The 57,267-nt window shown below is 57.1% G+C and carries 52 protein-coding genes and 1 pseudogene (1 of these 53 only partly in view); 28 read left to right on the top strand and 25 right to left on the bottom strand.

Features of this window, described 5'->3' with window-relative positions:
• Together AFK24_RS07305 and AFK24_RS07300 are read left to right on the top strand one after the other, a co-directional pair.
• A protein-coding gene (locus AFK24_RS07305) for an ArsR/SmtB family transcription factor (RefSeq protein WP_065832624.1) crosses the window boundary here: on the top strand, positions 1-590 show its 3' portion. 106 nt of this gene lie to the left of the window's left edge; 590 of the gene's 696 nt are visible here — the last part of the coding sequence; its start codon lies beyond the left edge, outside the window; its stop codon occupies positions 588-590.
• Between the two features lie 181 nt (positions 591-771).
• On the top strand, positions 772-2,730 hold the full coding sequence (locus AFK24_RS07300; protein WP_065832623.1) for a putative bifunctional diguanylate cyclase/phosphodiesterase: 1,959 nt from the start codon (positions 772-774) through the stop codon (positions 2,728-2,730).
• Positions 2,731-2,751: 21 nt separating this feature from the next.
• Here the strand turns inward: AFK24_RS07300 and AFK24_RS07295 are convergent, their stop codons facing one another.
• Both AFK24_RS07295 and AFK24_RS30565 read right to left on the bottom strand, forming a co-directional pair.
• Complete coding sequence (locus AFK24_RS07295; protein ID WP_065832622.1) at positions 2,752-3,351, bottom strand: GNAT family N-acetyltransferase; 600 nt, start codon at positions 3,349-3,351, stop codon at positions 2,752-2,754.
• A gap of 1,062 nt (positions 3,352-4,413) precedes the next feature.
• A pseudogene (locus tag AFK24_RS30565) lies at positions 4,414-4,542 on the bottom strand (LysR family transcriptional regulator); the annotation flags it as partial.
• Between the two features lie 229 nt (positions 4,543-4,771).
• Here AFK24_RS30565 and AFK24_RS31515 point away from each other — a divergent pair.
• Complete coding sequence (locus AFK24_RS31515) at positions 4,772-5,050, top strand: YegP family protein (RefSeq protein WP_240500358.1); 279 nt, start codon at positions 4,772-4,774, stop codon at positions 5,048-5,050.
• A gap of 499 nt (positions 5,051-5,549) precedes the next feature.
• Positions 5,550-6,488 (top strand): STM4504/CBY_0614 family protein, encoded by a 939-nt coding sequence (locus tag AFK24_RS07285; protein WP_065832620.1) that lies wholly within the window; start codon positions 5,550-5,552, stop codon positions 6,486-6,488.
• 252 nt (positions 6,489-6,740) lie between these two features.
• Here the strand turns inward: AFK24_RS07285 and AFK24_RS07280 are convergent, their stop codons facing one another.
• The gene (locus AFK24_RS07280) at positions 6,741-7,688 is read right to left on the bottom strand and encodes a LysR family transcriptional regulator (RefSeq protein WP_065832619.1); all 948 of its coding nucleotides are present in this window, start codon (positions 7,686-7,688) and stop codon (positions 6,741-6,743) included.
• Positions 7,689-7,838: 150 nt separating this feature from the next.
• On the opposite strand from AFK24_RS07280, the gene AFK24_RS07275 reads away from it, so the two are divergent.
• The 7 genes from AFK24_RS07275 to AFK24_RS07245 all read left to right on the top strand — a co-directional run bounded on the left by AFK24_RS07275 (position 7,839) and on the right by AFK24_RS07245 (position 13,880).
• The gene (locus AFK24_RS07275) at positions 7,839-9,167 is read left to right on the top strand and encodes an MFS transporter (protein ID WP_065832618.1); all 1,329 of its coding nucleotides are present in this window, start codon (positions 7,839-7,841) and stop codon (positions 9,165-9,167) included.
• A 57-nt stretch (positions 9,168-9,224) separates the two neighbouring features.
• Entirely contained in the window at positions 9,225-10,751 is a 1,527-nt protein-coding gene (locus AFK24_RS07270) for a CoA-acylating methylmalonate-semialdehyde dehydrogenase (protein ID WP_065832617.1), read from the top strand.
• Between the two features lie 223 nt (positions 10,752-10,974).
• A complete protein-coding gene (mmsB, locus tag AFK24_RS07265; protein WP_065832616.1) occupies positions 10,975-11,862 on the top strand; it encodes a 3-hydroxyisobutyrate dehydrogenase in 888 nt (295 codons plus the stop codon).
• A 114-nt stretch (positions 11,863-11,976) separates the two neighbouring features.
• The gene (locus AFK24_RS07260; RefSeq protein WP_065832615.1) at positions 11,977-13,110 is read left to right on the top strand and encodes a colicin E3/pyocin S6 family cytotoxin; all 1,134 of its coding nucleotides are present in this window, start codon (positions 11,977-11,979) and stop codon (positions 13,108-13,110) included.
• Between the two features lie 12 nt (positions 13,111-13,122).
• Positions 13,123-13,362 (top strand): pyocin S6 family toxin immunity protein, encoded by a 240-nt coding sequence (locus AFK24_RS07255; protein ID WP_065832614.1) that lies wholly within the window; start codon positions 13,123-13,125, stop codon positions 13,360-13,362.
• 15 nt (positions 13,363-13,377) lie between these two features.
• On the top strand, positions 13,378-13,620 hold the full coding sequence (locus AFK24_RS07250) for a pyocin S6 family toxin immunity protein (RefSeq protein WP_065832613.1): 243 nt from the start codon (positions 13,378-13,380) through the stop codon (positions 13,618-13,620).
• Between the two features lie 26 nt (positions 13,621-13,646).
• Positions 13,647-13,880, top strand: a complete 234-nt coding sequence (locus AFK24_RS07245) for a DUF7683 domain-containing protein (RefSeq protein ID WP_065832612.1) — start codon at positions 13,647-13,649, stop codon at positions 13,878-13,880.
• A 465-nt stretch (positions 13,881-14,345) separates the two neighbouring features.
• Here the strand turns inward: AFK24_RS07245 and AFK24_RS07240 are convergent, their stop codons facing one another.
• The 9 genes from AFK24_RS07240 to argH all read right to left on the bottom strand — a co-directional run bounded on the left by AFK24_RS07240 (position 14,346) and on the right by argH (position 23,470).
• Positions 14,346-15,329, bottom strand: coding sequence for an NAD(P)H-quinone oxidoreductase (locus AFK24_RS07240; RefSeq protein WP_065832611.1), 984 nt, complete (start codon positions 15,327-15,329; stop codon positions 14,346-14,348).
• A 147-nt stretch (positions 15,330-15,476) separates the two neighbouring features.
• Positions 15,477-16,292: a transporter substrate-binding domain-containing protein gene (locus AFK24_RS07235; RefSeq protein WP_065832610.1), complete on the bottom strand. Its 816-nt coding sequence runs from the start codon at positions 16,290-16,292 to the stop codon at positions 15,477-15,479.
• A gap of 37 nt (positions 16,293-16,329) precedes the next feature.
• Positions 16,330-17,691 carry an MmgE/PrpD family protein gene (locus tag AFK24_RS07230; protein ID WP_065832609.1) on the bottom strand — a complete coding sequence of 454 codons (1,362 nt, stop codon included), beginning with the start codon at positions 17,689-17,691 and terminating at the stop codon, positions 16,330-16,332.
• Positions 17,688-18,590 (bottom strand): polysaccharide deacetylase family protein, encoded by a 903-nt coding sequence (locus AFK24_RS07225; RefSeq protein WP_065832608.1) that lies wholly within the window; start codon positions 18,588-18,590, stop codon positions 17,688-17,690. Before AFK24_RS07225 ends, AFK24_RS07230 begins: the two co-directional genes overlap by 4 nt.
• A complete protein-coding gene (locus AFK24_RS07220) occupies positions 18,583-19,431 on the bottom strand; it encodes a polysaccharide deacetylase family protein (protein ID WP_065832607.1) in 849 nt (282 codons plus the stop codon). Before AFK24_RS07220 ends, AFK24_RS07225 begins: the two co-directional genes overlap by 8 nt.
• A gap of 66 nt (positions 19,432-19,497) precedes the next feature.
• Positions 19,498-20,334 (bottom strand): ABC transporter substrate-binding protein, encoded by an 837-nt coding sequence (locus AFK24_RS07215; protein WP_065832638.1) that lies wholly within the window; start codon positions 20,332-20,334, stop codon positions 19,498-19,500.
• A 29-nt stretch (positions 20,335-20,363) separates the two neighbouring features.
• Complete coding sequence (locus AFK24_RS07210) at positions 20,364-21,128, bottom strand: amino acid ABC transporter ATP-binding protein (protein ID WP_020293085.1); 765 nt, start codon at positions 21,126-21,128, stop codon at positions 20,364-20,366.
• Between the two features lie 16 nt (positions 21,129-21,144).
• Entirely contained in the window at positions 21,145-22,020 is an 876-nt protein-coding gene (locus tag AFK24_RS07205) for an amino acid ABC transporter permease (protein WP_020293086.1), read from the bottom strand.
• Between the two features lie 22 nt (positions 22,021-22,042).
• Positions 22,043-23,470 (bottom strand): argininosuccinate lyase, encoded by a 1,428-nt coding sequence (argH, locus tag AFK24_RS07200; RefSeq protein ID WP_065832606.1) that lies wholly within the window; start codon positions 23,468-23,470, stop codon positions 22,043-22,045.
• A 162-nt stretch (positions 23,471-23,632) separates the two neighbouring features.
• Here argH and AFK24_RS07195 point away from each other — a divergent pair, with 162 nt between their 5' ends.
• On the top strand, positions 23,633-24,604 hold the full coding sequence (locus tag AFK24_RS07195) for a LysR family transcriptional regulator (protein ID WP_065832605.1): 972 nt from the start codon (positions 23,633-23,635) through the stop codon (positions 24,602-24,604).
• A gap of 72 nt (positions 24,605-24,676) precedes the next feature.
• Here the strand turns inward: AFK24_RS07195 and AFK24_RS07190 are convergent, their stop codons facing one another.
• A complete protein-coding gene (locus AFK24_RS07190; RefSeq protein WP_170826302.1) occupies positions 24,677-25,648 on the bottom strand; it encodes a LysR family transcriptional regulator in 972 nt (323 codons plus the stop codon).
• Between the two features lie 122 nt (positions 25,649-25,770).
• Between AFK24_RS07190 and AFK24_RS07185 the strand changes: the two genes are divergently transcribed.
• The 3 genes from AFK24_RS07185 (at position 25,771) to AFK24_RS07175 (ending at position 29,003) form a co-directional block, all read left to right on the top strand.
• Positions 25,771-26,547, top strand: a complete 777-nt coding sequence (locus AFK24_RS07185) for a class II aldolase/adducin family protein (RefSeq protein WP_065832636.1) — start codon at positions 25,771-25,773, stop codon at positions 26,545-26,547.
• Positions 26,544-27,470 (top strand): 2-hydroxyacid dehydrogenase, encoded by a 927-nt coding sequence (locus AFK24_RS07180; protein ID WP_065832604.1) that lies wholly within the window; start codon positions 26,544-26,546, stop codon positions 27,468-27,470. Before AFK24_RS07185 ends, AFK24_RS07180 begins: the two co-directional genes overlap by 4 nt.
• 291 nt (positions 27,471-27,761) lie before the next feature.
• A complete protein-coding gene (locus AFK24_RS07175) occupies positions 27,762-29,003 on the top strand; it encodes an OprD family porin (RefSeq protein WP_065832603.1) in 1,242 nt (413 codons plus the stop codon).
• 25 nt (positions 29,004-29,028) lie between these two features.
• On the opposite strand, the gene AFK24_RS07170 is transcribed toward AFK24_RS07175, so the two are convergent.
• The 3 genes from AFK24_RS07170 to AFK24_RS07160 all read right to left on the bottom strand — a co-directional run bounded on the left by AFK24_RS07170 (position 29,029) and on the right by AFK24_RS07160 (position 31,733).
• Positions 29,029-30,060 carry an NAD-dependent epimerase/dehydratase family protein gene (locus AFK24_RS07170; protein WP_240500356.1) on the bottom strand — a complete coding sequence of 344 codons (1,032 nt, stop codon included), beginning with the start codon at positions 30,058-30,060 and terminating at the stop codon, positions 29,029-29,031.
• 353 nt (positions 30,061-30,413) lie between these two features.
• Positions 30,414-30,758 carry a cupin domain-containing protein gene (locus AFK24_RS07165; protein WP_020293094.1) on the bottom strand — a complete coding sequence of 115 codons (345 nt, stop codon included), beginning with the start codon at positions 30,756-30,758 and terminating at the stop codon, positions 30,414-30,416.
• Positions 30,759-30,797: 39 nt separating this feature from the next.
• The gene (locus tag AFK24_RS07160) at positions 30,798-31,733 is read right to left on the bottom strand and encodes a LysR substrate-binding domain-containing protein (RefSeq protein ID WP_065832601.1); all 936 of its coding nucleotides are present in this window, start codon (positions 31,731-31,733) and stop codon (positions 30,798-30,800) included.
• 111 nt (positions 31,734-31,844) lie between these two features.
• On the opposite strand from AFK24_RS07160, the gene AFK24_RS07155 reads away from it, so the two are divergent.
• The 4 genes from AFK24_RS07155 to ggt all read left to right on the top strand — a co-directional run bounded on the left by AFK24_RS07155 (position 31,845) and on the right by ggt (position 36,637).
• Positions 31,845-32,609, top strand: coding sequence for a sulfite exporter TauE/SafE family protein (locus AFK24_RS07155; protein ID WP_065832600.1), 765 nt, complete (start codon positions 31,845-31,847; stop codon positions 32,607-32,609).
• Positions 32,610-32,672: 63 nt separating this feature from the next.
• The gene (locus AFK24_RS07150; RefSeq protein ID WP_065832599.1) at positions 32,673-33,569 is read left to right on the top strand and encodes a LysR family transcriptional regulator; all 897 of its coding nucleotides are present in this window, start codon (positions 32,673-32,675) and stop codon (positions 33,567-33,569) included.
• 390 nt (positions 33,570-33,959) lie between these two features.
• Positions 33,960-34,856, top strand: coding sequence for an NAD-dependent epimerase/dehydratase family protein (locus tag AFK24_RS07145; RefSeq protein WP_065832598.1), 897 nt, complete (start codon positions 33,960-33,962; stop codon positions 34,854-34,856).
• 113 nt (positions 34,857-34,969) lie between these two features.
• The gene (ggt, locus tag AFK24_RS07140) at positions 34,970-36,637 is read left to right on the top strand and encodes a gamma-glutamyltransferase (RefSeq protein WP_065832597.1); all 1,668 of its coding nucleotides are present in this window, start codon (positions 34,970-34,972) and stop codon (positions 36,635-36,637) included.
• 133 nt (positions 36,638-36,770) lie between these two features.
• Here ggt and AFK24_RS07135 read toward each other — a convergent pair whose 3' ends face one another.
• Positions 36,771-38,354, bottom strand: coding sequence for a peptide chain release factor 3 (locus AFK24_RS07135; RefSeq protein WP_065832596.1), 1,584 nt, complete (start codon positions 38,352-38,354; stop codon positions 36,771-36,773).
• A gap of 335 nt (positions 38,355-38,689) precedes the next feature.
• Here AFK24_RS07135 and AFK24_RS07130 point away from each other — a divergent pair, with 335 nt between their 5' ends.
• The 5 genes from AFK24_RS07130 (at position 38,690) to AFK24_RS07110 (ending at position 42,577) form a co-directional block, all read left to right on the top strand.
• A complete protein-coding gene (locus AFK24_RS07130; RefSeq protein WP_065832595.1) occupies positions 38,690-39,403 on the top strand; it encodes an ABC transporter permease in 714 nt (237 codons plus the stop codon).
• Between the two features lie 15 nt (positions 39,404-39,418).
• Positions 39,419-40,312 carry a glycine betaine ABC transporter substrate-binding protein gene (locus tag AFK24_RS07125; RefSeq protein ID WP_065832594.1) on the top strand — a complete coding sequence of 298 codons (894 nt, stop codon included), beginning with the start codon at positions 39,419-39,421 and terminating at the stop codon, positions 40,310-40,312.
• A 13-nt stretch (positions 40,313-40,325) separates the two neighbouring features.
• Positions 40,326-40,979 carry an ABC transporter permease gene (locus AFK24_RS07120; RefSeq protein ID WP_065832593.1) on the top strand — a complete coding sequence of 218 codons (654 nt, stop codon included), beginning with the start codon at positions 40,326-40,328 and terminating at the stop codon, positions 40,977-40,979.
• On the top strand, positions 40,976-42,142 hold the full coding sequence (locus tag AFK24_RS07115; protein ID WP_065832592.1) for an osmoprotectant ABC transporter ATP-binding protein OsmV: 1,167 nt from the start codon (positions 40,976-40,978) through the stop codon (positions 42,140-42,142). The genes AFK24_RS07120 and AFK24_RS07115 overlap by 4 nt, the downstream gene beginning before the upstream one ends.
• Before the next feature lie 207 nt (positions 42,143-42,349).
• Positions 42,350-42,577 carry an EF-hand domain-containing protein gene (locus AFK24_RS07110; RefSeq protein WP_065832591.1) on the top strand — a complete coding sequence of 76 codons (228 nt, stop codon included), beginning with the start codon at positions 42,350-42,352 and terminating at the stop codon, positions 42,575-42,577.
• A gap of 261 nt (positions 42,578-42,838) precedes the next feature.
• Here AFK24_RS07110 and AFK24_RS07105 read toward each other — a convergent pair whose 3' ends face one another.
• The 4 genes from AFK24_RS07105 to AFK24_RS07090 form a co-directional block, all read right to left on the bottom strand.
• Positions 42,839-44,092, bottom strand: coding sequence for a DUF2599 domain-containing protein (locus AFK24_RS07105; RefSeq protein ID WP_240500355.1), 1,254 nt, complete (start codon positions 44,090-44,092; stop codon positions 42,839-42,841).
• A gap of 616 nt (positions 44,093-44,708) precedes the next feature.
• Positions 44,709-44,918, bottom strand: a complete 210-nt coding sequence (locus AFK24_RS07100) for a DUF6124 family protein (protein WP_065832589.1) — start codon at positions 44,916-44,918, stop codon at positions 44,709-44,711.
• Between the two features lie 518 nt (positions 44,919-45,436).
• On the bottom strand, positions 45,437-46,111 hold the full coding sequence (locus AFK24_RS07095) for a hypothetical protein (RefSeq protein WP_139110462.1): 675 nt from the start codon (positions 46,109-46,111) through the stop codon (positions 45,437-45,439).
• A gap of 442 nt (positions 46,112-46,553) precedes the next feature.
• Entirely contained in the window at positions 46,554-46,763 is a 210-nt protein-coding gene (locus AFK24_RS07090; RefSeq protein ID WP_065832587.1) for a DUF6124 family protein, read from the bottom strand.
• 863 nt (positions 46,764-47,626) lie between these two features.
• On the opposite strand from AFK24_RS07090, the gene AFK24_RS07085 reads away from it, so the two are divergent.
• Complete coding sequence (locus AFK24_RS07085; RefSeq protein ID WP_065832586.1) at positions 47,627-48,790, top strand: type III PLP-dependent enzyme; 1,164 nt, start codon at positions 47,627-47,629, stop codon at positions 48,788-48,790.
• A 63-nt stretch (positions 48,791-48,853) separates the two neighbouring features.
• Here the strand turns inward: AFK24_RS07085 and AFK24_RS07080 are convergent, their stop codons facing one another.
• Positions 48,854-49,825 carry an alpha-xenorhabdolysin family binary toxin subunit B gene (locus tag AFK24_RS07080; RefSeq protein WP_065832585.1) on the bottom strand — a complete coding sequence of 324 codons (972 nt, stop codon included), beginning with the start codon at positions 49,823-49,825 and terminating at the stop codon, positions 48,854-48,856.
• A 50-nt stretch (positions 49,826-49,875) separates the two neighbouring features.
• Entirely contained in the window at positions 49,876-51,045 is a 1,170-nt protein-coding gene (locus AFK24_RS07075) for an alpha-xenorhabdolysin family binary toxin subunit A (protein ID WP_065832584.1), read from the bottom strand.
• Between the two features lie 291 nt (positions 51,046-51,336).
• Between AFK24_RS07075 and AFK24_RS07070 the strand changes: the two genes are divergently transcribed.
• Together AFK24_RS07070 and AFK24_RS07065 are read left to right on the top strand one after the other, a co-directional pair.
• Positions 51,337-52,500: an alpha-xenorhabdolysin family binary toxin subunit A gene (locus AFK24_RS07070; RefSeq protein WP_065832583.1), complete on the top strand. Its 1,164-nt coding sequence runs from the start codon at positions 51,337-51,339 to the stop codon at positions 52,498-52,500.
• Positions 52,497-53,210: a hypothetical protein gene (locus AFK24_RS07065; protein ID WP_139110461.1), complete on the top strand. Its 714-nt coding sequence runs from the start codon at positions 52,497-52,499 to the stop codon at positions 53,208-53,210. The genes AFK24_RS07070 and AFK24_RS07065 overlap by 4 nt, the downstream gene beginning before the upstream one ends.
• Here AFK24_RS07065 and AFK24_RS07060 read toward each other — a convergent pair.
• Both AFK24_RS07060 and AFK24_RS07055 read right to left on the bottom strand, forming a co-directional pair.
• Positions 53,174-53,971 (bottom strand): tetratricopeptide repeat protein, encoded by a 798-nt coding sequence (locus tag AFK24_RS07060; RefSeq protein WP_065832581.1) that lies wholly within the window; start codon positions 53,969-53,971, stop codon positions 53,174-53,176. The genes AFK24_RS07065 and AFK24_RS07060 overlap by 37 nt on opposite strands.
• Positions 53,972-53,974: 3 nt before the next feature.
• On the bottom strand, positions 53,975-54,655 hold the full coding sequence (locus AFK24_RS07055) for a Fe2+-dependent dioxygenase (RefSeq protein WP_065832580.1): 681 nt from the start codon (positions 54,653-54,655) through the stop codon (positions 53,975-53,977).
• A 216-nt stretch (positions 54,656-54,871) separates the two neighbouring features.
• On the opposite strand from AFK24_RS07055, the gene AFK24_RS07050 reads away from it, so the two are divergent.
• Complete coding sequence (locus tag AFK24_RS07050) at positions 54,872-57,121, top strand: TonB-dependent receptor (protein ID WP_065832579.1); 2,250 nt, start codon at positions 54,872-54,874, stop codon at positions 57,119-57,121.
• The last annotated feature ends 146 nt before the right edge of the window (positions 57,122-57,267 follow it).

The raw sequence follows: 57,267 nt of genomic DNA, 5'->3' as shown, positions 1-57,267 counted from the left end.
CCGCCACGGAGCTGGCGGTTGTTGCCGACATCGGTGCTTCTACCGCCAGCAGTCATTTCAGCCGTCTTCGTGAGCAGGGGCTGGTGGAATTGATGGTTCAGGGCCGACATCGCTATTACCGGCTGGCCAATGCCAAAGTGGCCGCCGCGCTGGAAGCGTTGCTATTCCTTGCGGACATTCCTGCGCCTGTATTCAAGCCTTCGACACCCTCGGCGCTGCGTTACGCGCGCACCTGCTACGACCATTGCGCGGGCGAGCTAGCGGTCAAGCTGCACGATGCGTTGCTCGCCTCGAAGTGGATCGAAGTGCAGGGGCAGGATTACCGCTTGACCGAGAAGGGCACGTCGTTGCTGGCAGAGCTGGGGATTGATCCGCAAGTCTTGAGCCGTCAGCGCAGGCGCACCGCATACCCATGCATGGACTGGAGCGAGCGCTCACCTCATATCGGTGGCGCGCTAGGGGCGATGTTGCTGGCATTGATGCTCAAGCGGGGTTGGGTCGTCCGGCATCTGGACTCACGGGCGCTTCGTTTGACTGCCGACGGGCTGGCCGGTTTGTCGCGAAGCTTTGGTCTCGACAGCGGGAAATAAGGCCGTAGCCTGCGCTTTTCATTTCTCTGGATCGCGCCCGCCGTCGGAAAAACTGAAGAAACCTCAGGTGCCGCCGACACGAATTGATGAGCAGCTTGTTAATTCTGCTCCTGTACCTGGCTGGAAAAGATCTCTCCGGCCGGTTTTCATCTGTTTTGCATTCAGAGACATCCATCCCCTGATGAAGAGAAGTCTGTTCGGTAGCTTTTGGGCGTTGATGTCCGCACCCCATGACAATCCTGGTTTGCTCCGGGCGCAGTACATTGCGCTGTCGCGCCAGTTGCCGATGATGTACTTCATCCTGCTGATCAACAGCCTCGCCCTTGCGGCTACCCATTACGTTTCGGCTCCCCGCTGGCTGGTGGTCTATTGCCCGGCGGTCATGACGGTTTTTTGCGTGACGAGGGCGGCCCTGTGGTGGCGTTCATGTCGGCGTACGCTGCCGCCGCCTGCGAAAATGCTCGACATCCTCAAGCGCACCAATCGACTTTCGCTTCTGGTGGCGGCGGGTTTCACGGTGTGGTCGCTGGCGTTGTTCCCCTATGGCGATGTGTACAGTCAGGCCCATGTCGCGTTCTACATGGCGATTACGGTCATCGCCTGCATCTTTTGCATGATGCATCTGCTGCCGGCCGCGTTGACCACGGCGGCGGTGGTGAACATTGCCTTCGTGGTGTTTTTTGCCACCACCAACAACATCACGTTCATTGCCACCGCGATCAATGTGCTGCTGGTATCCATCGCCATGCTGTCGATCCTCAAGTCCCAGTACGCAGACTTCACCCAGTTGGTGAATATGCAGGCGCGCACCGAGAAGCTCAGCGACGAGAACCGCCGCCTCGCCAATCAGGACAGCCTGACCGGCCTGGCGAACCGCCGGCAGTTTTTCTCCAACCTCGATGCGACGCTCATCCAGGCCCGCGACCGGGACGTGCGTTTGGCGGTGGGTTTGATCGACCTGGACGGTTTCAAACCGGTCAACGATCTCTACGGCCACAGCGTCGGCGACAAGTTGCTGTATCAGGTCGGCCAGCGTTTGACCGGCTTGCTCGACGAAGGCGTGCATCTGGCCCGGCTGGGCGGTGATGAGTTTGCCTTGATCATCACTGATGCCCAAAGCGACCAGCAACTGCGGGCTTTTGGCGACAACCTTTGCGCCAGGATGCGCGAGCCTTTCCTGCTGGTGGACATTCCGATCCAGATCAGTGCGTCATTGGGTATCGCGAGCTTCCCGGACCTGGCTTCCAGCGCCACCGAAGTCTACGAATACGCGGATTACGCGTTGTATCAAAGCAAGCGGCAGCGGCCCGGAACCCTGAGTGTGTTCAGCGCCGAGCACCGCCGGCAACTCAATCGCGAAGGCCTCACCGAGCAGGCGCTGCGCCGGGCGGATCTGTACGAAGAATTTCATGTGGTGTTTCAGCCCATCATCGACATCCGTACTCAACTCACGGTCGCCTTTGAAGCGCTGGGGCGCTGGACGAGCCCGGAGCTGGGTAACGTTCCACCTTGCGAATTCATTCCCGTCGCCGAGCGTATCGGCCTGATCAACAAACTGACGATTCCGCTCCTGAAACATGCCCTGAACGCCGCAGCCAGCTGGCCGCGAGGCATTCGCCTGTCCTTCAACCTTTCCGCCCACGACTGCGGATCTCCAGAAGCTGTGCAGCAGATTGCCCAAGTGATCAGCGACAGCGGATTTGACCCGGCGTCTCTGGATCTGGAAATCACCGAGACCGCAGTCATCCAGGATCTGGCGCAAACCCAGCGCGCCATTGCCCTGCTGCGCAGTCTGGGTTGCGGCATTTCTCTCGATGATTTCGGCACCGGCTATTCAAGCCTCAGCCAGATTCACGCGCTATCGTTGACCAAACTCAAGGTCGACCGCAGCTTTGTCACCGGCATTCACCTCAATCCAGCCAGCTTCAAGATCGTCAAATCCCTGCTTGCCTTGAGCCATGACATGCAGCTCCAATGCATCGTCGAAGGGGTTGAAACCGAAGACGAACTGGCCGCGCTTAGGCGTCTGGGTTGTGTCTGGGCGCAAGGCTATCTGTTCTCACGCCCCATATCTGCGGACGAAACCCGCGAGTGGCTGGCGCAGGAAAGCCTCGATGCGGCGACCGGTCAAACCGGCTGAGCGGATTCTTCTGCCGTTGGTTTACTGCTGGATTTTTTCCACAAGCATGGCCTTCACCTGTGGCCACTCATCATCAATGATGCTGAAGCGTACGGAATTGCGTTTACGGCCATCGGGCATGATCCGCTCGTGACGAACAATGCCTTCCTGTATGGCGCCGATGCGTAGAATCGCCGCCCGGGATTTCTCGTTGAGTTCATCGGTGGTGAACTGCACGCGCACCGCCTGTATGACCTCGAAGGCGTGTTCCAGCAGCAGGTATTTCGCCTCAGTGTTGATGCCCGAACGCTGGGCTGTCGTACTCAGCCAGGTGTGGCCAATTTCCATCTTGCGGTTGGCCCGGTCGATCTTCCAGAAGCGGGTACTGCCCACCACGTGCCCTGTATCGCGGCGCACGATCACAAACGGCATGACCGTCCCGGCTTCGCGACCCTGCAAGGCAATCGCGATGTATTTATCGACAGTCTCCGGACCCGGAATGACCGTCACCTTCATGTTCCACAACTCGCCATCGGCCGCCGCTTGCAACAGCGCTGGCGCGTGCGACGCCTGGAGCGGCAGCAGTTCAATGGACTTGCCCGTCAGTGCGGGTTGGCTGAAGCCGGTAAGGTTGTCGGTCATGATCGATCAGGCTGCTGAGTGAGAGGGTTTTACTATCACGATGTCTTCTGAATCCGCAAATCGTAATGATTGGCACTCCTCGAGCAAGAGAGGCCGATTCAGTTCGGTCACCTCCCAGATGTAACAGGAGTAGGTAGCTCGTGCCTTTCAAAGATTTTATCAAGTTGTTTTTCGTGGATGTCGTTTTCAATAGTTGATTTCAAGTCGCGAAGCGTATCCCATAATGGCTTTGAATGTGTTTTCGGTATGCCATTGTCTGAGATTGTTATTTCTTCACTATTAAAATTCAATATTTCATAATTGTAGGTTCGGATCATTGACTTGCTCCAGAGCAGCACGGCGGAGTCCTCTGTAGTGCTGTATTTTTGTATGAGCTTGGTCTTTAGGGTTCTTTGTCAGGTATTACGTGAGTTCCGTCGCTACCACTACGGTCGCCGGCACTGCCCGAGCCCCATTAGCTTGGGACTATTGACCATGCCGAAGTCTTCCTCGAATTTTGCAATCACATCGCCGAAATCAATAGCATTCATGACTATTACTCGTTAATTGTTGGGGGTCACTTAACTAAAGTCGTAATCAATTTGTAGCTTCGGCTGAACTGCTGGTCAAGTGAGTTGCAGCAGCATCTAAGTGAAATTGGTATTTCGTGAACATCTAAGCCAGGCGAGTTAAGGATTACTCCTGCTGATATGTAGGAAGGTTCCTTGATTTCTATCTTAAGTATGCGTTTGTGGTCTTGCCGGCTTCCCTAATATTTCAAGAAAGTTTTTATAAATTAAAGGGTTGGGGAGTCAAAAGCATTTATGAGGTGCTTTTTGAGCCGTGTAGCACTGCCTATTTAGAGTTGATATGCGGTCGTTTCCATAAAGCTGTGTTTATCGCGGCACGATTCACACGGCGGCTTAGACTTTAGGATCAGGCTTTGAATTGAGCACTAAGTTTTTAGGACGGGAAGTATTTGTAATCTGTTCTTCGCAGGCGTGGAAGGGCTATGCAGAATCTTGAAAAATTCATCACCGACTCCTATTGGCCCTATAAATTTGCGATGTAATTTTCTCTTTATCAATCTTCGAAAACGAGAACCTGCGACTCCCCGAGCAGCAGCGGCCGATTCAGTTCGGTCACCTCTCTTATGTAATCCTACAACAGGGTGATCCGCTTGAGCTTGCGCAGGTCTTCGCGGCAGTACATTCAGAACTACAAGGATGAAGGGTCAAACCCAATGATTACGGGGGCTGTCCCTGTTGAGGTCATTGTGATGGTCTCTTCTTGAATCCATCGGTCATTAGACGTCGTCTAACGCGCTCCTGTATGAAATCTGATGGACTCACAGGGGCTAAGCTTGCGGAATTGAACGATTGAGCAGCGTTAGGGGCAACGTGCCTGCCATCACTAAGTAGAATAATAATGGCATTATGCCTTGAAAGAAGCCAGTACAGCCCCCATTTACAATGTGGTTGAATTTTTCGACCATCTGACTGAGCCAAGTCGTCTCTTTCTCTACGGAAAGAAGTTGGTGTGTTTAGCATCAATAAAGGTAGTCAAAATGGACAAGTGGGAATTCTACACAGACACAAGCAGTGAATGGCGCTGGCGTCGCACGGCTTCCAACGGTCGCATTGTTGGAGCCTCATCACAAGGTTATGTCAATCGCGTTGATTGCGTTGCCAATGCGCAACGGAATGGCTACACCGGCTGATTGAAGACGTAAAGGGGGTGGCTTATTCTGCATCCTCTTTGCATCGAAGGCCCGTTCGCGTTCCCTTGTCGACTGGTTTAATTAACCCTCACATTACACTTCAGAAACTCAACCCATGACGTGGGCTAAGGGATACGTTTCTCGGGGGCAAGGTCAAGGTTTGTGGCGCACCAGCCCAACGAATGAGCGCTGCTGGCCTACTCGTGCCTGACGCGGAGGTCGACATTTGACCCCTGCAACGTAGCTGATTTTGTCGCGGGCGCGTCTAATAGCGCGCTCCCGGTCACATCGCATACCAGATCTTCGAATCGGTCCTTTGGTAGAAAACATTTTCTCGTGAACCTTGCGTGGTCAACGCGGGACGTCTGGTGGGAGCCTTCCGGGATGTCGTGCGTGCGCTAACTGTGGGCTTTGCTGGGTGTAATCGCAGAACTGCCGACATGGCAAACTGAGGAAAACGTATCATGTCGATGTAACCCATTCAGCAAGGACGTTCGAGATGATCATTGACCTGTACTCTAAGCGCCAAAAACGTCTGCGTGGTGAGGAGGTAGACGTGTACACATATGAGGACCTCTCCGAAAGCTTTCGGGTGCAGGTGTCATACATGATCAAAGATTTGTTGGGGGACCGGGACAAGTATCATCAGCTAAGTGAGCAGGTGCAGGAGGCATATGAGCTTATTTCGGATTTACTACGGCGGGAGTACGGCGTTCATAACCTGGGCGAGTCCTATGGCGGCTACTCCCATAGGGACCCATTTGATGAGCTGCATACTTTCATCCTTAAAGAACCCGACACTGAACGTTGTCTTGATATGGTGGAGTTATCTTGCCGACTGGGGGAGATACAAGGCCGCAAGCAAGCTTATAGGGGTATGAGCCGTGCAAGTGAGCATATCGATGATTGCCTTGCGGAGTTAAATGGCAGATTCAAGGCCGCTGGATATGGGTTCGAATTTACAAATAACAACATCATGCGCATTGATTCAGAATTGATCCATTCAGAGGTCGTGAAACCTGCTATCCACTTCCTAAATGTCCCAGGTTTTGAAGGTGCTAAGCAGGAATTCTTTGGCGCCTATGAGCACTATCGCCATGGGAACTACAAGGAAGCGCTGGTTGATGCAGCTAAATCGTTCGAAAGCACCATGAAGGTTATCTTGAAAAAGCATGGAGGTTATAAAGACTCCGACACGGCAAGCAAGCTTGTATTGGCATGCGCTTCACAAGGGCTGATCGAGTCATATCACGAGAACCATCTGACAGCCTTGGTGAACGTCCTTAGCGGCGGAATACCGACCATTCGGAATCGCAATGCTGGCCATGGTCAAGGCGCTGATGTCAAAAAGGTTGCACCTGAAATTGTCGCCTACGGGTTACATCTAACTGCTGCTGCAATCGTCATGCTTGCCAGCCTTGAGGCAAAAAGAGCCTGATGGCATCTCTTCGAGAATTTGACAGAAAAACCTGAACGACCACCTCACTACGAGAGTACTCGCAGATACCCCCGTGGGTGCCCCTACTCATGGGCCACTATCGCGCACGCTTTGCGCCTCTGAACGAGGTGTTTTGACATGGCCTTCCGTACCGACTCCAGTGTCACAAGTCCTGTACCAACCCCTGTCATAACCCCTTGCCAACGAGAATTTGAGGTCGCTACGATGATGTCCCCTTACGGCCTGTAGACCTCAGTCTGAAAACCGAAGTACCTGCGTTTCGCCCAGCAGTAACGGGCGGTTTAGCTCAGTGACCTTCCGCAGATAATCCCACAACAAGGTAATCCGCTTGAGCTTGCGCAGGTCTTCGCGGCAGTACATCCAGAAATGCCGGGTGATGTTCACTTCCTCTTCCAGCACCGGGACCAGACGCGAATCCTGTGCGGCGAGGAAGCACGGCAGGATTGCCAGCGACCGGCCTTGCAGCGCGGCCTGGTATTGGGCGATGACGCTGGTGCTGCGCAGTTGCGCCTGGGCGCCGGGCAGCAGGTTGCTGAGGTAAAGCAGTTCCGAGCTGAACGCCAGATCGTCGACGTAACTGATGAAGGTGTGTGCGGTGAGGTCGGCGGTGCTGCGCAGCGGCGGGTGGTTGTCCAGATAGTCCTGAGTCGCATACAGCCGCAGGTTGTAATCGCAGAGTTTGCAGCACACATACGGCCCGTGTTCCGGGCGCTCCAGAGCGATGACGATATCGGCTTCGCGCTTGGACAGGCTGATGAAGTGCGGCAGCGGCAGGATGTCGACCGAGATGTCCGGGTAATTATCGAGGAAGTGGCTCAGCTGCGGCGTGATGAAAAAACTGCCGAAGCCTTCGGTGCAACCCATGCGGATATGTCCGGACAACGCCACACTGGAGCCCGAAACTTGCTCGCAGGCCATGTGCAGCGTGCTTTCGATGGACTCGGCATAACCCAGCAAGCGTTGGCCCTCGGCAGTGAGCACAAAGCCGTTGTTGCGCGACTTCTCGAACAGCAATGTGCCGAGTGAGCCCTCCAGAGAACTGATTCGCCGCGACACGGTGGTGTAATCCACCGACAGGCGTTTGGCGGCAATGCTGGCCTTGCGCGTGCGGGCGACCTCAAGGAAAAACTTCAAGTCATCCCAGTTGAGAAGGCCCAGGGAGGTGATGTTTTTTTGCATGTTGGTCCTGCTTTTATGTGCGTTCTTATTAGAAGTTTGCACATCTATACTCCAATGCACGGTCTGAACCAACCTTGCTGTAGCAACAACAATCCCAGGCAACACCCCACGCCATAAAACCCTGCACAACAATAATAAGCGGAGGAGTTTATGAAGGACGCAATGACAGCGGACGCTGGCGCACTTGGTGCCCGCCCTGCGAAGAATGCTAAATCCTATCGACTTGCCGGCATGGCAAGCATGGCCGGCACGACCATCGAGTGGTACGACTTTTTTCTCTATGGCACTGCCGCCGCGCTGATCTTCAACAAAATCTTCTTTCCCGCCCTGGACCCGATTACCGGCGTGCTGGCTGCGTTCGCCACCTATGCCGTGGGCTTTCTCGGTCGACCGTTGGGCGGGGTGATATTTGGTCATTTCGGTGATCGGATCGGTCGCAAATCGATGCTGCTCGTGACCCTGATGATGATGGGGATTCCGACCATCATCATTGGCCTGATCCCCACCTACGAACAGATCGGTTATTGGGCCGCGCTGATTCTGGTGCTCATGCGTTTCCTGCAAGGCATGGCGGTGGGCGGCGAATGGGGCGGCGCGGTGTTGATGGCCGTGGAGCATGCGCCCGAGGGCAAGAAAGGTTTCTACGGCAGCCTGCCGCAAACCGGTGTTGGCGCGGGGCTGCTGCTGGCGACGCTGGCGATGGGCCTGGTGGCCAAGCTGCCTGAGGCCGACATGCTCAGTTGGGGCTGGCGCCTGCCATTCATTGCCAGCATCGTCTTGCTCGGCATCGGTTGGCTGATCCGTCTGAAAGTCCCGGAATCCCCTGACTTCGAAAAGCTCAAGCAGGACAAGATTGCGGTCAAGGTTCCGCTGTTCAGAGTGCTGCGGGAACATCCACGGGAAACCCTGACGATCATTGGCGCGCGCACGGCGGAAAACGCCTGGTTCTACATGTCGGTGACATTCGCGCTCGCTTACGCCGCCAACCAGTTGCAAATCCCCCGCGCCGATGTGCTCAACGCGATTACCGCCGGCGCGGCGCTGTCGCTGTTCACCATGCCGTTTTGCGGTTACCTGTCGGACAAGGTCGGGCAGCGACGCCTGTACTTTGCGGGCCTGTTGCTGCTCTGCGCGTTCGTCTATCCGTTCTTCGCCATGCTCGGCACCCGCGAACCGATGCTGGTCTGGTGGGCGATGGTGCTCGCTGTCGGTGTGGTTTTCCCGATTCTTTACGCGCCGGAATCACTGCTGTTCGCCCGGCAGTTTCCCGCCGAAATTCGCTACAGCGGCATCTCGGTTTCGGTGCAGCTGGCTGGTGTGCTGGGCGGCGGTTTCGCGCCGATGATCGCCACCAAATTACTCACCTACGCCGATGGTAGCCCGCGTTACGTGATCGTTTACCTGATCGGCATGGGCCTTGTGGCGCTGGTGTGCACCGCGCTTATGAAGCGCGATCCGCCTCGGCATCGTGCTTCCTGATCTTTAATGAATAACTGATGGTCAGCGGTCAACCCGGGCCGCTCGGAGGAGATTTCGATGAACGTTTCACTGCATAAAAACAACACCACGGTAGCCCGCGTCAAACTGCTGATTGACGGCGAATGGGTCGAATCGCAAAGCAGCGAGTGGCACGACATCATCAACCCGGCGACCCAGCAAGTGCTGGCCCAGGTGCCGTTTGCCACCGATGCCGAAGTCGATGCCGCCGTCGCCGCAGCGCAAAAAGCCTTCAAGACCTGGCGCCTCACGCCCATCGGCGCGCGGATGCGCATCATGCTCAAGCTGCAGGCGTTGATTCGCGAACACTCGCCGCGCATCGCTGCGGTGCTCAGTGCCGAGCAGGGCAAAACCATTGCCGATGCCGAAGGCGATATCTTTCGCGGCCTGGAGGTGGTGGAGCACGCCTGTTCAATTGGCACGCTGCAAATGGGTGAGTTTTCCGAGAACGTCGCCGGTGGCGTCGACACCTACACCTTGCGCCAGCCCATCGGCGTTTGTGCGGGGATCACGCCGTTCAACTTCCCGGCAATGATTCCGCTGTGGATGTTCCCCATGGCTATCGCCTGCGGCAATACTTTCGTGCTCAAGCCTTCCGAGCAAGACCCGATGTCGACCATGCTACTGGTGGAACTGGCCGTCGAAGCAGGTATTCCGCCGGGCGTGCTCAACGTGGTGCATGGCGGTAAATCGGTGGTGGATGCCATTTGCACCCATCCCGATATCAAGGCCGTTTCTTTCGTGGGTTCTACCGCTGTAGGCACTCACGTCTACAAGCTGGCAGGCGAACACGGCAAGCGCGTGCAAGCGATGATGGGTGCGAAGAATCACGCTGTGGTGTTGCCCGACGCTAATCGCGTGCAAACTCTGAATGCCCTGGTCGGTGCTGGTTTTGGTGCGGCCGGGCAGCGCTGCATGGCGACGTCCGTGGTGGTGCTGGTGGGGGCGGCAAAACAGTGGTTGCCGGATCTCAAAGCCCTGGCGCAAAAGCTCAAGGTCAATGCCGGCAGCGAAGCGGGCACTGATGTGGGGCCGGTGATTTCCAGGCGCGCCAGACAGCGCATTCTCGACCTGATCGAAAGCGGCGTGCGCGAAGGCGCCACGCTCGAGCTGGACGGTCGCGACATCAAGGTGCCGGGTTTCGAGGATGGCAATTTTGTCGGCCCGACGCTGTTCTCCGGCGTGACCACCGACATGCAGATCTACACTCAGGAAATCTTCGGCCCGGTGCTGGTGGTGCTGGAAGTCGACACCCTTGATCAGGCCATCGAATTGGTCAACGCTAACCCGTACGGCAATGGCACCGGCCTGTTCACCCAGAGCGGCGCAGCGGCGCGCAAATTCCAGAGTGAAATCGATGTCGGTCAGGTGGGCATCAACATCCCGATTCCGGTGCCTGTGCCATTTTTCAGCTTCACCGGCTCGCGCGGCTCCAAGCTTGGCGACCTCGGTCCGTACGGCAAACAGGTGGTGCAGTTCTACACTCAAACCAAGACCGTCACCAGCCGCTGGTTCGATGACGACAGCGTCAATGATGGGGTGAATACGACCATCAGTTTGAAGTAGGCCGATTTCCGGACGCGAACTCCGTGGGAGCGAATTCATTCGCGAAAGGGCCGGTACATTCGACCCATTATTAATTTGAAGTAATGCCCTGTTGGAGCGAGGCTTGCCCGCGAAGAACGATAACGCGGTGTTCTGTGTCACCGAGGCGACCGATTCGCGGGCAAGTCGGAACGCCGCCCGCTCGCTCCAACAAGGATTTCAGACCTCTGCCAAGGAGAACAACATGAAAATCGCCTTCATCGGCTTGGGCAACATGGGCGCGCCGATGGCTCGCAACCTGCTCAAGGCCGGGCATCATCTGCATCTGTTCGATTTGAACACCGCCGTGCTGAACGAACTCGCTGCATTGGGCGGGCGTATCAGTGAATCGCCCAAACACGCGGCGCAAGGCGCGGAACTGGTGATCACCATGCTGCCGGCAGCGGCGCACGTGCGCAGCGTCTACCTGCAGGACGACGGCGTGCTGGCCGGGATAGGCGCGGGTGTTCCGGCCGTGGACTGCAGCACCATCGACCCGCAGACCATTCGCGAGGTGGCAGCCATCGCCGCCAAACAGGGCGTGACCCTGGGCGACGCGCCGGTATCCGGTGGCACCGGCGGCGCTCAGGCCGGCACGCTGACGTTCATGGTGGGTGCCAGTGCCGAGCATTTCGAAGTGCTGAAACCGGTGCTGGCGAAGATGGGCAAGAACATCGTGCATTGCGGCGATATCGGCACCGGGCAAATCGCCAAAATCTGCAACAACCTGCTGCTGGGCATTTCCATGATCGGCGTTTCCGAAGCCATGGCGCTGGGTAACGCGCTGGGCATTGATACCGGGATTCTGGCCAACATCATCAACAGCTCGACCGGTCGCTGCTGGAGCTCCGAGGTCTACAACCCATGGCCCGGCATCGTCGAAACGGCCCCGGCTGCACGGGGCTATACCGGCGGTTTCGGCGCGGAGCTGATGCTCAAGGACCTCGCCCTGGCAACCGAGGCCGCGCGCACCGCGCATCAACCGGTCATCCTCGGCGCCGTAGCGCAGCAGTTGTATCAAGCCATGAGCCTGCGCGGCGACGGCGGCAAGGATTTCTCGGCGATAGTTGAGGGATATCGCAAGAAGGACTAGCCGGATGGGTTAGCCAGATGGATCAGGCTGAAATTTTCGGTTACCTGCTTAAATTGACTGGCCCCGGATGGGTCGACATCCTCCCCGCCGACAAAAGTGATGCAGGGAAGAGTCATGCGCAAGGACGATCCAGAAGACCCATTCGAACGTTATATGAGAAACCGGCGACTTCCCAACGGTGGTGCTTCGTGGGCTGCCTGGAACACACCCAAAAAACCCGAACCGGTTTACATCCAGGAAGACAAATGGCCCGCGCCGAAACCCCGCACCGATCTGGTTTTCGCCAAGTCCTGCGCGCCGGGTAATTGGTGCTCCACCGACGCCGGGACCACCGTAGAACCGGCGTCGAACTTCGGCAAGGTGATGCTGGCGGGCGCCATGCTCCTGCCGGATGCCAGCTCTGCGGTTGCACTCGCCCTCGGCGCCGACCTGGGCCTCGGCTACATGGCCGGCAGCGGAATCATGCAACAGCGACACAGCTGGGCGATACGCAGCCTGGGCGGCCCAGCGAGCGTAGTTATCCTCGGCATGCTTCCCGAGAAAATGGGCGACGGCACGCTCTACACCGACGACCAATTGCGCACCATGACGCGCGCGCCAACACGGGTGCGCTTCCAGTTTCGCCAGGATCCCGATGGCGTGTTGCAGGTCTACGGTATCCACAGCAAACCGTCCGGCGACGATTCGGTCCGCACAGTGCAAGCCACGTGGAACGCCGACCTAACGGCGATGGAAGCCAAGCTCAACGGCATCACGATCATCTGGACGCCCAGGGACGGGCGACTCGGACCCATGCCGCCGCTGATCTATCCAGACAACAGCGGCGCGCACCTGAACAACATCCTCGTCCACCCGATCCCGGAAAACACCGACAGCCAGATCGAAGGCTTCCCCGGCGAGGACATCACCGTTGAAGATTGTATTGTGGTGTTTCCAGCGGGGATTGGCTGGAAGTCGATGTATGTGGTGTTTGCGCGGCCGTTTAATGGGGATATCAAGTATCACAAGCCGCCACAGGAGTTACCTGCGTTTCCAGATACTTTTCCTGTCAAATCGAAAAGTAGCGTTCAAGGTGGCGGCGGTAAGCGAAGCCGGTGGAAAGACCGGAAAGGCCGGCTGTATGAATGGGACAGCAAAACAGGCGCTATCGAGCTCTACGATAAACAAGGCAAACATCTGGGCGAGTTTAATCACGAGACAGGCGAACAGATAGATCCGCCAAAGCCTGGCCGGACCACACCAAAATAGAGGAGGACAACCATGTTTTTATGGATAACTGGATTCTTACAAGGAGATGATGAGGATGACTCACTGAAGTATGACCTCATCGTAAAGCCTGAGCGTGAGCTCGCTGTACTGGGGATCTTGGGCTGGAAAAGCCTAGAAGAGAGCCCAGATGGGGAATGGTTGCTCACCAGCGAGCAAGTTGAGCAGATAGCCATTGCGGTCAACGAGCAGTTACCCACCGGGCTAGACCTGTTCGTTGGAGTAAGGGCGTAGCCAGGTACATCGCCTATGACATTTCTTTCGATTAGTGGTTTTTATCCCGGACTCAATCCGGATAACGCATTGCAGTATGAAAAAGATGAGCCTCAAGAGTTGGAGACTGAGGTGCTTTCCGCCATGGGATGGAAGTCCTTGGTGGATGTACCTATGGGTGAAAACGATTTAACCACTGATCAGACCGTGGCGGTTTTGGCAATACTCGGCGACCCGATCAAAGATGACTTGATGTACTGCATCGGGCTTTGCAGGTAGGTCGCTATCGGAGGAGCATCCGGTCTGTGAAATACATCATTGAAGTGTTCGAAAAAGAATCCGAGCTTGTGGTCTTTGAGGTCAATCTGCCCGAAGGTAGCGACTCGCAACTGGCGCAAATCATGGGCTGGTCAGTACCTCAGCGTGGCGATGAAGGTTATGACCTTACCACCAGCCAAGCAGCGGCAATTGAGGCCTTGGCTGGAAAACAGTTTTACGACAGCAACCACGTTTTCCAGCTGACCTGCAATGTCGATTGAGGCGGTCGGTGCCAGCGTGCAACACCATCTCGTTTGAGCGAGGCTTGCCCGCGAGGCGGTGTTTTGAATTCGGAAAATGGGCGGATGTGCCAGCCTCTTCGCGGGCAAGCCTCGCTCAAACGGATTTGCGCCGTCCTTGTAGGAGCGAATTTATTCGCGAGGCGATTCATTTGTTTTAGCAGGACTGGCGCCTCGCCAACAAGTTGGCTCCTACAGCACTTCAGTCACCCAGCATTGCAGTGCAACACCATCTCGTTGGAGCGAGGCTTGCCCGCGAAGGAATTTTGGGTTCAGAAAAATGGGCGAATGTACCGGCCTCTTCGCGGGCAAGTCGGATCGCCGCCCGCTCGCTCCAACGGAATTTGCGCCGTCCTTGTAGGAGCGAATTTATTCGCGAGGCGATTCATTTGTTTTCGCAGGACCGACGCCTCGCCAACAAGTTGGCTCCATACAGCATTGCAGTGCCTACTGCTGCACTTGCAACACAATCTTCCCCACATGCCCGCCCGATTCCATATACGCATGCGCAGCCACCACGTCCGTCAGCGGGAATGTCTTGTCGATGACCGGCTTGATTGCGCCGGTCAGCAGATGTGGCCAGATGTCGTGCCGCACGCCCGCGACAATGGTTTGTTTGGCCGCTGCCGAACGGTCGCGTAGCGAGGTGGTGTGCAGCGCAGCGCGTTTGCCCATCATCTTGCCGAGGTGGATGGGCGCTTCGCGGCCGCTTTGCAGGCCGATCATGACGATTCGCCCGTCGACTGCCAGTGCCTCGATATTGCGCGCCAGGTACGCGGCGCCCATGTTGTCGAGAATCACATCCACGCCGCGTCCTTCGGTGACCCGCTGCACGACGTCGACGAAATCTTCGTTGCGATAATCAATGGCAACCTCGGCGCCCAGTTCCAGACAGCGTTGCAGTTTGTCGGGGGAGCCTGCCGTGGTCAGCACCCGCGCGCCCCATTGTCTGGCCCATTGAATTGCCAGTGATCCGACGCCGCCCGCGCCGCCGTGGATCAACACGGTTTCCCCCGGCTGCAAGCGGCCGATATCGCGCAGATTCGACCACAACGTGCAGGCCGCTTCCGGCAGTGCCGCCGCTTCGAGCAGCGACAAGCCTTTCGGGCAGGGCAACACATGCTCAGCGTTAACCGCAACCTGCTCGCCATAACCGCCACCGGGCAGCAATGCGCAGACCCGATCACCCACCGCCCAGGTGCTGACGCTTGCGCCAACTTCGGCGATGACGCCGGAGCATTCGATGCCGAGGATGTTCTCGCCCTCGGTCTTCATCACATAAGTGCCGCGCCGCTGGAGCAGGTCGGAGAAATTCAGCGCTGTGGCGTGTATGTCGATCAGCACCTCGCCGGGTTTGATGACGGGCGCGGGGCGTTCCACCAACTGCAATACGGCGGGATCGCCGAAGCGTTCGAAGATGACGACTTTCATGAAAGGGCCTCCGGTTAAAACAAGGCAATTTCGTAGGAGGGAATTTATTCCCGAAGGCGTCAGCGACGCCCAGCACAAATGTGTGGTGCTCGTGCTGACCTTTTCGGGAATAAATTCCCTCCTACAATGTTTATCGCAGGGAAAGCATTATTTCCCGCCGTCGACCATCACTTCACTGACCGCCTGGCTTTCCAGATTCCACTTCTTGAGGATCGTCTGATACGTGCCGTCGCGGATGACGGTTTGCAGGCCTTTGACCAGGTCGTCGCGCACGTCAGTCTTTGCCTTGTCGACGGCAAAACCAAAGTGATGCAAGGACAGCGGCTGGCCGATCAGAACGTAAGTGTTGGGTTCCTGACTGATCAGGTACTTCACGTATTCCGGACCGAGAACCACGGCGGCGAGGCGCTCCTGTTGCAGGTCCAGACGTGCCGCCGAAGCGCCAGCGGTACCTTGCACGGTGGCGGCAGGTTTACCGGCGGCGACGCAATGAGTGTCGTTCCAGGCCATGACTTCCGGGTAGTAATTGGTGGTGCGCGGGGTGCCGATGTTTTTCCCGCAGAAAGCTTCCGGTGCCGAGCCCAGGCTGGTGTTGCGCACAGTGGTGAACATCTGCGCGCCGGTTTGCAGGTAATCGACAAAGGTCATGTCGGTGCGGCGTTTGGGCAAGTCGGTGATGGCTGTGCCGATCACGTCAATGCGCCCGGTTTTCAGGCTGCTGGTCAGCTGCTCGAAGGTCATTTCCTGATACTTGATCTCGACGTTCATGGCCTTGCCCAGCGCGTCGAACAGGTCGATGTTGAAGCCCACGCTCTGGTTGGTCGCCGGGTCGCGGTATGACATCGGCGGGTAAGTCGCCTCCACACCGACGTTCAACGTTTCCCGGGCCTGCGCCACGTTGCAGCAGGCCGCCATACTCAAGGCCGCGAACAGCATCGAAGCTTTATTGCTCAAATCCAGCATGGTCAATTCCTTACGTCAGAGATAAGGGCAGCAAGCTTCAAGGGAAGCGCAAAAGATCCAGCAGTTCTTGTAGGTCTGTTTGTTGATCCAGCTTCAGGCACAGCGCGGCAAGGCGCTCGACTTGCACGTCGGGCAGCACACGCGCCGCCAGTGAGCGAAATTTTTCCAGCAAAGCGTCATCGCCAATCGGATTGAGCGGGCCGCCCAGCGGGGTTTTGACTTGTCGGGAAGCGCTGCGGCCATCCTTGCTGGTCAGCGTCAGGCGCGGTTCATCCAGCGGCGCCAGGGACGCATCGCCGCTCATGCGAATGCGCTGCATGAAGCCCAGCACTTCGACGTCGTTGCGCAGCTTTTCTTCGTAGGCGTCGAGCCCGGCATGGCCCAGCAGACAACGCACGGCCAGTGCATACGGCAGGCTCATTTGCGAGGCGGCCAGCGTGGCGGTATCCAGCCCTGCGCACATGCCCACCAGAAACTCGCTGGCGCTGACGTCGATGGATTCTATTTCGTCAGCCTTGATATCCAGTTCGGCAAGCAATTCGCCGATGGCGTCGATGGCCGAGTGCGTACCACGGCAAGCGGCGTAAGGTTTGATCGAGCAGCGGGCGAGTTTCCAGATCACACCCAAATCGGCGGTCAAGGCTTCGGGCTGTGCGGTGTCGAGGGCGAGGGTGCGCAGAAATCCGCCCCACACGTCATCGAACACCTGATTCGGTCCGGTCACGCCTTCGCGAGCGAGCAATACCGCAAGCACGCCGCCTTCAGCGGGGCGGCCGGCATGCAGCTTCTTGCTGTCGGCGCCGTCATGGATAAACGCCCACAACCCGCCGCTCATGCTCGCCGCCAGACCCAGCGCGGAAGCGGTTTGCGTGGCGTCCAGCTTGAGCAGTCGGGCGCACGCCGCCGCTGCGCCGAAGACGCCGCAGGTGCCGGTGGAATGCCAGCCGGCTTCGTTATGCGGCGAGTAACCGCCGCAGGCTTCGAGTACGCGCCGGGCCACGTCGTAACCGATGACCATGGCGTTGATCAGCTCTTTACCGCTGGGCATCGGCTCGCACAACGGCAGCACTGCGAGCATCGCCGGTACGACGACCGCGCCGGAGTGATCGCAGCCACCGGCATCGTCCAGTTCCAGGGCGTGGGCGGCGATACCGTTGACCAATGCCGCGTTACGCGCCGACAAACCCTGCTCGGTACCCCAGATCACCGACGCGCCGTCGGATTCGGTGGCGTTCATGGCGCGCAAGGTGCGTTGGGTCAACTCGGCTTGCGAGCCTGCAAGCGCTGCGCCCAAGGTGTCGAGAAAGTGCCGCTTGGTCTTTTCCACCAGTGTCGCGGGCAGGGCATCGTAATCAGTCTGAGTGACGAACTGGCTGAGGGTGTGCAATGGATTATTCATGATGCCTGGCTCGGACGATGGCGCTCGAAAACAGCGGCGGGATGATCTTCAGGCAGGCTGTTATTGCTCTCGCTCCACCAGTCGGCGACCTCTTCAGCGGTGGCGAACCACACATCCGGTTGCGCCTTGAGCCAGGTCAGCAGCTCTAGGAGCAAACCGCTGCGGCCAACGGTGCCGAGGGTTTCCGGGTGCAGGCGCATGACGTAGCACAGGCCGAAACGGTGAAAACCTGCAAAATCCTGCTGCCAGTTTTTCAGCACCTCGGCGTAGGAAGCGATGCGCGCCTGGCTGATCGGCACGGCAGGGGCGAGGTTGAAGGCGAAATAGGGTTCGTCTTCCAGTTCGCAATGCAGCGGCAATTCCACCAAGGGTGCGCAATCCACCTGAGTTGCCGGGTGCAGATAAGGCAAATCGTCACCGGACCACGACGACGACCAACTGATGCCTTCGGCGCGCAATGCATCGGCAAAACCCGGCGCGTAGCTGCCTGCTGGCGCACGAAAACCGCTGGGGCGTTGCCCGGTCATTTCGGCGATGACGTCGCAACCGCGCTTCAACGAGGCGTGCTGGGCGGCCAGGTCCAGCTGGGAGAAGTCTTCATGGCGATAACCGGCGCAGGCGATTTCGTGCCCGGCGGCGTTGATCGCCTGCACCACCTGCGGATTCTCTTCGGCGACGATGCCGGGAATGCACCAGGTCGCGGGGATCTGCTGATTGTCGAGGATTTCCAGCACGCGCTGCACCCCGCGCGTGGTGCCGTAGCGCCACACCGACAGGCTTTTGTCGCGCCCGGCGATGGCCGGAACCTGAGTCAGGATGCCGTGAATGTCGTTGTAGTCGATGGTGATGACCACCGCGCAGCGATACGGCGCGGGCCAGACGGATTTCGCTTCAGTCATGGCGATGCTCCTTGAGCCAGAAATTGGCGACGTCGTTGCAGGTGGCGAACCACACGTCCGGATGGCTGTGCATGTGTTCCAGGAAGCGCTCCAGCAACAGAATGCGCCCCGGTTTGCCGCTGATCTTGGGGTGGAACAGCGTGGTCATGCACAGGCCTTCGCGATACGTGCCATCGAACTCGCGACACCAGTTATCCAGGGTCTGGTCGTAGCTGGCGATGCGATCCAGACCGGCCGGGTAGTTCGGCGCGCGGGTGTAGGCCAGTGACGCGTAATCGTCCAGCTCCCAGCGGCCGGGAATTTCCACCAGACCGTTGGCCTGGCCGGGAACGTCGATGAAATAAGGCCGGTCGTCGCCGCGCATGCTGCTGGAATAGGTCACGCCGCACTCCATGAGCAGGGCGGGCGTTTCCTTGTGCCAGTCGCCGGAAGGCGTGCGGAAACCAGTGGCGGTGATGCCCAGATAACGCTTGAAGATATCGGCGCTGATCTGCATGACTTCGCGCTGGGCCTTGAGGTCCAGGGCGAAAAACGATTCGTGGCGATAGCCGTGATAAGCCACTTCGTGGCCGTGTTCGAGGATGGCCTGACATTGCCGAGGCCAGTTTTCCACGACCCAGGCCGGGACGAAGAACGTCGCTGGCGTGGCGTGAGCCTTGAGCATGTCGAGCAGGCGGGGCAGGGCGCGATACGGGCCGTAGCCGCCGAAGGTGAAGTAATCGGGTTTTTGCCAGATCGAACCGTCGAGCATCGCGGCGCCGGTCGGGCCGTCCAGATCGAAGGCCAGGGCTACGCTGGCGCGGGAATTTTCGGGCCAGCGCAGGTCGGTCGTGCCGAGCATGGTTTTCTCCAGTGCGGACTGATTCAAGGCACCCGCCTGAGCAAAGTCAGGCGGGTGTGACGGGGCTTACTTCGCGCCGTTGAGGGTCGCTTCGGCCACTGCGCCATCCTTGAGTTGCCACTTGTCGAGGATCTTCGCGTAGCTGCCGTCCTTGATCATGTCGTTGAGGGTGGCGATGATCGCCGCGCTCAATTCAGGATTGTTCTTGGCCACGCCCAGACCGGTCAGCTGACGCGCGAGCGTGCCGCCGATGACCTTGAACACGCCTGGCTCCTGGCCCTGAATGTACGGCAGGGTTTCGCTGCCTTGCACGGCGGCATCCAGACGTCCCTGACGCAGTTGCGCACGGGCATCGGCGCTGCCTTCGGTGCCGATCACGACGATGGCCGGCTTGCCTTTGGCGACACAGTTGACGTCACTCCATTTGGCGATTTCCACCGGGAACGTGGTGCGACGGCTGGTGCCGATTTTCTTGCCGCACATGTCGTCGATGTTCTTCAGATCCTTTTGGGATTCGAGGGTGTAGAACTGCGGGCCGGTGCTGAAATAGTCAACGAAGTCGACGGTCTTCTGGCGCTCCGGCGTATCGGTCATGCCCGACATGACGATGTCGATACGGTTGGTCGCCAGGCCGCTGACCATTTGTTCGAAGGCGGTTTCCTGCCATCTGATTTCGATGCCCAGACGCTTGCTGATTTCAGTGCCCAGGTCGTAATCGATGCCCGTCAGTTTGTTGGTGGCCGGGTCCTTGAAGTCCATCGGCGGATAGTTCGGGGCGATGCCCGCCGAAATGTAGCCTTTCTCGGTGATGGATTTTGGCAACACGTGAGTGTCTGCTGCCCAGCTGGAAACCGAAATCAGGGCGGACAATACGGCGGTAGCGGTAAGCGCGAAAGTTTTCAAATCGGACATCCTCAAAAAGGCGGTGAGTTTCAGTTCAGAACGGCAGCAATAAAATCTTGAGTGCGCTGGTTGCGCGGGTTCATCAGTACGTCTTCCGGCGCGCCGGTTTCGATGATCTGCCCGGCATCCATGAACACCACGCGATTGGCGACTTCGCGGGCAAAGCCCAGCTCGTGAGTCACGACCACCATGGTCATGCCGCTCTTGGCCAGGTCGCGCATCACCGACAACACTTCGCCGACCAATTCAGGGTCGAGGGCGGAAGTCGGTTCATCGAACAGCATCAATTTCGGCCGCATGGCCAAGGCGCGGGCGATGGCGACGCGCTGTTGCTGGCCGCCGGACAACTCGATGGGATAGCTGTTGGCCTTGGATTCCAGGCCGACGCGCTTGAGTAATTCGAACGCCAGCGCGCGGCATTCTTCCACCGGCTGGCGCAAGACCTGCACCGGACCTTCGAGGATGTTGTCCAGCACGGTCATGTGCGCGAACAGGTTGAAGCGCTGGAACACCATGCCGGTCTTCAGGCGCTGTTTGGCGATTTGCTTGTCGCTCAGCTCGATCAGCTTGTGGCCTTCGGAACGAAAGCCGACGATTTCGTCATCGACCCACAAACCACCCGCGTCGACTTTTTCCAGCTGGTTGATGCATCGCAGCAGCGTGCTTTTGCCGGAGCCAGACGGACCGATGATGCACAGCACCTCGCCGTGGGGGATTTCCAGATTGACGTTCTTGAGCGCCTGGAAGTCGCCGAAGAACTTGTTCACGTCTACAGCTTTGACGATATTCAGCATGATCAGCCTCCTCGGCTCAATTGCGTTTGCCAGCGCCACGGGCGAAGCGTTTTTCCAGTCGCGCCTGACCCAGGGTCAGCACGGTCACCACTGCCAGATACCAGATACCGGCCACGATCAGCAGCTCCATGACCCGGGCGTTGGCGTAGTAGATGTTCTGCGCGTTGTGCAGCAGTTCCGAGTACTGGATGACGCTGGCCAGACTGGTCATTTTCACCATGCCGATGAACTCGTTGCTGACCGGCGGGATGATGATGCGCATGGCCTGGGGCAGGATGATCCGGCGCAGCGCCTGCAAGCGCGGCATGCCGATGGCCTTGGCTGCTTCGTACTGGCCGCTGTCCACCGACAGCAGACCGGCACGCACCACTTCGGCGGTGTAGGCGCCCTGATTGATACCAAGACCGAGCAGCGCGGCGGCGAACGGGGTGATCACTTCGACAGTCTTGAATTCGAACAGACCGGGAATGCCCAGGGTCGGGAAAATCAGCGCCAGGTTGAACCAGAGCAGCAGCTGCAAAATCAGCGGCGTGCCCCGGAACAGCCAGGTGTAGCTCTGCGCCACATAACGCAGCAGCGGGTTCTGCGACATGCGCATCACCGCCACCACTACTCCGAGCACGACCCCGAGCGCCATGGCCAGGATCGACATGGTGATGGTGTTCAACAGGCCGAACATGATCGATTCGGCAGTCAGGAACTGCGCAACGAACGACCATTCGATGTTGCCGTGAATGAACGCCTGAACCAGTCCGATCAGCAGCACCGCAATCAGCGTGGCGGCGGCGTAACGGCCGAAGTAGCGGCGCGGGACGACCTTGTAGGCCGAGATGTCGTACTTGGCGGCGAGCGACACGCGCTCGTCTTTGCCTGGGGCTTGAATCTGTGCCATGTGCCTTGCTCCCGGTATTGGTTTAGCCGCGCGGACCGGCGTAATCCAGAGCCCATTTTTCCTGGGCGATCAACTGCTGCTTGAAGCGCTCGATCTGCTCGGCAACGCGTACCGGAGAAGTCCCGCCCCAACCGCTGCGGGCGGCCAGTGCTGCTTCCAGCGTCAGTGCATCGAGCACTTCCGGCGTGAGGCGCGAGTCGGTGTCAGCCAGTTGTTTGGTAGTGAGTTCGTCGAGGCCGATGTCGTTCTCTTCGCAGAGCTGCACCAGCTTGCCGGTGATCTCGTGGGCTTCCTTGAACGGCACGCCGCGCACTGCCAGCCAGTCGGCGACTTCCGTAGCGAGGGTGAAGCCCAGTGGGGCCTGACGCAGCAACTCGTCCACGCGCACTTTCATGGTCTGCACCATGCCAGCAAAGGCTGGCAGGACCAGATGCACGGTTTCCAGGCTGTCGAGAATCGCGTGTTTGTCTTCGCTCAGGTCCCGGTTGTAGGACAGCGGCTGGGCCTTGAGCACCGCAAGGATGCCGGTCAGGCTGCCGATCAACCGGCCCGACTTGCCACGCGCCAGTTCGGCGATATCCGGGTTCTTTTTCTGCGGCATGATCGAGCTGCCGGTGGCATAGCCGTCGTCCAGTTCAACCCAGCGGAATTGGCGGGAAGTCCACAGGCAGAATTCTTCGGCCAGACGCGAAATATTGATGCCCAGCATGCTGCTGCAAAACAGGAATTCAGCAACGTGGTCACGGCTGGCAACGGCGTCGATGGAGTTCTCGCAAGGACCGGCATAACCCATCTCGGCGGCCGAGCGCTGCGGGTCGCGAGCGATGGCGGAACCGGCCAATGCGGCGGCGCCCAGTGGCGATAGATTGAAGCGCTTGTCCCAGTCCTGCAGGCGCTGGATGTCGCGATGAATCGCCTGGGCGTGAGCCATCAGGTGATGGGCGAACACGATTGGCTGCGCTTGTTGCAGGTGCGTGAAACCCGGCGCGATGGTGTTGATGTGTTGCTCGGCCTGGGACACCAGCGCCTTCTGCAATTCGAGGATCGCCAGGGCCATGACCCGCACTTGATCACGCAGGAACAGACGCATGTCGTTGGCCGACTGATCGTTGCGCGAACGACCGGCACGCAGCTTGCCGCCCAGAGTGCCGAGACGTTCGGTGAGCAGGCGTTCGATGAAGGTGTGTACGTCTTCATCAGCAGCAATCGGGTCGATGGAGCCGGCGGCGAAATCTTCGTCGATGCTGCGCAGCGCTTCAATGATGCGCGCGGTTTCGGCGGCGTCGAGCAGGCCGGCACGGTTCAGCTCGTTGGCGTGAGCCTTGGAGCCAGCGATGTCGTACGGGGTCAGGCGAAAGTACGCTTTTGGAGATCTGGACAGGTTGGCCATGGCTTCGGCCGGGCCGGATTTAAAGCGGGCTCCCCAAAGACGATCAGTAGCATCAGACATGTAAATTCTCCGTTGGCACGTGGATTGCTCAAGCACTTTCAAGCGATGTGAAGATCGCTGGGTTGTAGGCAGGTGAGCAATGGAAGTTTGTCTTCAAACAAAAATGAATCGATTCGATGGGAGGGATGCTAGGAAAAATTAACAAGCGGGGAAATGTTTTAAATGACAAGTCAACTTACTGAAAGTGGAAACCTGCCCAAGCGAAGTGGTGATGTGGCGATTTCAATGGCCAGTGCCATGGACTTGAAACTGTTCAAGGTTTTTCGGGCCGTGGTTGAGTCAGGAGGGTTTACCGCCGCACAGGTTGAACTCAATATCAGCCTGGCTGCTATCAGCAAACAGATATCGGATCTTGAAATACGCCTGGGCATGCGTTTATGTACGCGCGGGCGGGAAAAGTTCTGCCTTACAGAGCAAGGCAAGATTATTTACGAAGCCAGTCTGGACCTGTTCATGGCCCTGGATAACTTCCGCGATCGGTTGGGGAATGTACGCGGCGAGTTGCTCGGTGACCTGAACATTGCTGTCATCGATAACACCGTTTCCGACCCGTATTCGCCACTGGTGGATGCCCTGAAAGCCTTGCAGAGCAAGGCTCCAAAGGCCAGGGTGCGTTTGAATGTGGCGCCGCTGGACGAGATCGAACAAGGCATTCTCAAAGGCCGGTTTGCCGTCGGTATCGTACCGGTGTACAGCGGCAAAGATGACTTTCAGGTCATGCCGTTGTATGACGAAACTTCAGAGCTCTATTGCGCATCCAATCATCCTTTTTTCGCAATGGCCGATGAGGATATTGACGAAAAGTGCCTCGCTGAAGCCGAATTTGTCGAGCACGCTTATGCGGTGCATACATCAAAGCCAAAGCTTCTTGGATTGCGCAATGTGACCGCCGTTGCAACCCAGGTAGAAGCGGTGGCTATCTTGATCAAGACCGGTCGTTATCTGGGTTACTTACCTACACATTGGGCCGGAAGTTACGTTGAGCGTGGCGAGATGCGCTCCGTAATGGCGCAGACATTCAGCATAGCCACGCCGTTCAAACTGTTGTACAGGCAACAGGTGCCACGTAACCCATTAGTGGATGTTTTCTTGCAGATCATGCAGGAAAGTTCAGGTGTTAATAACGTCGGGTAATAACTTCACAATAAATGCACAGCAACGGTGCAATGTTGCGTATATCCGTAACAAGCGCACCTTATTTGCCCATTAGAGCCCGATTGCGCCTTCCCGAGTGGCCTCACGTAGCTTCTGCAGGAAAATCGATTCGGCCTTGGTCAGGCGCTGGTCCAGATTCCACATCAGATTGATATCCACCGAACCCACGCCAGCTTCTGGTGGCAGACGCCATAAGCGACCCGCCTGCAACTCGTTCTGACAGATGTGCTGCGGCAGACAGGCAATGCCGAACCCCGCGAGCACCAAGCGCAAAATTTCCTGAGTGTTGGCCGACGAGGCGACGATCTGCCCGGTGAGTTCGTGGTGGTCACGAAACTCGGCCAGCGACGACAGCGTCCCGCCCAGCAAGTCGCCGGTGAAAATAATCAGCTGCTCGCTGCGCAGATCATCGAGGGTCAAATCTTCGCGCCCGAACAACGGATGCAGGTCGCTGCAATAGAAGGCGTAGTGCTCCTGAGTCAGGCATTGCTGACCGAGCCAGACTGGCGCGGCGCGATTGACCGCCAAGCCGAAACTCGCGGTTTTCTGTGACAGCGCGCTGAGGATCGCGTCGCTGGACTGCACGTCGATTTCCAGGGTGATGCCCGGATAGTCACGATGCAGTTGGGCGAGAAACTTGTCATATATAGCGCAATGAATGCCGCTCACGGTCAGCAGCCGAACCTTGCCGACGATCTGGTCTGAAGTGCGTTCCAGTGCCGCGTCCAGCTGGGTGAAATGCCCCTGCACGTCAGCGGCCACGCGCAGGGTTTCGATGCCCGACTGAGTCAGCAGAAAACGCGGCCCGCGCCGTTCGATCAGCGCAGTGCCCAGTTGTTCTTCAAGACGCTTGAGCGCCTGACTGACCGCTGGCTGCGACAGGTGCAGGCGCGCGGCCGCACGGCTGATGCTCAGTTCTTGAGCGACCACTTGAAAGGTGCGTAGCAGATTCCAGTCCAACCGTTCGCCCAAGGGTCTGGAAGGCGGGCGGATCGGCGTTGCCTGGCTGGTGGTTTGAGTCACTTCGCGGCCTTTATTGGTGAAAAAAATAATGAATATAAGGAATCGCACATTGTGCTTGCGCAGCGTTTGCTCTTAAAAAGACTGCACGAAACACGCCATGACCTTTTTTGATGGTAAGCACCATGTCCTCTTCTGCCGCTTCCACCACATTGCCGCTGCACATGCCCGAGTCGGAACGCAACGCCCGCTGCGAACTGGCAGCGCTCTATCGTCTGCTGGCCCATTTGCGCATGACCGATTTGATCGACACGCATATTTCCCTGCGTGTGCCAGGCGAGGCCGGGCATTTTCTGATCAATCGTTACGGCACGCTGTTCGAACGCATGACCGCCAGCCAGTTGGTGAAGATCGATGGCCAGGGCAATGTCGTGGATGAGTTCTTCCCCGATCATCGCGTCAACCGTGCCGGCTTCGTGATCCACTCGGCGATTCACACGGCGCGCCCTGATGCACATTGCGTGATTCATACCCACACTGCAGCGGGTATGGCAGTGTCGGCACAAGCAGCGGGCTTGCTGCCGCTGAGCCAGCACGCGCTGAAGTTTTACAACCGCCTGAGTTATCACACGTACGAAGGGATCGCCACGGACATCGCCGAGCGCGAACGTCTGGTGGCAGATCTGGGCAGCACCAGCGCGATGATCCTGCGCAACCATGGTTTGCTGGTGACTGGCGGATCGGCGGCCGAAGCGTTTTCCAATATCTACTTTCTGGAACGGGCTTGTCAGGCGCAGATCCAGGCGATGGCGGGCGGCACGGCTCTGGTTCAACCTGACCCGCAAGTGTGCGAACACACCGCACAACAGTTCGAAGCCGACGACTCTGAAGGCATTACCGAACTGGCCTGGGAAGCGGCGCTGACCATGATCGATGCGCAGCGCAATGAATACTGTTCATGAAGCCTCTGGTTTTGCTGGGCACTGGCAATGGTCTGGAGCGCGTTCGGGAAATGCTCCTGGCACGCCAGCCGGAACTGACCATTGTTCGTCCCGGAGACGCCGACGCGGCCGATGCAGAAGTTGCGTTGTGCTGGAATCCGGCGCCCGGCAGTCTGGGCATGTATCCGCATTTGCGCCTGATCCATTCCATTGCTGCCGGAGCCGATCAGATTTTCAAGGACACCAGTCGCAATCCGCAGATTCCCGTCTGCCGAATCGTCGATCCGGACCATCGTCTGGGTATGGTCGAATACGTGCTCTGGGGCGTGCTGCATTACCACCGGGGTTTTGATCAAGTCCTGCGAAATCAGGCATGGGTGTTCTGGGATCGCCCCGCGCAGCGTCCGGCCAAACAGACCAAAGTCGGTGTGATGGGTTTGGGCGAACTGGGGCGCGCGGTTGCTTCGCAATTGGCCGCACTGGATTTCGATACACGTGGTTGGGCACGACGTGCGCAGCAGATCGAGGGCGTGACAACCTTTCAAGCGGGCGAGATCAAGGCTTTTTTGAGCGGGCTGGACATTCTGGTCTGCTTATTACCCCTTACCACTGAGACGGTCGGCATTCTCGGCAACGAAACCTTTGCGCACATGGCAACCGGTTCGGTGGTGATCAATTGTGGGCGTGGCGAGCACTTGAATCGTGAAGACTTGCTCGCCGCGCTGGACAACGGTCAGCTGCGCAACGCCTTGCTGGACGTATTCGAGCAGGAGCCGTTACCGGTTAACGATCCATTCTGGCATCACCCACAGATTTGCGTGACACCACACATTGCATCGTCTGCCTCCTATGAAGTGATAGCCGGGCAAATCCTGGAGAATCTGGTGCGCCTGGAATCGGGGACGCCTTTGGCCAACGAGATCAATCCGGAGCAGGGATATTAAAGAAAGCTGACGCTGCAACCCTCAATCCGGTAGGAGGGGACTTGTCCCCGAAGGCGTTTGCTGAGGCCGCGGAGAGTTCCAACTACCTCTTTGACCGGTCAATTGCATTCGGGGACAAGTCCCTTCCTACCAGGCAGGCCAAGGCGGAGTTTGTTCACGTTTTTAAAACAGTCATCCAATAAGAAATGCCATCGCGAATGTATTGGCGAGCTACACACCTTTTGAACTGCCAATAACTTTCCCGTCGCCCAACGAAGGTGGCGGGATGCGATAACCAACGGAGCAGCTGTAATGAATGTGAATAAATTGAGCGTCCTCGCCCTGGCGATGGCGGCAGGCACTGTGCAACCTGTTTTTGCTGAATCCCAAGCGGATGCAACCGGGTTTATCGAAGGTTCGAAGTTGAGCGTCAAGGCGCGCAACATGTACATGAACCGTGATAACCGCGCCACCGGCGCAACCCAGGCTTACGGAGAAGAATGGGCGCAAGGTTTCATCGGCAGTTTCGAATCCGGCTTCACCCAAGGCGTGGTCGGTTTCGGTATCGATGCATTGGGCCTGTACGGCTTGAAGCTGGATACCGGTGACGGCCGTACCGGCGGCGGCACTGGCTTGCTGGAACAAGACAGCAGCGGCGCGAAAGATAACTACGGCTATGCCGGCGCAGCGGTAAAAATGCGTGTCTCGAAAACCGTGGCCAAGTTCGGCGACCAATACGTCAACAACCCGGTATTCGCAACTTCCGACAGCCGTCTGCTGCCGGAAACTGCACAAGGCCTGTTGATCACCAGTAATGAAATCGACAACCTGACGCTGCAAGGCGGTCACTTCACCGCGTTGAAAAACCGCAACCAGAGCAATCATGACAGCGCTGGCCTGACGAGCATCAACTTCGGTGGCGGTCTGTACAAATTCAACAAGAATCTGTCCAGCAGCCTGTACTATTCGGACGTTGAAGATTACTGGCGCAAATACTACGGCAGCGTAACTTACGCCCTGGCCTTGACCCCGAAAGATGTCGTGAAGTTCGACTTCAACGCGTACGACACTAAAAGTGTCGGCAAGGAATTGGGCGGTGATCTGGACAACACCATCTGGAGCCTGACCGCCGGTTACACCATCGGCGCGCACAGCTTCCAGGTCGGTCGTCAGATCGTCAACGGCACCGGTGACTACAAGTACGGCGTTGACGGCAACAGCACCATTTTCGTCGGCAACTCCATTCAGTATTCCGATTTCAACTACGCCAACGAAAAATCCTGGCAGGCCCGTTACGACATCAACATGGCGACTTATGGTGTACCGGGTCTGTCATTCCTGGCGCGCTATATCAAGGGTGAAGACTTCACTACGGCTACCGGCGACAACGGTAAGGCGTGGGAGCGCGATATCGACGGCAAATACGTGGTTCAGGCCGGTCCGGCCAAAGACCTGAGCCTGCGTGTGCGTCACGCCAGCTATCGCAGTTCGGATCGCGGCGGCGAAATCGACGAAATCCGCGTCATCGTCGAGTATCCGCTGAGCATCCTGTAACCCGTTTCGATTTTTCCGGTCGAAATCAACGCTCACTCCGCGCATCACGGAGTGAGCTTTTTCGTTGGGACAGCGGTGTCGGCCAATCGCGCAGCCGGAACTCCTGTCCGCTTTTGAGCAGTGCCTCCCGGGCCGTCAACGGTGGCGTCCAGTTGAGCAGCTGTTGCGCCTTGCTCGAATCAACTACCAACGAAGCACATAACGTCGAATACATGGATTGTTTGCCGACCATTCTCGCCCCCCAACGCATCAGCCAATCGGGCACTGGTAATAACCGTGCCCGGCCTCCCATGCTTGTGGCGAGTTCACTGACGATCTGCGAAGTCGACATATCCAGGCCATCTGAAACCAGAAACAGTTCATTGGCGGCGGCGGGATGTGCGATACACAACGCAAGGAAGTCCACCAGGTTTTCCAGCGCGATCATGCTGCGCTTGTTGTTGATCAAGGCAAACGGCATCGGCACGCCGGACGCGACCCATTGCAACAGGCGCGGGAAGTTACGGGGCGCGTGGGCGGCGTAGACCAGCGGAGGCCGAATAATGACGAACTCCATGCTGGTGTCCGCAAGCAAAACCATCAGTCCGCGTTCGGCCTCCAGTTTGGACCGCGCATAGTCGTCCTCTGGCGCAGGAACAGATTCTTCGGTGAAGGGGGCGTGGGTGGTGTGCGAGCCATTGACGCCAACGGAACTGATGAAGATGAACCGTTTTACTCCGGCTGCCAGCGCTTGCTGGGCGAGGGCCAGCGTCCCTTCGACGTTGGTTAGCCAAAGTTGATCCAGCTGGCTGATGCCGGGGCCGGTGGGTGTCTTGAGATGGGCGGCGACATGAACGACGACATCGACGCCTTGCAGCGCTGCAGACCAATCGGTTGTTGCGCAGCAATCGCCCACGGGAATCAACGGAGCAACGGATGGGGCGGCGTGCTGGCTGCGTGTTGTGCCTGAAACCTCGTAAGTCGTCTCGGCGGTCAATTTCGCCAATAACGCTTTCCCTATGTAACCGGTTCCACCCGTGACAAGTATTTTCATAATCATCCTGAAATAATCAAACATTAGGTCCGCAGCCCTGCGCGTTGTAGCTCGCGGGCACTCTGATTTACGGGGAGAGGTTAGCCGTTATTAAAGAGGTTAGATTTTTTTTAGCGCAACTGTCTAGCGTGCTAATGAACAGCTTTCAGGCTTTTATCAGGGAATTAACAGGTGTGTAGCGGGTGGTTTGCGGGTGGTGAGAATAATGACTCGGACTTTCAAACAGATAGCTTGAAAAGCCAGCATTGAGTGCCGGATGCAATTAATTGAAGAGTTGATCGATGGTGTAACTTCAGCGTTACATGTAAATCTCCGGATCTGCTGCGGGTGCAGAGAAAACTGTTCTCTGCACCTGCGTTTGATCAGGCGATGCGCGCTCAGGCAAAGACAAAATACTTGCGTACCGTCTCGACAACCTCCCAGATGCCTTTCATTCCCGGCTCAACCACAAAGATGTCACCGGCCCGCAGATGAATCGGGTCCATGCCATCCGGGGTGATGATGCAGTAGCCTTCCTGGAAATGGCAGTATTCCCACTTCACGTAATCCACTCGCCATTTGCCCGGTGTGCAGATCCAGGTGCCCATGATCTTGCTGCCGTCTTCGGACGTGTAGGCGTTGAGATTGACGGTGTGCGGGTCGCCTTCGAGTTTTTCCCATTTGCAGGCATCGAGCACCGGTAGCGGGTGGGTATCGCGCAGGACAGTAATCGGCGTAGACATGGACAGCTCCAGGGTATGGGCGAAAATCGCTCGGCTACCTTAGGGCGGTTGGTTGCAGCTCAGTTGTCTGTGCTCGACATCCGGGTATCCAGAAGCGCAGCTCAAAACCTCCAGTAACGCCCCGGCGTAACCCGGCAAGGCCGCGAAATTCACTGCACACAGCAGCAGTTTTCGGTCGGCCCATGGGTCAGTCAAGGCGATGCTTTTGAACTGACGTTCTCCCTGCCAGCGCTCGATGGCGGCTTGTGGGACGATGCCCAGGCCGGCGCCGTGGGCAACCATCCTGATCGCTGCGGCAAATCCTTCGGCCCGCACCCTGATGCGTAGGCGTTTTCCGGCATGCAGCGCCTGGCCTTCGAGGTAAATCGCCATGGCGCTGTTGACGGCCAAACCGACAAACTCGTAATCCAGAAGCTGGTTGAAGCTCAGGGTGGTCTGATCCTGCAAGGGATGGTCCAACGGCATGATCACCGCCAGAGGGTCGGCGCGGAACGGCCGGGTCTGCAGGTCGCTGGCATCGACAGCGTCGGAAATGATGCCAATGTCCGCCGTCCCGTGGCGCACCGCATGCAGGATGCGCAGGCTCGGATGTTCCTCGACTTCGATGTCGATGTTGGGATGACTCACCAGAAAGTCCGCCAGCAATTCCGGCAGGTGTTCACTCAGCGCGGAGGTATTGCACAGCAGGCGGACCTGGCCTTTGAACCCTTTGGCGTAATCGGCAAGATCAAATTGCATGCGCTCGACCTGTTGCAGTATCAATCGAGCATGCTGCGCCAGGGCTTTGCCTGCCGGAGTCGGCGTCACACCGCGACGGCCGCGTTCGAGCAGGGCAATGTTCAGTGAGGCTTCCATCCCCCGAATCCTTGCGCTGGCCGAGGCCAGGGATAGATGGCTGCTGGCTGCACCGGCGGTGATATTGCCGCTTTCGAGCACGTTCAAAAAAAGTCGCAGATCAATCAGATCGAAGTGCATGGTCAGCCTTTGACGTGGGCGATAGCTTTTGTCTCTACCTCTGCCTGAGCTGGAGGCTGGCTCAATGCATGACAGATTTTCAGATTCCCGTGACGGCGTCAGCATAGGCCCATGAATGAAATTATCCAACACTATCAGGCACTCGGCTGGGCCTTGTCGGCTCTGGTGATGGGCACCTTTTTGCTGGCTGGCACGGTCAAGGGCGTCATTGGCCTGGGCTTGCCGACGGTCGCGATGGGGTTGCTCGGGCTGGCTATGCTTCCGGCGCAGGCAGCCGCGTTATTGATCATCCCATCGACCTTGACCAATCTCTGGCAACTGGCGGCGGGCGGCCAACTGCGGGTGCTGATCCGGCGCCTGTGGCCGCTGCTGGTGATGATCGTGATGGGCACCGGACTGGGTTCGATCGGCATCGGGATGAGCGGCGGGCATTCAATGACCCGCGCGCTGGGTGCGGCATTGGTGTTGTATGCCTTGAGCGGGCTGTTCCTGCCGACGCTGCACATTCCGGCGAGACATGAAAGCTGGCTGGGGCCGCTCTGCGGGTTGCTGACTGGCATCATCACCTCGGCGACCGGCGTCTTTGTCATTCCGGCGGTGCCGTATCTTCAGGCGCTCGGGCTGGCGCGCAACCAGCTGGTGCAAGCGTTGGGCCTGTCATTTACCGTTTCCACCCTGGCGCTGGCCGGCGGTCTGTTCTGGAACAATGCCTTGGGCGGCGGTGAACTCGGCGCTTCATTGCTGGCGCTGATTCCGGCATTGCTCGGCATGTGGTTCGGCCAGTGGTTACGCCAGCGCATCAGCGCGCAACTGTTCAAACGCATATTCTTCACAGGCATGGGCGCGCTGGGATTGCATCTATTGATCGGTGGATGAATCGGCATGCTTTGTTGCCCTGAACAGCGCTAATATCCAGGCTGTTTTGAGTGGAAGACAACAATGAAAGCGCGCTCCGATGAATTGCAGGTATTTATCTCGGTGATCGAGTGCGGGTCGATTTCCGCTGCGGCCGAACAGGTTGGACAAACGCCCTCGGCCATCAGTCGGACCTTGTCGCGCCTTGAAGCCAAGCTGGAAACCACGCTGATCAACCGCACCACGCGGCGCATGGACCTGACCGAAGAAGGCAAATTCTTTCTCGAACGGGCCAGGCTGATCCTGGCGCAGATGGAGGAACTGGAAGAGCGGCTTTCCCTGCGCCAGCAAACGCCCGCCGGCCGTTTGCGGATCAACGCGGCGTCGCCGTTCATGCTGCATTCGGTGGTGCCTTACGTCGCCGAGTTTCGTGAGCTTTATCCAGACATCCAGCTCGAGCTCAACAGCAACGACCTGATTATCGATCTGCTGGAGCAAAGCACCGATGTCGCCATTCGCATCGGCGCCCTGGCGGACTCGACCCTGCACGCTCGCTCGTTGGGCAGCAGCCCGCTAAACATCCTCGCCAGCCCTGACTATCTAAAAAAACATGGCATGCCAGGCAGCGTCGAAGCGCTGGCCGAGCACGTGCTATTGGGTTTTACCCAGACCGAAACCCTCAACCACTGGCCGCTGCGCCATGCTGAAGGAGATCGACTGTTTATCCAGCCGGCTATCGCCGCTTCCAGTGGCGAAACCTTGCGGCAGCTGGCGCTGGCGGGCGAGGGTATCGTGTGTCTGTCGCACTTCATGACCCACGAAGACATCCGCCTGGGGCGACTCAACATCATCCTGCCCGACGCCAACACAGGCTATCGTCAACCGATCAACGCCGTGTATTACCGCAACTCGCAGCTGGCACTGCGCATTCAGTGTTTTCTGGATTTCATTCAGCAGAAGATGGCGGGTTATGCGGTGTAGGCAAACATCGAATCTCGGTAGGAGGGGACTTGTCCCCGAAGGCGATCCCTCAGCCGACGTCACTTTCGGATTATCTCGCTGTCCGTCCAATTGCTTTCGGGGACGAGTCCCCTCCTACCGGAGGGATGTGATTGCCGATGGCGGGTTGGTGATTCATTTCTTCCACGCAAAAGCCATCGGACTTGTCCCCGAAGGCGATACCTCAGCCGCCGTCTTTCGAATTGTTTTGCAATAGCTTTCGGGGACGAGTCCCCTCCTACCGGATGGTTTGTGATTGCGGGTTGGTGATTCGTGCCTACAACGCAAAAGTCATTTCACCAGCCCCGTCTTTTTCAACATGAATCCGAAGCCGATACTGATCCCATCATTCATCGCAACCTTGGAGTCACCATGAACGTATTCATTACAGGCGCCGCCGGTTTCATCGGTGGTTCCATCGCTACCGGTCTGGTCAAGAAGGGTCATAAGGTTACCGGTCTGGTGCGCAGCGCCGAACAGGCTGAGGAAATGACCGCACTGGGCATCACGCCGGTGGTCGGCACCCTGGACGACAGCGCGTTGCTCACCGAACAGGCGCGCAAAGCTGATGGTGTGATCAACGCCGCCAGCAGCGACCATCGCGGCGCGGTCGAAGCGCTGATCGAAGGCCTCAAAGGTTCGAACAAGCCGTTTCTGCACACCAGCGGTTCCAGCATTGTCGGCGACGCGTCCGGCGGCAAGGGCAGCGATGTCATCTATTACGAAGGCCAGTTGCCGGAGCCGACCGCCGACAAGGCCGCGCGCGTTGCCATCGACAACCTGGTGCTCGATGCCGCCAAACAAGGCGTGCGTTCGGCAGTGATCTGCAACACCTTGATCTATGGCCACAGCCTTGGCGTGAAGCGTGACAGCGTGCAGTTGCCGCGATTGATCAAGCAGGCGCGCAAGAGCGACATCATGCGACACGTCGGCCCGGGCGAGAACATCTGGTCCAACGTGCATATCGAAGACGTGGTCGAGCTGTACGCGCTGGCCCTGGAGAAAACCCCGGCCGGCACCTTCTATTTTGTCGAAAGCGGCGAAGCGGCCTTTGTCGACATGAGCAATGCCATCGCCAAGGCGCTGGGCCTGGCTGTGGTGCAGGACTGGCCGCTCAAGGATGCCGAGGCCGAATGGGGCTATGAAATGGCCAACTATGGCCTGGGTTCCAACAGCCGGGTACGCGGCAAGAATGCACGCGAACTGCTGGGCTGGGTTCCGAAGCGCACTTCGGTCACCGACTGGATTCGCGACGAACTGGTTGTATAAGACCTGCGACGCGTAATTGCCAAAAAGCGGCCACCTTCGGGTGGCCGTTTGCGTTTGTGCCATTCCTGGTCATTAATCAGTGCCGTCAGTTCTGCAAATAATAAGGAAGCGTTATGCGACTCGTCATGTTCAAGACATTGGCTTTGTCTGTGGCCATTGTCAGCTCGTCGGCGGCGTTCGCCGTGACTCTGGAAGGCGGCGCGGTGGCTTCGCCGGACCAATACGGCGCCGAAGTCGCGGCACAGATTCTCAAGAAAGGCGGCAATGCCGTCGACGCTGCGGTGGCGACGGCCTTCACCCTGGCGGTGACTTATCCCGAAGCGGGGAACATTGGCGGCGGTGGCTTCATGACCCTGTTCATGGACGGCAAACCGTATTTTCTCGATTACCGGGAAACCGCGCCGAAGGCCGCCTCGCGCAACATGTACCTGAACGACAAAGGCGAAGTCATTGAAAACATGAGCCTGGTCGGCGCCCGCGCAGTGGGCGTGCCGGGCACGGTGATGGGCTTGTGGGAAGCGCATCAGAAGTTTGGCAAGTTGCCGTGGTCCGAGCTGTTGACCCCGGCCATCGGTTACGCGCAGAACGGCTTCAAGGTCGCCGAAAAGCAATACATGTATCGCCAGGAGGCGCTGGAACTGTTCAACGGCACGACCAATTTCAACGATTATTTCGGCAACATGAAAGTCGGTGAAACCTTGCGTCAGCCGGAGCTGGCCAAGACCCTCGAACGCATTGCCGACAAGGGCGCGAAAGAGTTCTACGGCGGCCAGACCGCTGATCTGCTGGTGGCGCAGATGCAGCGTGATAATGGCCTGATCAGCAAACAGGATCTGGCGGATTACAAAGCTGTCTGGCGCAAACCGCTGCACGTCAACTGGCGCGGCAACACGCTGTATACCGCGCCATTGCCCAGTTCCGGCGGCGTCGCCTTGGCGCAGTTGATCGGCATCAAGGAGCAGCGCGCCGAAGACTTCAAAGGCGTTGCACTCAACTCGGCGCGCTATATCCATCTGCTGGCGGAAATCGAAAAGCGCGTGTTTGCCGACCGCGCGGATTACCTCGGCGATCCGGAATTCTCCAAGGTGCCGGTCAACGAATTGATCGACGAGGCGTACCTCGCCAAGCGTGCCCATGAAATCAATCCGACGGCCATTTCACCTACGGCAAACATCAAGCCCGGCCTTGAGCCGCATCAGACCACGCACTTTTCTATCGTCGACAAACAAGGTAACGCGGTCAGTAACACCTACACCCTGAACTGGGATTACGGCAGCGGCGTTGTCGTAAAAGGTGCGGGTTTCCTGCTCAACGACGAAATGGATGATTTCAGCTCCAAGCCGGGCGTGGCCAATGCCTTTGGCGTGGTGGGCGGCAGCGCCAATGCCATCGAACCGGGCAAGCGCATGCTGTCTTCCATGAGCCCAAGCCTGGTGACCCGCGACGGCGAAGTAACGCTGGTGCTGGGCACGCCGGGCGGCTCGCGGATTTTCACGTCAATCTTTCAGGTGCTGAACAATATCTATGACTACAAGCTGCCGTTGAAGGAAGCTGTCGGCGCGCAACGGGTGCATCACCAGTTGCTGCCCAAGGACACCATTTACTACGACGCCTACGCGCCACTGACCGGCAAGCCCGCCGAAGACCTCAAGGCCATGGGCTATAAGCTTGAGGATCAAGGCTGGGAGATGGGTAATGTGCAGGCGATCAAGATTGACGGCACGAAGCTGGAGACAGCGTCCGATCCACGAGGGCGGGGAGTGGGGATGGTGGTGAAGTAATTGCAGATAAGGAGATCGAACCGTGGGAGCGAGCTTGCTCGCGAATCAGGCGCCGCGGTGGGTCAGATCCACCGCGTCATCGTTCTTCGCGGGCAAGCCTCGCTCCAACAGGAAATCACCTAGTCATGCGGTGTTAATGATGCTCACGCGTCGCGCGGAATTTCACGTCCGCCCAGCGCTCTTCCATCAAGGCCAGGTTGACCCGGGTTGGCGCCAGGTAGGTCAGATGACCGCCGCCGTCCAGCGCGAGGTTTTCCACGGCCTTGACTTCAAACTCTTCGAGCTTCTTCTTGTCCGCGCATTCGATCCAGCGCGCTGACCACACTGTGATCGGCTCGTAGGCACATTCAACTTTGTATTCTTCTTTCAAGCGGCTGGCGACCACATCGAACTGCAGCACACCCACGGCGCCGAGAATGATGTCGTTGCTGCGCAGCGGGAAGAACACCTGCGTGGCGCCTTCTTCGGCCAGTTGCTGCAAGCCCTGACGCAATTGCTTGGACTTGAGCGGATCTTTCAGGCGCACGCGACGGAACAGCTCCGGAGCGAAGTGCGGGATACCGGTGAAGCCGAGGTTTTCGCCTTCGGTGAAGGTGTCGCCGATCTGGATCGTGCCGTGGTTGTGCAGGCCGATGATGTCGCCGGCGTAGGCTTCTTCGAGCATTTCGCGCTCGGACGAGAAGAACGTCAGTGCATCGCCGATGCGCACTTCCTTGCCCAGACGCACATGGCGCATTTTCATGCCCTTGTCATAGCGGCCCGAACAGATACGCATGAAGGCGATCCGGTCGCGGTGCTTGGGGTCCATGTTTGCCTGGATCTTGAACACGAAACCGGTGAATTTCTCTTCAACCGGCTCCACGGTGCGCTCGTTGGCAACCCGCGCCAACGGCATTGGCGCCCAGTTCACCACGGCATCGAGCACGTGATCGACACCGAAGTTGCCCAGCGCCGTGCCGAAGAACACCGGCGTCAGCTGACCGTTGATGAACTCTTCCTGGTTGAATTCATGGCAAGCGCCCTGAACCAGTTCCAGCTGATCGACGAAACGATCGTACTCGTCGCCCAAGTGTGCGCGGGCTTCGTCCGAATCGAGCTTCTCGATGATCTTGACGTCGGTGCGTTCGTGGCCGTGGCCAGCGGTGTAGACAATGATGTAGTCGTCGGCCAGGTGGTAAACACCTTTGAAGTCGCGGTAGCAACCAATCGGCCAGGTGATCGGCGCAGCCTTGATCTTCAGGACTGCTTCGATCTCGTCCAGCAATTCGATAGGGTCGCGAATGTCGCGGTCCAGCTTGTTGATGAAGCTGACGATAGGCGTGTCGCGCAGACGGCAAACGTCCATCAGCGCGATGGTCCGTGGCTCAACGCCTTTACCGCCATCGAGCACCATCAGGGCCGAGTCGACGGCGGTCAGGGTGCGATAGGTATCTTCGGAGAAGTCTTCGTGGCCCGGGGTGTCGAGCAGGTTGATCATGTGATCGCGATACGGGAACTGCATGACCGAGGTGGTAATGGAAATACCCCGTTGTTTCTCCATCTCCATCCAGTCGGATGTTGCATGGCGGTCGGACTTGCGAGACTTCACCGTGCCGGCGATGGAAATGGCCTTGCCCATCAGCAGCAGCTTCTCGGTGATGGTGGTCTTGCCCGCATCCGGGTGGGAAATGATGGCGAAAGTGCGGCGTTTCGCGACTTCGGCGGCCTGGTGGGTCATGGGAAATCGCCTGGCAGGTGAGTCAAAAAAGGGCGCAGATTATAGCCTATCTCGATGCAATAACCGAACCGTTCAGCACATGCGCGGTGGCCAATTACTATCTTGTGTGGGAACCTTTCAGGTCGTGGAGACGTCCACTCCCCTGATACAGCCATCGTCAGGGTCCGCAAAATCAAAGGGTTAGCTTGACGAAGCTGCGCTAATGGCTTGTGTTTTCGCCGAGGTTCACCCTCAACGGCGACCCACCCGCTGCTCTTCGCGAACGTTATTCCTTGATGACCCGCAATGGTCGATCAACGGCAACGCGTTCGCCGACTGAAATAAGGAGTCCGCCTGTGGCTAATCGCTATGGCAAGGGGCTGATTGGAGGTGCGGTTGTTATCGCACTCCTGGCCCTGCTGATCCACTGGATCGGCATAAGTACCATCAAGCAATACCAGGATGACCTGCTGTTTTATCTGCAAGCTCACCTGATTCTGGTTCTGGTTTCAATGTTGGCGGCCCTTGTGGTCGGGATCCCGGCGGGCATTGCCCTCAGTCGACCCAGCATGGTTAGCCGCGCCGAACGCTTCATGCAGATCTTCAACATTGGTAACACCATTCCTCCTCTCGCGGTTCTGGCCATCGCCCTGGGTATCCTCGGCATCGGCAGCGGGCCCGCCATCTTCGCGCTGTTCCTGGCCTCGTTGCTGCCCATCGTGCGCAACACTTATGAAGGCCTGAAAAACGTTCAGGGTTCACTCAAGGAAGCCGCGGTCGGTATTGGCATGACGCCCCGCCAGGTGCTGTTGCGTGTCGAATTGCCCAATGCCGTGCCGATCATCGTCGGTGGCGTGCGTGTGGCACTGGCAATCAACGTCGGAACTGCGCCGCTGGCCTTCCTGATTGGCGCCAACAGCCTCGGCAGCCTGATTTTCCCCGGCATCGCCTTGAACAATCAGCCGCAATTGCTGCTGGGCGCGGCGTGTACCGCTTTGCTCGCGCTGCTGCTCGATGGCCTGGTGACATTCGCCAGTCGTATCTGGCTGGAACGCGGCCTGACTCGCTGAGCGAAAGGAACTCCAATGAAAAAATTATGCTTGTTTCTAGGCTTTGCCTTGCTGTTCCCGGCATTGGCCCAGGCAGCGGATAAGCCGCTGCTGCGCATTGGTGCCCGGGTATTTACCGAGCAGACCATGCTCGCTGAATTGACCGCGCAATATTTGCGTACCAAAAACTACGACGTGCAAATCACTGGCGGTCTGGGCAGTAACCTGGCCCGCAGCGCACAGGAAAGCGGTCAGTTGGACTTGTTGTGGGAATACACCGGCGTGTCTCTGGTGGCCTACAACCATGTCGATGAAAAACTCGACAGCGAACAAACCTACGCCCGGGTGAAAGAACTCGACGCGAAAAAAGGCTTGGTCTGGCTTTCACCGTCGAAATTCAACAACACCTACGCGCTGGCCCTGCCGCAGAAAATTGCTGACCAGTACCCGCAGGTCAACACCATGACCGACCTGACGAAAGTGCTCAAGGACGAAGCCAAAGAGAATCATGTCGTAGCGCTGGACACCGAGTTCGCCAACCGTTCCGACGGCCTGATTGGCATGGTCAAGCATTACGACATGAATCTCGGTCGTGAAAATACCCGGCAGATGGACGCCGGCCTGGTCTACACCGCGCTGCGTAACGGGCAAGTCTTCGCCGGTCTGGTCTACACCACCGACGGTCGCTTGAACGCCTTCAAGCTCAAAGTCTTGCAGGACGACAAGCGTTACTTCCCGGACTACACCGCTGCGCCGGTGATTCGTCAGGAATACCTGGATGCCCACCCGGAAATCGCCACGCTGCTCAAGCCGCTGGCGGATCTGCTGGACAACCAGACCATGATCGACCTCAACGCCCGCATCGACGTCGGTCACGAAAGCCCCTCTGTTGTTGCCGCGGATTTCCTGCGCCAGCACCCATTGAACTGATTAAGGAGAAGACATGAATTTCTTGAGTACCTTCTCCCATCTGGACTGGCCGCTGATCCTGCACCTGACCTGGCAGCACATCACCCTGGTCGGGATCGCCGTGACCCTGGCCATCGTCGTTGGTGTGCCGTTGGGCGTAGTGATGACGCGCTTCCCGGCACTCGCCGGACCGCTGCAAGCCAGCGCCACGGTATTGCTGACCGTGCCGTCGATTGCCCTGTTCGGGCTGCTGCTGCCGTTCTACTCCAAGTTCGGTCAGGGCCTGGGTCCGATGCCCGCAATCACCGCCGTGTTCCTGTATTCGCTGTTGCCGATCATGCGTAACACCTATCTGGCGCTGACCGGCGTCGAACCGGGTATTCGCGAAGCCGCCAAAGGCATCGGCATGACCTTCGGCCAGCGCCTGCGCATGGTTGAACTGCCGATTGCCGTGCCGGTGATTCTCGCTGGCGTGCGCACTGCCGTCGTGATGAACATCGGCGTCATGACCATCGCCGCCACCATCGGCGCGGGCGGTCTGGGTGTACTTATTCTTGCTTCAATCAGCCGCAGCGATATGTCGATGCTGATCGTCGGCGCCGTGCTGGTCAGTCTTCTGGCTATCTTCGCCGACCTGCTTCTGCAATGGCTGCAACGCACGCTGACTCCAAAAGGATTGCTCAAATGATCGAACTTCAAAACCTGACCAAGATTTTTCAAAGCAACGGCAAAGAAGTCAAAGCCGTCGACTCGGTAAGCCTGACCGTCAACGAAGGTGAGATCTGCGTCTTTCTGGGGCCATCGGGCTGCGGCAAGTCCACGACCTTGAAAATGATCAACCGCCTGATCATGCCGACCTCCGGCAAAGTGTTGATCAACGGCGAAGACACCACCGGCCTTGATGAAGTGACCCTGCGTCGCAACATCGGTTATGTGATCCAGCAGATCGGTCTGTTCCCGAACATGACCATCGAAGAAAACATCACGATTGTTCCGCGCCTGCTGGGCTGGGACAAACAGAAGTGCCATGACCGCGCTCGCGAACTGATGAGCATGATCAAGCTGGAACCCAAGCAGTACCTGAATCGCTACCCGCGTGAACTGTCCGGTGGCCAGCAACAGCGCATCGGCGTGATCCGCGCTCTGGCCGCTGACGCACCGCTGCTGCTGATGGATGAGCCGTTCGGCGCGGTCGACCCGATCAACCGCGAAATGATCCAGAACGAATTCTTCGAGATGCAGCGCGCGCTGAACAAGACCGTGATCATGGTCAGCCACGACATCGATGAAGCCATCAAACTGGGCGACAAGATTGCCATCTTCCGTGCGGGCAAGCTGATCCAGATCGATCACCCGGACACCTTGCTGGCGCACCCGGCAGACGAGTTCGTGTCGAGCTTCGTCGGCCAGGACAGCACCCTCAAGCGCCTGTTGCTGGTCAAGGCCGAAGACGCCGCCGACAACGCGCCCTCGGTCAGCCCGGAAACCCCGGTCGCCGATGCGCTGGAAGTCATGGACGAAAACGACCGTCGCTACATCGTCGTCACCGACAGCGAAAACAAGGCCATGGGCTACGTACGTCGCCGCGACCTGCATCGCCAGACCGGCAACTGCCTGCAATTCCTGCGGGAATTCAACGCCACCGCCGCCTACGACGAACACTTGCGCATCCTGCTGTCGCGCATGTACGAGTTCAACCGCTCATGGCTACCGGTGCTGGATGCCGAAAACGTATTCCTCGGCGAAGTCACCCAGGAATCCATCGCCGAATACCTGAGTTCCGGCCGTTCGCGGGGTGGCAAGACGAGTATTGTTTCGCCGGCTGACGTTGTGGCAGACGCGCAGGCGTAATTAAGTTGTATCAAGCCCGGCGCTGCAACGGCGCCGGGTTTTTTTGTCTCTGGATCGCACGCTGGTAGCTCTTTATTGATACCTGTCAACTGTCAGAACTACCAGTAGACAGGCAGGTGCTCAGGTCATAGCCTCAACCACACAAGGCAGTACTTCACCGTAGCCGTCGCCCTGCTTCCCTTTAATGGACTGAAGACGAGGTGAATCATGAGTAAGCTTTCGGCAACGCAGCTGGAGCGAGTACTCGCGGATTTCAAAAGCTATGACACCAATGGCGATGGAAAACTAACGGTCGCTGAGTTCTCCAAGGCTGTCGGGAAATTCTTCACGCCTGAAAACCTCGAGCGATTGCTCGCTGAGGTAAATCCGGACAAGAACGATAGAATCAGTTGGAAAGAGTTCCTGGCCGATTATGAAAAAGATCTGGATGCGTAGGGCGATAGATAGTGCCGTGCTAATGCGATTCGTTGGAGCGTGGTCCCACAAGATCGCGTCGATATCGAAATTGTGGGAGCGTTCGGAGGTTACGACGGCCGCGAAGCGGTGTGTCAGGTGGATTGCTATACAGTGTGTGGACAGGTCGAGCAATCGAGCAGTTAAGTGTTTTCCAGCCAGGACAATAATAGAGTCGGTGTCTGGATGGTCGGTGCTATCCCTTGTGGAATGACACCGATCATCGATGGCTTTCACTTCGGACTAATAGGGATTGCACCCTTGTTTGAAGGTTTCGTCCCAGGAAGCGACCGGCCGGGAGGGTTCCAGGTTCCAGGTAGGTTTGTCACGGGTGTAGATCTTTTTGCCGTTATCGTCGCCGCTCCACTCCATATGGCAGGTGAATTGTCGTTCCATGCTGCCGTTATCCGGTTGCCAGCGTGGGTCGCTGCCATATTTGCTGAATAACTCGGCATAGGCTGCACTTTGCTGCTTCTTGGTCATTTTCCGGCCACATTCAGTAGGCGTGATCAGGAGTGACCAGGGTTGACCTTTGATAAATGGGTCCTCCCGCTGCTGCCAGGTAGCACTGGCGATGTAGCTTTTGCACTCGTTTTCGACTTTGGGGGTGGGGGCAGCCCTGTGTTGGTCTGACTCGTTATAGGTAAAGCGGGCATCAGCGCTGTTTGAAGTTGGCAGGTCTACCCGAATAACGGGAACCCATTTACCTGTCTTTTGGAAATACCGTTTCTGATCGTCCCTGGCTTTCTCCAGGCCGGAGTCCATTCCGGTTCTGGGTGTGTAGATAAACGCGAGAATAGGCAATACCGCGTCTTCGTTTTGTCCCCATGTGGGAACCCGTATTTCGGTTTGGGTTTGTATGGCATCTTTATCGTTCTGGATCAGTTTTCTGGCGCGAATACCTTGCCAAAAAGCATCGGCGTCGTCAGGACGATCCTTGATCTCGAATCCACATTGTTTTTTATGGTCACCGGCGACCCCGCGGTAGTCGGCCAGCCATTGTTCCGCGGTTTTAATCCCTGCGGTCTGACAGATTTTTTCGGCACGATCCGTAGTCAAGCTGTTATCCGCACAGCCGGCTGTGTTTCGGGTATCCGTCCAGGCGTCAATGGGATAAAAGCACAGCGTGCTTATTTCCTTTTCATTCTTGTCGATAAAATCATTGGGTTTTAAAACAAACCCGTTGGTTTTTTTTAAACCCAGGTCCTGGTATTTCGCGTCCTTGCGTAAGAAAGACATTGAAACGCCACCACTTTTCACGGAGTTAGGACTTGGATCCCAGGGTTCGAAAACTTCCATGCTGTCGGTGCCCCGGACCCGAAGACCGGAGCATTGATCGAGTGGTCGCCCCTCTCCGCAATTATCAAGTGTTCGGTTGTAGTAGTAGGTCATTAGCCAGGCAACGTCAGTGCCTTCTCCCGCACTGACCGTAGCTGCCACCAGTAAAGCAGGCAATGTTAATGAAAGACCGATAAGTGTTCTCTTTGCGCGATCCATGGCGCGGCCCTCGTCTCTATATGGGACAATAGTGGATGTTTGGCAGGCAAGTAATTCAACGTGCAAGAAAAGTGTATGAGTGCTGCACGGGAGAGGCAACTGTAAGAAGTGACAGTGGCTAAGAATCTTTTGATGTTGTAAGCAGTTCAGTTATTGCGAGTGGTTAAGTGGTGGTTTGCAAGTGAGCGGTGGTGTTTTATCGCGAATTTTTTATTTTGTTGAGTTGGGTTGCATAGGGGTTAAAAGATAACAGGGTGAGTGGGGTGTTGGTTATATATATTTGAAGTAAAAAGTAATGTGAAAATAGTCGTTTGACTAAGTTTAAACTGCCTTGCTGGCCATTATTGCCGTCCGCGATATATGTGCAAGAACTTATCGCCAGCGATTGCAGTTATTTTCTCGCCACGCTCCGAGTCTGGAACTCTGGCCAACGCACATGCATTGGTGTCCGGCTTTTTTCGCGAATGAATTCGCTCCCACGATTTCGAAATCTACGCGATCCTGTGGGACCGGATTTATCCGGGAAGATGTCGGTGCAGACAACACATCTGTGGTGTCTGGGGGGTTGCCTCCGAACATAGAATCTCCCACAGGGTCTGCGTAGATCTGTCCGCTTTTACCGAGCTTCGACGCTCGTCAACGATCGCTCAACCAAACCCTGCGCCATTTCGACCAGATGCATTACTGAGCATGCGAGGTCGCGTTTCTGACCGCTGAGTTGATCGCAGGTTTCGTAGGCGGTGGCTGCTGCGCAACGCAGCAGTTCTGATACCCGCGCCAGGTTATCTTCGAGGTTGTGGGGCGATTTGGGAGTAACTTTAGTCATTGCGTTGATCCTACAAGTCCGGAAGCCGCCCTTGTCGTTCTCACACGAAAAAGGTGGCAGCTATGAGCAGGGTGAGAAACCGGTAGTAGGCGCCCCGGCCAGACCGAAGTCTGCCTGCACACAGCCGCCATAAATCATTCAACATCGGAAAAAATCGATGATGAACTGTCGGACCATGCGCCTACTGAACAACCGGGTTCTCACACCCGACCACTGAATTTTCAATGGCAGGGCGCAGGCTAGTTGCAGGAATGGGCAGGCGCAAGCGGGGCGGGAGTGTCTAGGAAATTTCACTCAAGAGATACAGAGCAGTCCTTCGCAATCGTGACATTTTTTGTATGAAAACCGGTTCTGTTGGAGCGCGGCTTGCCCGCGAAGAACGATCATTCGGTGTGTCTGCTGCACCTCGATAACTCATTCGCGGGCAAGCCTCGCTCCAACGAGAAGTATTGTGTGCTGCCGTTATCGCGCTTCGACAGCCAGCACGGGCCGGTCAACCATTTTCGACTAAACGGCAATTACGCCGTCGGATCGGAAATGTCGGTTTCAAGAATGTTCAGTATCACTGGAACAATAACTGTTTTATTGGTAAGCAGTGGTTCGCTCTGTTTCGAACAGGCTACATACGCCCACCATTGTTTTCCAAAGTTCTGTCGTTCATTGACGCCAAGCGTATTGCCATTTGGCGCGGTTATATAGATTGGGCCAATTTCAGCTACGCTTGGCGTTAACTCGCTATTGTTGAGTGGTACTAATTTCCAGCCTGAAACTATTTTTGCAGTAGTGGAGGGGACCACATAAAAATCCACATCCTGGTGGCTCATGGTCAATGCGTTATAGATCTGTCGTTTGCCAATGACAAGGTTTCTGAAGACTTCTTTGTGGTTAATGATGAGGTCGTCTTTGATTTTTATTTCATAGCTGCTTGATCCGTCGTCCCACTCTCGATACAGAAACCAGAACTGCTGAATAGGCATCGGGCTCTGAGCGCCTCGAGGGCAGGTGGTGGCTGTCAGATACCCACACTGTTCTGTGCCTTTCAGGGTGGCTTGCATAAAATTACCTGATGACTGATATTCTTTCAAGAATTCACTTTCTGAAGCTATTCTTGAAAAGTCAAAAGCCGCCGGGTAGTCTGGATGTACGGATCTCAGCGTGGCTCTGAATGATTTTTCCTTAATGAACTTGCTCATGGTGCGCCTCGTAAACTTTCCCTTCATTTATGGAAGGGTTCGATCACGAATTTATTGAATTTATCTGCCGGATGATACTGTTAGAACTGACAGGTTTATAGAATTTTTGGCGCAGGATTAACGCTGTTTAATTTCGTTTTGTTAGAGGCTGCAAGCCTTTTCCTGAATGGCTTTGTAGGAGCCAAGTTGTTGGCGATACGTTGGTACTGGCTGATCAGGTCCATCGCCTCGCGAACAAGTTCTTCCTTGGATCCAAATCCGACGCGAGACCAGTGGAGGATTTCACCGTGTCGCGTACACCGCGATGTCGGTCAGCACACACAATCCGTAGGACCGGCTTTAGCCGGGAGGGCGCACGGTCTGACGACGCAACTGCTGCGACTGTACCGGCCTCCTCCCGGCTGAAGCCGGTCCTACGGATCCCGGTGTAATCAGGAGCGATCTATCGCGCTTCGACGCTCGTCAATGATCGCTCAACCAAACCCTGCGCCATCTCGACCAGATGCATGACCGAACACGCCAGATCGCGTTTCTGGCCGGTGAGTTGATCGCAGGTTTCGTAGGCGGTGGCCGCTGCGCAACGCAGCAGTTCTGATACGCGCACCAGGTTTTCTTCGAGGTTGACGGGTGCGTCCGGGGCATTTTTGATCAAGATAGACTTCCTTCCTTTTGCGCCAACACTTGTCGCTCTCACGCGGTAGAGGGTGGCAGCTATGTACAGGGTGAGAGACCGGCAGAAGGGACCCGGCCAGACCGAAGTCTGCCTGCACACAGCTGCCATAACGCGTTCACCGATACCTGAATATCGACGATGAGCTGACAGGTTGATGCGTCTTCTAACCATCGGGCTCTCACACCCATCCACTGAATGCTCAGTGGCGGAGCGCAGGCTAGTTGCAGGAATGGGCAGGCGCAAGCGGGGCGGGAGTGTCTAGGAAATTTCACACAAGAGATACAGATCGGTCCTTCATAATCGTCACATTTTTTGTGAGAACTCCTGTCAGATATCACTGAATTGGAGTCCGTAGGACCGGCTTCAGCCGGGAGGAGGCCGGTACATACATAGCCGTTCCGTCGTCAGAGGTTCCGTCCTCCCGGCTGAAGCCGGTCCTACAGTTCTGTGAGCGATAACAGCCAGCTCGTCGCTAAATCACCTGCAGAATGAACATCATCCTGTCACACAGGTCCGTTACTACGGGTGTGGGAACGCGATCAGCTGCCGATCAGGCAAAAACGGGCAAAAATGCGACATTTTTTGTTGATCTCAAGCCCCTCACGTCCTAAAGTTCGCGCCGAACGTCCATGCTGGAAACGATCCATCCGGCTCAAGTACTGACGACGAGACAGCAAGGCCATAGGGAATGCGCTAACCGCGTCCATATGGTCTTTTTGCTTTCGGCGAACAGCCTTGGGAAGTAGGCGAACCAAAGTGGGGATACGGAGGGCGTTCGTTGAGCGCGTGGAGACACGCCTCGCACCCATTGATTAATGCAGTTTGCCAGTAGGAGTTTCCGCATGCCGATCCAGGTCGAAGACTATTTCCAGCGCGACACCTTCAACAAAATGAAGGCGTTTGCCGACACGCAAGAAACCCCATTCGTGGTCATCGATACCGCGATGATCAGCAAGGCCTACGACGACCTGCGCGCAGGCTTCGACTTCGCCAAGATCTACTACGCCGTCAAGGCCAACCCGGCTGTCGAGATCATCGACCTGCTCAAGGATAAAGGTTCGAGTTTCGACATCGCCTCTATCTATGAGCTGGACAAGGTGATGGACCGCGGCGTCAGCGCCGACCGCATCAGCTACGGCAACACCATCAAGAAATCCAAGGACATTCGCTATTTCTACGAGAAGGGCGTGCGCCTGTTTTCCACCGACTCCGAAGCCGACCTGCGCAATATCGCCAAGGCTGCACCGGGCTCCAAAGTCTACGTGCGCATCCTGACCGAAGGTTCGACCACGGCTGACTGGCCTTTGTCGCGTAAATTCGGCTGCCAGACTGACATGGCCATGGATCTGCTGATCCTCGCCCGTGACCTGGGCCTGGTGCCTTACGGCATCTCGTTCCACGTTGGTTCGCAGCAGCGCGACATCAGCGTCTGGGACGCGGCGATTGCCAAGGTCAAGGTGATCTTCGAACGTCTGAAAGAAGAAGACGGCATCGTCCTCAAGCTGATCAACATGGGTGGTGGCTTCCCGGCCAACTACATCACCCGCACCAACAGCCTGGAAACCTACGCCGAAGAAATCATCCGCTTCCTCAAGGAAGACTTCGGTGACGACTTGCCGGAAATCATTCTGGAACCGGGCCGTTCGTTGATCGCCAACGCCGGCATCCTGGTCAGCGAAGTGGTGCTGGTCGCGCGTAAATCCCGTACCGCCGTCGAGCGTTGGGTGTACACGGATGTGGGCAAGTTCTCCGGCCTGATCGAAACCATGGACGAAGCCATCAAGTTTCCGATCTGGACCGAGAAGAAAGGCGAAATGGAAGAAGTGGTTATCGCCGGTCCAACCTGCGACAGCGCCGACATCATGTACGAGAACTACAAGTACGGCCTGCCACTGAACCTGGCCATCGGTGACCGCCTGTACTGGCTGTCCACCGGCGCGTACACCACCAGTTACAGCGCAATTGAATTCAACGGCTTCCCGCCGCTGAAATCGTTTTACGTTTAAGCGTTACGGCTGAACAAAAAACCCGCGAGTGATCGCGGGTTTTTTGCATTCTCGACCCCGCTGTTATTTCCAGCGAGCGCGAAGATCGCTCACGTTGTCCGAAAGGGCCTTGGCGTTGGCGATAAACGCTTCGACATCCTCGACGATGCTAACGCTCGAGGGCGCTGGTTGCGCGTCGATGAAGGTAAGCAGCGCGGTGCAGATTTTCCTGACTTGCTCTTCATAGCGCGTCACGTTTTGCTCAAGGGTCTGGGCAGTACTCAACTGCTGAAGTCGCTGCTGCAAGGATTTGATGCGCGGCCTGATGTCGCCAAGTTGCTCTGTGATCGAATTCAGTTCTGCCTGCACGTTTGCTCTGGCCTCAACCAGATCTACATACTTCACTGATTCGCTCGCCATCCGCAGAATATTCTGCACGCTGACGACGGCCGCTCTTACCAGGGATGCCTGGGGGGTTTTGGGATCGAATTCCTTGAACGCGTCGAGCAGCGGGATAAGCCTGTCAATCATATTTTTGTCTTCTATCACTGACATGGCAGCGTTGAGGGTCCGCTTATGTTCAGCGTATCGCTCGCGTCTGGCCTCGGTTTCATTCAGCGCCGCCTCTTGTATCTCCAGTTGCTGATTGAGGCTGCCTTGCAGGTCGGTGATGTTGCCGGTATCAAATGCGCGCAAGTTGTCGAGGCGCATCGACAGAGCGTTGTAATGCTCGCGCGTCTGGTTGAGTGCATCTTCGAGATAGCTGCTCACCTCTGCTACATGTTGCGGTGGCACCGGCCCGGACTGCGCGGCCTCCTTGATCAACACATTCAAAGTGGATTGTATCGCGCGGACTTGCAAGGCAGCGGGTAGCAAGGCAAGGGTTGATCGGGCTTGATCGTCCGCTTGATTAATATCGGTTGCCAGTGTTCGCACCTTTTCCTGGAGTGTCGGCAGATAGATGCCATCAAGATCAAGCACGTGAGCTTTGATGCTGTCCCTGCACGAACGAATCGTTTCAAGGTCAAGCTGAATGGGGTCAAAGGTAGTCGTCATAGTGACTCGGTCTCTAAGTTAATAACAAAAGGTGTGATGAACTAAAGTGATTAAAGTGGCTCGGCGGAATAATCAAATGCGCTTTGCAGTAGTTCGGCTTTTAGTTTTACTTCTTGCCAGTTTGAGATCAGATTGGTCAGCCGTGAAACCAGCACAGTCAGTAAGGTAGCGTTGCCGGTATCTTTGAAACGCTTGGCCGCGCTCATGATGTAGGTCGTGATGGTCGTCCACAGCTCTTGCAGATTTGTCGCGCCGCTGGCCGCCCCATCAATACGCAAGGTTAGATCTTGCAGGCTGGTTTCAAAAGTCACGAGAGCGTTGGCCGCTTTGCCGGATTGCAACTTATCGCTCAATTGCTGTTTCTCGGAGATCAACCGTTCAATACCGCCCCACACGTCGTTCGCCTTGAATCCATAAATACCTCCGCTGATCGCGAGGCCTACAGGCCCCCACCATGCGCCGACCCAGATGTAACGACAGTAGGTTTCATAGGTACGCTGCTCCTCGGCAATGCGGGTGTTCAGCGATTCGATCTGTTCATTAAGATTGCTCGAATCCATATTACTGGCAGCGGTCAGGCAGAGCTTGCGTTTGAGCCCAACCTTGGCGGCCAGACCTGTCAACTCATACTTGTAATCGGTGATCCTGTCCTTGACGTCGGCGGCTTCTTTTTTCTGCTCATCAAGGAGGTCGTTCAACTCCTTGATAAAGCTTCCCAAGGTCGAGACTCTTTTTTCGTCGCTGGCGAGCAGGGGCGAGTGGGGAATGGATTCAAGGGGAACGTCCTTGTACTCGTCAACGACGCCTTCGTTGGAGTAGCTGTCAAAGCGTTGGATTTGTGCAATTACATCGTTACCGATACTTTTCAGGTTGTCCGCGAATACGCCGAGACCTGCACTCACATTTTTCATGTTTATTTCGAGGTAAGGCCACAGCTCGGCAGTATTCTGGATGTCGTTATACAGATTCAGAATGTCCTTGGGTTCAAGCCCGGGGACGTCGATTTTATCGTAGCCAAGCAGAAATTTAACCTGATCCAGGCGTTGTGGAAGCGCATTCGCGTCGGCAGCGAACCTTCTGAGTGCTTGTATGTCCTTGGCAGTTGCCAGGACCCCCGGCGCGCGGGTGACTTCCGGGCTGGCGCTTGAGACAACATTGATAAAGCCTGTAGTGATTTCGTTCATCAGACTTTGCGAGATCTCGGTCTTTACAGGTGTCATGTCTATTCCTTGAGTCATGAGATGACAGTGTTGAATTATGAGTATGTTTGCGTGGCTGTTACGAAAGTTAGCAGCTGTTTTGAATGGATGTCAGTTCATTAGTTGGATTGTGTGTGTAGGAAAAGTGTGTGCTGGAGTTGGATATTGTACCGTCGAGCAATTGAGTCGTTATCGGGTGCTGTGTCGGTAATATGTTAGTGCTTTGTTGGCAGGTTCGTTAAGTAAGCTGCCGCCCGCTGGAAAATATAATCATTAGCGTGAAGAGTGCGCCGATATACAAGGATGAGTAATATGCTTGCACACGATGAACTAACGGTCGAAAGACTCAATGAAATAAGTTCGAACTACATAAATACCCGCACCCGGCGCGAAACTTCCGCAGGTCGAGCGCCGGGTCTGATCGTCACCGATACGGATGTCCGGGCCATCAAGCGCTATGTCGCGACTGCGCTGGAGTTGCCGTGCGAGCTTGCGCAGGTGAAAAAATTCCTCGGTTATGAAGTTGCCGGCGTCCCCGGGCTTGAACCCATGGAAATGCAGAACCTGCATCAGTCGGTCAAGCGTCATGCTCACGGCTGGCCGGAAATCGAGAGTGGCATGAAGACGGTGGGCTCGGACCTCGTGGTGTTTTCCGATGCATTGAAAAGCAGCGGGCAAACGCTGATCAGCTTTATCGAAGGCCTGGAAGGTTTTCAGAGCGCGATAGGCGTGGTCGGCGATGTCGATGCGGTGGATATGGCGAGTCACCCGCGCGTGGAATTGAGCGTGCGGGATAAAAGTCGCGCGCCGACGCTGCTTGCGCTGGTTGAAGACATGCGCATTGTCATTCGCGAGTGCAGCCGCACCACAACCCAGGTCAGCTCCGGCATAAGCTCGTTCAAGACTGAGCTTAAAACCCGCATCGCGCCTGCGGTCGGCTTGACGCTGACCCTGATGCAGCGCCATCGCAAGGACAGCGCCCTGGTCGAATTGAATCAGGAGTTGGACGAACTCAATCGCCAGATCCAGCAGCACGCTGACAGCTTCGAAGATTTCCTGGAGCGCCAATGGGGCCTGCTGTCGTTTGCCGGGAGCTTGTTCATTCCCGGCGCCGAGGCCTCGCCGCAGACACAGCTGGAAGCGCTGTTGGCGCGCAAGCGGGAGGTGCAGAAAGAGATTCGCCATAACCATGCGCTGATCGCCGCGTTGCTCAGCCTGCAAACCGATGTTCAGGATCTGGGTGTGCGCATGAGTGCCGCCGCGTCCGGCGCCTCCAATCTGGAAAGCCTCTGGATACTGGTCCTGGCGTATATCGACAGTTCAGCCCGGCGCCTCAGCCATATGGACGACGCGGTTTATCTGGTGGTTTTCGTCGCCCGGCTCAAGGCGATGATCCAGTGCTGGGCCGAGATCAGGAAACACAGTCAGGATTTGCTGACAGCCTTTAACCATGCGGTCGCGGAGGTGGACCAATGACAGTCGCCAATGAAGTTTTGCCGACAAGAATGCTTGATGGGTGTCCGTTGCCGGATATCGAAGTGCTAGAGAAGCATCGCCGTGACATGACCCGCCTCGCCAGCACGCCGGGTGAACTGTACTGGCCGTCCTTGAGGGCGCAATTGCAGGCGTTACTGGATAAGGTAAACGCCGTGGACGCAGCTGCCACGGAGTTGATCATCGGCATCGGCGCAGGCCTGAGCAAGATCGACATTGCGCCTTATCAGCAAGCCATTCTCTTGCTGGACAAGCCCCAGAGGACTGCCGAGGAAAGTGCGGCTTTCCTGCAATACCAGAAGGAGGTCGCCAATCTGCTGCTGGACGCGTCTGCTTTGGTCAGGACCTACCTCAGCACCCTGGATGCGAGCCTTCTGTCCCTCGAGACGTCGCCCATCGATGATGTTCTCGTGCCGATAGCCGAGCTGCAGACCTGGCTGGAAACGTCTACGGGCGCAGAAGCGCAACGAATCCGGGAATACCTCGACGAGTTTCGCGGGGTTCTAGACGGGGATAAATTCAGAGCCGGCTATGTGCACGAAATCAGCAAGCTCGTTTTTGCGGTGAATTACTTTTTCGACAACGTGCTGGAAGGTAGTCCGGACGTCATCCAGCGTGCTGACGACTTTCTGCGCCATTCAGACGAGCTGGTCGATTACCTTCGGGAATTGCACAGCGTCTGGAAAAGCTGAGCATCGGTTTCGTCGCCCAGTTCTGCCGCGCGGCGATGGTAATCCAGGGCCAACGCCTTGATGGGCGGGTTGTTCGACGACAACAGGACTGAGCGGCTGACCCGCAGGAAATTCAGGTTGCCGTGTTCCAGCGCCAGTTGCAGCCAGCCAAGTGCTTCATCAGTCATGCCGTGATCAGCCAGTACGGCGGCATGGCTGAACTGCCCGCGAAAGTCGCCGCCCTCGGCCGAGCGGCGATACCAGTCATAGGCGGCGGGCAGGTCTTGTAGGCAGAACAGGCCATCCTCCAGATAACGCCCCAGCAGGTTCATGGATTTGGCATGGCCCATTTGCGCGGCGCGTTGGTAACACTGCAACGCGCGTTGCTGGTTCTGGACGACGCCGCGTCCGGTGGCCAGCAGATTGGCCAGGTTATAGAGGCTCCAGTCGAGACCTGCCTTGGCGGCCTGTTCATAGTGCGCGGCGGCTTTGGCAGCATCGGCGCTGCAACCCCAGCCATGCTCAAAGCAACGGCCCAGCATGTTGCGCGCCATCAAGTGACCATTGCGCGCAGCGATTTCGAACCAGGTCAGCGCCAGTTTCGGATCGCGTTCAATGCCTTTGCCATCCAGCAGAATCTGGCCCAGCAATGCCTGGGCATCGACGACGTTACTCGCCGCTGCGCCGATGATCGCCTGGGCGGCCTTGGCCGGATGGTCGGCGAGCATGGCGCGCAGTTGGTCGCCGTCGAGTTCTTCCTTGCGTTGCAGATTCCAGCTCATGGGTCAGACCTCGACCCAGCGGCGCAGCAGGTTGTGATAAGTGCCGGTCAGCTGGATCAGTGACGGATGATCGGGCACGTCCTGGGTCAGCTTCTGGATCGCGTTGTCCATCTCGAACAGCAGCGTGCGCTGGCTGTCTTCGCGCACCAGGCTTTGCGTCCAGAAGAACGATGCGTAACGTGCGCCGCGCGTAACCGCGTTCACCTTGTGCAGGCTGGTGCCGGGATACAACACCATATCGCCCGCTGGCAGCTTGACGCGCTGGATGCCGTAAGTGTCCTGGATTTCCAGTTCGCCGCCGTCGTATTCATCCGGATCGCTGAAAAACAACGTGCTGGAAAGATCGGTGCGCACTCGCTCGATGCTGCCTTTGGACTGGCGCACGGCATTGTCGATATGGAAATCGAAACTGCCGCCTGCGGTGTAGCAGTTCAGCAGTGGCGGAAAGACTTTATGGGGCAGTGCCGCCGACATGAACAGCGGGTTGGCCCACAAGCGTTCGAGCATGGCTGTGCCGATTTCCAGCGCCAGCGGGTGGCCTTCGGGCAGTTGCAGGTTGTGCTTGGCCTTGGCCGATTGGTAACCGGCGGTGATTTTGCCGTCGGCCCAGTCCGTCGCTTCCAGTGCCTGACGGATGCGAGCCACTTCGTCGCGGTCGAACAAGCCGGGGATGTGTAGAAGCATGGCGCAGCACCGTGTGCAGGAGAGGGAGCGAATGGTAGTGATTCTTATTGACTGTGTAAAACCCTGAACGGCGACCTACGTCAATGAAGATGAAAATTTCGTAAATTCCAAATGTAAAGAATGTAAGTTTTTCGCGAATAGTAATGTATCTCAATTGCTACAAATACTTGTTTACCCTATATTCCGCCGCCTCAACTCCTTGGGGAAGGAATCAACATGTCGCGTCAATCACCACAATCCACAGCTGTTCAGCCACGTTCACTCGCTTCGGCAGTGGGCGTTGCCATCGCTGCAATGTCGGCCGGTCATATGGCCCATGCCGCAGAAAGCACCGATGAAAAAGCCATTTCGCTGGGGGCAACCAGCATCAATGGCGAACAGGACGCGAGCTACAAGACCGAAGAATCGGCCTCCAGGAAGTACACCGCGCCACTGCGCGAGACGCCAAAAAGCGTCACAGTGATTCCACAACAAGTGATTCGCGACACCGCCGCCACCAGCCTGGCTGACGCGCTGCGCACCACGCCGGGCATCACTTTCGGTGCAGGCGAGGGCGGCAACCCAAACGCTGACCGGCCGATCATTCGCGGCTTCAACGCCGAAAGCGATGTGTTCATCGACGGCATGCGTGACGTTGCGGCGCAAAGCCGGGAAATCTTCAACATTGAATCGGTAGAAATCAGCAAAGGGCCAGGTTCGGCGTTCACCGGTGCCGGTTCCACGGGCGGCAGCCTGAACCTGATCACCAAGGGCGCTCACCTGGGCAACGCCTATAACGGCGGCTACACCTTTGGTTCCGATCAGACTCAACGCTACACCGCTGACTTGAACCAGCAGCTCACCGACACCTCGGCGTTCCGTCTGAACCTGATGAAGCACGATGCCAATGTTGCCGGACGCGATAACGTCGACGTCAGCCGCTGGGGTGTTGCGCCGTCGTTCGCTTTCGGCCTGGGTACCGACACCCGCGTCAAACTCGATTACTACCACCTGGAAACTGACGACATGCCGGATTACGGCATCCCGTTGACCTCCACCACCGGTCGTAGCAAGTACATCGTCGACAAGCCGGCTCACGTCAACGAAAGCAATTTCTACGGCCTGACCGACCGCGACTATCGCAAGAGCAAGAACGACAGCGGTACGTTCCGGATTGAGCACGATCTGAACGACAACCTCACCCTGTCCAACAGCTTCCGCATGTCACGTTCGACCCTGGACTACATCGTCACCAACCCGGATGACAGCCGTGGCAACGTCGCCAACGGCACGCTGTCGCGTTCGGCCAAGAGCCGCAACTCAACGTCCAGCGGCTTCGTCAACCAGACTGACTTGAGCACCAAGTTCGACACCGGCTTTATCAATCACAGCCTGGTAACCGGTATCGAGTTCTCGTATCAGGACACCCACAACCGCAACTACAACGTGCTTAACGCCGCGGGCGGTACCATCGCCAGCGTGTGTTCGGCCGCGCTGATTCGCTCCGGCGATTGCACCAGCCTGTACAACCCGACGCCGAAAGACGCGTGGAACGGCACCATCACGGACAGCCTGGCGTACACCGATACCGACACCAAAACCAGCGCCGCTTATGTGTTCGATACCCTGAAGTTCAACGAGCAATGGTCGTTGAACCTCGGCCTGCGTTATGACGACTACGAGGTCAAGTCCAGCGGCTTCGCCACTGCAGGTCGCAACACCGTTGCCGGCAACTTCAAGCGCGAAAACACCAGCCAGCTGTGGAACTATCAGGTGGGCCTGGTCTTCAAGCCGCTGCCGAACGGCACCATTTACGCGGCCTGGTCGACCTCCAGCAACCCGTCCGGCGAAACCAGCGGTAACGGCGGCCTGGAAATTTCCGCTGCCAACAACGATCTTGAACCGGAAAAGAACCGTAACTACGAGTTGGGCACCAAGTGGGACTTCTTCGGCGATGACCTGTCGTTGACCGCTGCCTTGTTCCGCACCGAAAAAACCAACGCGCGCATGACTGACCCGGATAACGCCACGTTCCAGGTGCTTGACGGAGAGGCGCGTGTGAATGGTCTGGAGTTTACCTACACCGGCAAGATCACCAGCAAGTGGAAGGTTTACGGCGGCTACACCTACATGGAAAGCGAGCTGGTCAAGACCACGCTGGCAGCGGACGAAGGCAATCACATGCCGAGCACGCCGCGTAACAGCTTCAACCTGTGGTCGACTTACGAGCTGATTCCGAAACTGACCATCGGCGGCGGCGCAACCTTCGTGGATTCGCGTTTTGGTAACGAAGCCAACTCGGTCGAGGTGCCTTCCTACTGGCGTTACGATGCCATGGCGAGCTACGCCCTGACCAAGAACGTCGACCTGCAACTGAACGTGCAAAACCTGACCGACAAGCGTTACTACGATCAGGTGTTCACCACTCACTACGCGCACATGGCCGCTGGCCGTACCGCCTTGATGAGCGCCAATTTCCACTTCTAGGAAATGCTGAAAGCAAAGCCCTGCCGACCGTTCTGGTTGGCGGGGCTTTTGGTTGTGTGGGGGAGTGATTCAAACAAATGAATATCGGTAGGAGGGGACTTGTCCCCGAAGGCGTTAGCTCAGCCGACGCCGAATTCGGATTCTCT

Source organism: Pseudomonas syringae (assembly GCF_001698815.1).
In the GTDB taxonomy this organism is placed as follows: Bacteria; Pseudomonadota; Gammaproteobacteria; order Pseudomonadales; family Pseudomonadaceae; genus Aquipseudomonas; species Aquipseudomonas syringae_A.
Note: the sequence above shows the minus strand (reverse complement) of the source record. Positions and strands in the feature narration are given on the sequence as shown.

Bases quoted from the DNA above. Each gene is read 5' to 3' on its own strand.
- mmsB (WP_065832616.1), top strand. From the start codon at position 10,975: ATGAAAATCGCCTTCATCGGCTTGGGCAACATGGGCGCGCCGATGGCT.
- AFK24_RS07235 (WP_065832610.1), bottom strand. From the start codon at position 16,292: ATGCTGGATTTGAGCAATAAAGCTTCGATGCTGTTCGCGGCCTTGAGT.
- AFK24_RS07275 (WP_065832618.1), top strand. From the start codon at position 7,839: ATGAAGGACGCAATGACAGCGGACGCTGGCGCACTTGGTGCCCGCCCT.
- AFK24_RS07095 (WP_139110462.1), bottom strand. From the start codon at position 46,111: ATGAGCAAGTTCATTAAGGAAAAATCATTCAGAGCCACGCTGAGATCC.
- AFK24_RS07240 (WP_065832611.1), bottom strand. From the start codon at position 15,329: ATGAAAGTCGTCATCTTCGAACGCTTCGGCGATCCCGCCGTATTGCAG.
- AFK24_RS07210 (WP_020293085.1), bottom strand. From the start codon at position 21,128: ATGCTGAATATCGTCAAAGCTGTAGACGTGAACAAGTTCTTCGGCGAC.
- AFK24_RS07160 (WP_065832601.1), bottom strand. From the start codon at position 31,733: ATGCACTTCGATCTGATTGATCTGCGACTTTTTTTGAACGTGCTCGAA.
- AFK24_RS07070 (WP_065832583.1), top strand. From the start codon at position 51,337: ATGCTTGCACACGATGAACTAACGGTCGAAAGACTCAATGAAATAAGT.
- AFK24_RS07110 (WP_065832591.1), top strand. From the start codon at position 42,350: ATGAGTAAGCTTTCGGCAACGCAGCTGGAGCGAGTACTCGCGGATTTC.
- AFK24_RS07145 (WP_065832598.1), top strand. From the start codon at position 33,960: ATGAACGTATTCATTACAGGCGCCGCCGGTTTCATCGGTGGTTCCATC.
- AFK24_RS07080 (WP_065832585.1), bottom strand. From the start codon at position 49,825: ATGACGACTACCTTTGACCCCATTCAGCTTGACCTTGAAACGATTCGT.
- AFK24_RS07255 (WP_065832614.1), top strand. From the start codon at position 13,123: ATGTTTTTATGGATAACTGGATTCTTACAAGGAGATGATGAGGATGAC.
- AFK24_RS07115 (WP_065832592.1), top strand. From the start codon at position 40,976: ATGATCGAACTTCAAAACCTGACCAAGATTTTTCAAAGCAACGGCAAA.
- AFK24_RS07270 (WP_065832617.1), top strand. From the start codon at position 9,225: ATGAACGTTTCACTGCATAAAAACAACACCACGGTAGCCCGCGTCAAA.
- AFK24_RS07220 (WP_065832607.1), bottom strand. From the start codon at position 19,431: ATGCTCGGCACGACCGACCTGCGCTGGCCCGAAAATTCCCGCGCCAGC.
- AFK24_RS07205 (WP_020293086.1), bottom strand. From the start codon at position 22,020: ATGGCACAGATTCAAGCCCCAGGCAAAGACGAGCGCGTGTCGCTCGCC.
- AFK24_RS07185 (WP_065832636.1), top strand. From the start codon at position 25,771: ATGTCCTCTTCTGCCGCTTCCACCACATTGCCGCTGCACATGCCCGAG.
- AFK24_RS07300 (WP_065832623.1), top strand. From the start codon at position 772: ATGAAGAGAAGTCTGTTCGGTAGCTTTTGGGCGTTGATGTCCGCACCC.
- AFK24_RS07050 (WP_065832579.1), top strand. From the start codon at position 54,872: ATGTCGCGTCAATCACCACAATCCACAGCTGTTCAGCCACGTTCACTC.
- AFK24_RS07135 (WP_065832596.1), bottom strand. From the start codon at position 38,354: ATGACCCACCAGGCCGCCGAAGTCGCGAAACGCCGCACTTTCGCCATC.
- AFK24_RS07100 (WP_065832589.1), bottom strand. From the start codon at position 44,918: ATGACTAAAGTTACTCCCAAATCGCCCCACAACCTCGAAGATAACCTG.
- AFK24_RS07085 (WP_065832586.1), top strand. From the start codon at position 47,627: ATGCCGATCCAGGTCGAAGACTATTTCCAGCGCGACACCTTCAACAAA.
- ggt (WP_065832597.1), top strand. From the start codon at position 34,970: ATGCGACTCGTCATGTTCAAGACATTGGCTTTGTCTGTGGCCATTGTC.
- AFK24_RS07060 (WP_065832581.1), bottom strand. From the start codon at position 53,971: ATGAGCTGGAATCTGCAACGCAAGGAAGAACTCGACGGCGACCAACTG.
- AFK24_RS07165 (WP_020293094.1), bottom strand. From the start codon at position 30,758: ATGTCTACGCCGATTACTGTCCTGCGCGATACCCACCCGCTACCGGTG.
- AFK24_RS07125 (WP_065832594.1), top strand. From the start codon at position 39,419: ATGAAAAAATTATGCTTGTTTCTAGGCTTTGCCTTGCTGTTCCCGGCA.
- AFK24_RS07075 (WP_065832584.1), bottom strand. From the start codon at position 51,045: ATGACACCTGTAAAGACCGAGATCTCGCAAAGTCTGATGAACGAAATC.
- AFK24_RS07280 (WP_065832619.1), bottom strand. From the start codon at position 7,688: ATGCAAAAAAACATCACCTCCCTGGGCCTTCTCAACTGGGATGACTTG.
- AFK24_RS07170 (WP_240500356.1), bottom strand. From the start codon at position 30,060: ATGTTTGATTATTTCAGGATGATTATGAAAATACTTGTCACGGGTGGA.
- AFK24_RS07175 (WP_065832603.1), top strand. From the start codon at position 27,762: ATGAATGTGAATAAATTGAGCGTCCTCGCCCTGGCGATGGCGGCAGGC.
- AFK24_RS07055 (WP_065832580.1), bottom strand. From the start codon at position 54,655: ATGCTTCTACACATCCCCGGCTTGTTCGACCGCGACGAAGTGGCTCGC.
- AFK24_RS07180 (WP_065832604.1), top strand. From the start codon at position 26,544: ATGAAGCCTCTGGTTTTGCTGGGCACTGGCAATGGTCTGGAGCGCGTT.
- AFK24_RS07260 (WP_065832615.1), top strand. From the start codon at position 11,977: ATGCGCAAGGACGATCCAGAAGACCCATTCGAACGTTATATGAGAAAC.
- AFK24_RS07230 (WP_065832609.1), bottom strand. From the start codon at position 17,691: ATGAATAATCCATTGCACACCCTCAGCCAGTTCGTCACTCAGACTGAT.
- AFK24_RS07105 (WP_240500355.1), bottom strand. From the start codon at position 44,092: ATGGATCGCGCAAAGAGAACACTTATCGGTCTTTCATTAACATTGCCT.
- AFK24_RS07285 (WP_065832620.1), top strand. From the start codon at position 5,550: ATGATCATTGACCTGTACTCTAAGCGCCAAAAACGTCTGCGTGGTGAG.
- AFK24_RS07225 (WP_065832608.1), bottom strand. From the start codon at position 18,590: ATGACTGAAGCGAAATCCGTCTGGCCCGCGCCGTATCGCTGCGCGGTG.
- AFK24_RS07155 (WP_065832600.1), top strand. From the start codon at position 31,845: ATGAATGAAATTATCCAACACTATCAGGCACTCGGCTGGGCCTTGTCG.
- argH (WP_065832606.1), bottom strand. From the start codon at position 23,470: ATGTCTGATGCTACTGATCGTCTTTGGGGAGCCCGCTTTAAATCCGGC.
- AFK24_RS07250 (WP_065832613.1), top strand. From the start codon at position 13,378: ATGACATTTCTTTCGATTAGTGGTTTTTATCCCGGACTCAATCCGGAT.
- AFK24_RS07295 (WP_065832622.1), bottom strand. From the start codon at position 3,351: ATGACCGACAACCTTACCGGCTTCAGCCAACCCGCACTGACGGGCAAG.
- AFK24_RS07195 (WP_065832605.1), top strand. From the start codon at position 23,633: ATGACAAGTCAACTTACTGAAAGTGGAAACCTGCCCAAGCGAAGTGGT.
- AFK24_RS07065 (WP_139110461.1), top strand. From the start codon at position 52,497: ATGACAGTCGCCAATGAAGTTTTGCCGACAAGAATGCTTGATGGGTGT.
- AFK24_RS07150 (WP_065832599.1), top strand. From the start codon at position 32,673: ATGAAAGCGCGCTCCGATGAATTGCAGGTATTTATCTCGGTGATCGAG.
- AFK24_RS07120 (WP_065832593.1), top strand. From the start codon at position 40,326: ATGAATTTCTTGAGTACCTTCTCCCATCTGGACTGGCCGCTGATCCTG.